The sequence below is a fragment of the Candidatus Methylomirabilis limnetica genome, from assembly GCF_003044035.1.
Lineage (GTDB): Bacteria > Methylomirabilota > Methylomirabilia > Methylomirabilales > Methylomirabilaceae > Methylomirabilis > Methylomirabilis limnetica.
On record NZ_NVQC01000023.1, the window covers coordinates 57,012 to 114,024 of the forward strand.

Here is a 57,013-nt window from a genome sequence, read left to right on the forward strand (position 1 = left end):
ACAGACATTCCCCCTAACGTGAAGGACTGGAATCATCGGGGCGTGGCGCAGTCTGGTAGCGCACTGGTCTGGGGGGCCAGGGGCCGCTGGTTCAAATCCAGTCGCCCCGACCATCAATACATAGCGCAGCGACTAACAGCCTTCAGCCTTCAGCCTAAACACCTGAGAGTTACAGGTTACGAATGAATATTCTGGTCTCCAATGATGATGGCATTCACGCGCGCGGGCTTCGTACGCTTGCGGACGCTCTGTCCAGCCTCGGTGAGGTGTGGGTGGTGGCGCCTGATCGTGAACAGAGTGCATCCGCCCACGCTCTCACGCTCAATCGACCACTTCGGGTGACCAAGGTTGCGCCAACATGGTTCGCCGTCGACGGCACGCCTACCGATTGTGTCGCCCTGGCTCTCATGGGTATGATCAAACGAAAGTTCGACCTGGTTGCGTCAGGCATCAACCTTGGTGGGAACATGGGCGATGATGTCACCTACTCCGGGACGGTGTCAGCCGCCTTCGAGGCGACGTTGCTGGGGTATCCGGCGTTTGCTGTTTCTGTTGTGGCTGAGCGACGAGTCAATTTCACGGCAGCAGGACAGGTTGCCGTTGTGGTGGCTGAGCTGATTGCGAAACATGGTCTGCCGCGGGATACCATGCTGAACGTGAATGTCCCGAATTTGCGCCCCTCAGAGATTAAAGGTGTCGCGATCACGCAGCAGGGAAGGCGACGCTATGGCGACATCATTGTGAGAAAGGTGGACCCTCGTGGGAAGGCCTATTACTGGATCGGAGGGAAGGGGCCTACGTGGGAGTCATCAGAAAAAAGCGATTATGCTGCGGTGACGGCAGGATCGATCTCGATCACGCCGCTTCACATAGATCTGACCAACCCTAGCGCTGTCGAAGATCTTCAAAGGTGGAAGTTTCACTGGAACACACATGAAAAAGCAGACAAACATCAGCGGTCTGATCTCGGCTCCAAGCGGAAAGCAGGCGCGGCTGTGCGTCGAACTACCCACGCCCCCTCCACAGCGGGTCGCCGCCACGTAACAGCGTGAAGCGACTGTCAATTCGGGTGAAGAACAGGTTTCCGATTCGATAATGGATTACCTTGTTGCCCGGCAGCGGATGGTGGCCGAGCAACTGGTGGGACGTGGGATTACGCACCACAGGGTGCTGGAGGCAATGGCCAAGGTCCACAGGCATCTGTTTGTGGAAGAAGCGTTCTGGGGGCGCGCCTACGGCAATTATCCCCTACCGATTGGTGAGAAGCAAACGATCTCCCAACCGTTTACGGTGGCACTCATGACGCAGGCGCTTGAGCTGGAAGAAGATCAGCGGGTACTGGAGATAGGGACAGGGTCTGGATATCAGACAGCCATCCTGGTAGAATTGGGCGCGAAGGTGTATTCTATGGAGCGGAATCGAACGCTCGCGATACGCGCGAGGCGCCGCCTTGAGTCATTCGGGTATGACGATGTGTGGATTAGGATTGCGGATGGTTCTGTCGGTTGGAAGGAGAAGGCGCCCTTTGACGCAATCGTCGTGAGCGCGGGTGCCCCAGAAATCCCTACGTCTCTTATCGAGCAGCTCGCTGAGAATGGGCGCCTCGTGGTGCCAGTCGGTCAGTTACGGAACCAAGTTCTCAAAAAAGGCACCAGGAGCGGGACGAGTATACAGTGGGCTGACCTTGGAGATTGTGCATTTGTAAAACTGATAGGCCAGCAAGGGTGGGACAGTTGATGTCGGGGCGTAGCGCAGCCTGGTAGCGCACTTGCTTCGGGAGCAAGGGGCCGCTGGTTCAAATCCAGTCGCCCCGACCAACTTCTTCCCGCATTCGGTGGATCGTGAGGAACAGCACGGATGTCGACTGAAACGCTAAAACATAAAATCCGAGACATTCCAGATTTCCCGAAAGAGGGGATCATCTTCAAAGACATTACCCCATTGCTGGCAGACGGTAAGGCCTTCCATCTGGCCATTGACCAGATTGCTGAGCATTTTCATGACAGACATATCGACCTTGTAGTTGGTGTAGAGGCGAGGGGTTTCATTATTGCCGCTGCATTGGCCTATAGACTTCATGCTGGAACGACCTTGATCCGAAAGCCTGGGAAGCTGCCGTATAAGACGCACCGCACGACATATGCCTTAGAGTACGGGGTGGACACCCTTGAGATCCACCAGGATGCCATATTGCCAAGCCAGCGGATCCTGATGGCGGATGACCTGCTCGCCACTGGCGGCACTATGACCGCTGCAATCGACCTTATTACTCGCCTCGGCGGCGATGTAGTCGGCGTGGCTTTCCTGGTCGAGCTGTTGTCCTTGCAGGGGAGGGCACGGTTCAAGGATCGGGAAGTCTTCTCCTTGCTCCAATTCTGATCAGTGGTCTCGCCTGCGTGCTGCACATCCGGGTGCCCGTAGCTCATATAGATCGAGCAAGGGCCGCCTAAACAAGCACCGTCCTCGTTTGCAACCCCTCAAACACGCTGCGTTGTACTACTTATTACTCAGAGCATAAAATAGATTGCACTCTCGCACAACATCTCCAGCAACTTCCCCCTTGCCCCCTTTGCTAAAAAGTGGGGTAAGGCAAGCTATTTTTTTACCCCGAGTTAGACAGCGGTCGATCAGAGCTTAGCCGCCTGCGAACGTGATCTTCCAGCGCTGCGCTGGATTATCGAAGCGGACCGCCGAGGGGTCGAAGGCTTGTGGGTCGATCACTCCACCGAGCCACTCCACCGTGCTCTCGTATTCCTCATGCGTTGGGTCGGCGATCGTCGCCAACAACTCGGCGTATCCATGCGGGCCACCGCAGTCTTCCGGCGGACAGCGGCGTGCGCCTGCGATGCACCGGGGGTACCTCGTCCTCGCTCGGCGCGGGGCTATCGACTCCAAGAGTACATCGTGGACCCAGCCATCGCCGAAATCGTACTCGTATTCCGCACGAGTGCCGACCCGCGTGAAGTAGGCCGCGACTGCAAGCTCCCAGCCTGGGTGGCAGACCGGCTCGCCCTCGAACGTGTCCTCGTTAGGGATGCCGATCTCCTCGATCTCGCCACCGACGTTGCGGACGCGAAACATGTGCAGGTGGTAGTCAAGCCAGCCCATAGCATCCTGAATCGCGACGTGGAGATCCCAGAAGCTGTACCTCGCCGGAACCTCAATGCGGCGCCACACGAGCGGCTCGACGTCCCGGAGCGTCACCTTGAACTGCATCGCATCACGTCTCAGGTCCACTAGCTCTCCTCTGCCGCTGGCTAACGTCCAAATTGAGGGACGCGCCGCCCGCGGCACGTCCCGCTCGAATGCAGGGTTAGGCGAAAAACGTGATTGAAAGGCCCAACCCTGCGCTTTCGACCCTGGCTCCATTGATTGTGCCTTTGATTCTGGCCCCTTTGATTTTGTGCTTCCTGGCGCGGTGCACGGCGGTCACTGCACGTTGAAGCGCCAGCGTACGGTGAGCTATCCCGGCATCGCCGAATTCGCCCTTCAACACCACCACCTGTTCACCGGCCTGGCTGCGACAGCCGCCCTTGAGTGCCACGGTGAACGGTTTGTTGTTTCCGTCGGCGCTGGTGCGAAACACCAGTTGCTTGGGCTGGGGCCCCTTGGGTGTGGGCGTGTCGCGGGCACCGTCGGGCTCGTTGGTGGTGATGGTCTCGGTATAGGGCAGTGGCAACAGCGGCACGGGCAGGGCGACGGTCAGCGTGTTCTTTGCTGTATCCACCTCGACCGCGTAGAACAAACCGACGTCTCTTGCCGTGGCGGATCGAGGCGGTACGGTGCCCGAGCCCTTGTGCGCCTGGTTGCGCGTGCAACGCAGCGTAGGCTGGCAAATTGGGTCGGCGAGTACCGAATGCGCCGTCTCATCGATCGCGTAGCTGCCCTTTTGCGCGGTGGCATACCGGACCTGGTAGCGTGATGCGCCGGGCTGGACCGCCTGCGCGGTTTCCTTGCCGGTTTTGATCATGGCGTCCCCCTTCTTCGTGCCCGCCAGTGCCGTGCCCATGTTCTTGATCTCGCGCTCCATACACTTCTCGTCGAGATTCTCGACGCCGCCGCACTTAGCCATGATCTTCCCGATGTCGGCCGTCATAGGCGCCATCTCGGTGACCATCTTTCCCATCTGGCCGGCCTGTTTGTCGAGCTCGGCGGTTTGCGCCGCATCGAGCGCCTGCATCGTGGGCAGCGGGGTCGGTGACTGGCTCGCCAGATCGGCCACCAGGCTCACGCTGCGCTTGGAGCGCCATTCGCGCAGGTCGTTTATGTCCTGCTTCTTGCCGACCGACTCGTAGACGTAATCGACGCTGAGCGTGGCCTTTGCGCCAGCAGGTGCGAAGGCGTAGGCTGTATGAATTGCTGTCGTCATGACTGCCAACATTATGACCAAGGCTGCCGATACAAGCTGCATTGCATCGCTCAGCTTTGTTTCATCCCTGACTTTTCGTCCTAAGTTGCGCACAAATGTCCTCCTTGGTTTTGTCGAAGAATTCTTCACCTGAACTTCGGCTTGCTGCCGGCTAATCGAGCTGGGCTGGTTCACTGCCGCCTAACGCCGCGATCAGCCGCCGGAGCAGCCGGTCGGCTGCATTGCCTGGTTCGCTGTTCTATTTGTCCTGTAACTGATCCTTTACCCTTTGAGGGAGCAGGGCGGTTAATTCTGGATAGGTTTCAATTATTCTTGAAATGTCGGCAAGATCCTTTTGTCTCTTGCTCCTCCGTCGTGCTTCATCCATGAATGCCCACAACTTGCCTTGCAGCACATTTTCTAACGATGCAACCTTTATTTCGTATCCTAGAACCTCTTGCATCGTGGCGCTAGCGATAAAACTCTGATATCGAGGGTCAGTCTGTACCTGAATCCGAAGATCTGAATCCGAGCCGCTGAGATTGATGCTATAAGGAAACTCCTCTACTTTCATTTTCTTCGATCTTGCGGTGTTGGCTACTGCTTGAATACTATCGACTGCAACCACAATATCGACATCTAGGCTGACGACAGGCTCAACGTAGGCGTTTACGGCGAGCCCACCAATCAGACAATAGTGAGAACCTGTTTCAGTGAGAATGCCGAGAAGCTGTTGCAGGATATCCGTTTTCCCCTTTGCCAGAGAATTCAGGAATTCCTTTGCAGTCATCTTTCCCCCTCTTTCCTTTTTCCAGCAAACGCTCCGGTTCAGCGGCGGCGCCTAGCGCCGGCCGCTGCAACCGCTTATTAGGCGTCGCTCGCCTGCCTCTCCACGTCCCATTCGAGTGCCCAGCGTAGCCAGCTTGAGCGCGATGGACGGCGACCAACGGTTCCCGTCCACAGAGCCGAGGCCACGGACACGAGGCTACCCCCAATAGCGGCCGCTGGCGCAAGAGCAGGCGCGGCGCCCGCGAGGCCAATCAAACCTGCCGTGACGCCCATGATTTTACCTGCAGCGCTGAGACGCGCGGGTAGGCCTAAGAGAGCCGCGACCTCTCGCGTCGCTTCGCGATCCAGGGAGCCCGCCTTGAGTTCATGGATATTTCGATCTCGGATCACTCCTCGCGCCTCATGCAAGAAGGTGGCGTACGCTTCGAGGGTCATTGATGGAGCCATGCCCGCAACGGCGTCAGCGAGCGAAAGCGCGATGTTCGGAGCAGGCCCGGTCTCCTTGCTCATTGTGGGAAGGGCCTGGAGTTCACGAATCGGGTGAGCCAGAAAATACGAATCAGTACCAACGAGTTCACCGTACAGCGGGTACCGGAGAACGACATCGAAGGCGTAGAGGATGTCGTCTACCGACATTCCGACAACCGCGGCCAGCTCCTCCAGAAGCGGATCCTCGTGAAGACGTTCAACGTCAAAGACATACCTGGGCCTGATACGGGCCAAGTGACCATCCCGTATCCATGGTTCGGCGTGGAGCTGAAGCCATCGTCGGAGCGCGTCCTTGCTATTGCGCGCCCATCGAGCAAAGCCTCGGAAGGCCTCACCCAAATACTCCGGGTGGAGCGTCCTTCTCTCCTCGATTTGGTAGATCAGAGGAGCGAACAGCTGGCTATCACGGGACCGGAACTGCGCAAGGATGGGCGGTAGGGCAGGGTAGTCCGGTGAAACGACTCTTGCCCAGACTGGCATCGTGAGCCGGGCGACGTCGCTGTAGACGAAGAAATCCGCCAATCTTCCGGCGAGTCGCGGGCCCCATGGATCACGCGTTCCACCGCGGAATAGCGACTCAACGGCGTTGAGGGAGGTGATATCAACGACTGGAGAAAGGTCAGCCATCTGTTCCTCCTTTGGAGCGACCGCTGCTGTCTCGCATGCTTCCCGGCGACGCCTAACGTGTTAGGTATCAGCTGCAGTTCGCCCCAGCCGACTCGCCTGCCGAGACCATCTCACACGGGCGAACTGTCGGCTGGATACCTTTGTTAGCGACTTATCGTAGCCATGCGCAGTACGGTTCGACCAGCCGCGCCACGGCCACGATGGTCCGGTACCTCGACTTCATCCGCTGAGGATGCGCACTCATGTCTTCCCGCACAGCGCACACGGTCGAGCAGCCGAGAACGAACCTCACCGGGCTGCCCATATCTGAACCATCAGCGTACTGCCATAGGTCGAGCACCCGGCTCGTATCCGTAGTCAGTTGGTCGAACACGAAGGCCGTCGTCGCGTCGTCCATCTTGCCTGTAACGGGGCCCATGCCCTGGGGTAACGGCAGCCACCTCGCACGATCGCCAGAGTACTCCGACGCCGAATCAGAGGCAGTCGTTGGCCTTGCTCCTCCTGTGGTAGCTGGTTCCACGAAGATCACGTACCCGCGCTCGCCTGCGCACAGCTCCTGGACCAGGCCCGGGCGAGCCTTCGCTGATCTGGCGACCCAGAACGTGCGCCCCACGGCGTCAACGTCGGCCATCTTCCGCTTGAAGATAGCGTCGACTCCTTCGCCCGCGTGGTCGCCCATGACGCTGATGACACAGCCCGAGGCGGCGAGCGCCTGATCAACGAGTTCCACGCTGCCTCCTGATGTCGCTAACCATTGAGTATACTGACCGGCATATCACGGTCCGAAACGTTTGACGACTGCGGCGATTCTCCTGTCTTTTCAGGAACTTGTCAAGTCCGCACGGCACCGATTGTAGTCGGCAAAGGCCGACGGACCTACTTACTCTTTAGTATTATACATATAACTACTACGTCAAGAAAAAAATGGCATCGCGCTCTCCAGGTTGCAACGGACGGCGGCGATGGGCGGACGCGTTGAGATTTATGAAGTGGAGCAGGGGAGTGGTCCTGATTCGTAGTTGCGCGGGGCCTTGTGTCGATCGGCTGTTGTGAGTTATACTCCACCCGTGTTGCGCCACAGAAGAATGGCTCGTAATAGCTAAGTTGCTGATGTAGATGTGCTACCACAGAGGGTTTAGTGGTTCCTGTGCTTTCCCCTCTATTCCCCATGTTTCCTCTGTTTTGCCCTACCGATTCACACCAATATTTACACCATCGAAGAGAGTATCTTAGGCATATGACGCTTCATCCGGAAATATTTCCAACAGCACCCGTTCGGTTGTTGTGGATGCGATTACCGTTCAGGGCCGTTCTTATCGGCAGGGCTTATCGTTATACGCTTTGAAAACATATTCCAATGAGTGATCCTCTACACGGCATAACGCTCCAGGCTATCCTCGATCGTCTCGTTGAACATTACGGTTGGGAAGTATTAGGACGGCGGATACGCATCCGTTGTTTTATGTCGGATCCGAGCATCAAGTCGAGTCTTACGTTTCTACGGAAGACTCCATGGGCTCGCCTCAAAGTGGAACGCTTGTATCTTGCGCTGGTCGGAGAGGCCGAGTGACCCAGGTCTATGTTGACTCCGATGCCTGCCCGGTTAAGGCGGAGGTGATCCGCGTGACCAAACGGTATGGGCTCGGCGTGACGTTCGTATCCAATTTCTGGATGCGCCTTCCAGAAGAGTGGGGCGCAAAGCTTGTCGTGGTCGAGGGGCAGTTCGATGCGGCAGACGACTGGATCGTCGAGCATGTTGTGATGAACGATGTTGTCGTGACGGGGGACATCCCTCTCGCTCACCGCTGTATTAAGGTAGGAGCTCGGGTGATCGGGCCGGCCGGACGCCTTTTTGATGAGGATAACATCGGAAGCATTCTCGCGACGCGTGACCTTCTGCATGTTCTTCGCGGGGCGGGGGAGATTACGGGTGGGCCGGCCCCGTTTCAGAATAAGGACCGGTCAAAGTTTCTTCAAGCGCTCGATCAGGTCATTCAAGACATTAAGCGATCCCTGACAAATCCCAATGCAAACTGAACGTTTTCAATCAATATTCTGGTTAGCTCAACCCGTCCCTTTGGTAAGTGGACACTCCCGATGAATACCACCTTGACGCAAGTCCTCCGACCCCTTATAATCGGGCACGCCTCAGACGACCCGACCTTCAAGAGCCCGGAGGGGAGTCGTACCGCTTCTTGTGAATGGTTTTTACGACGCCCTGAGGAGTGATCTTCAAGAGTGAAGCTTACTAAAGAGATAATATGGCAGGCGCCCGTAGCTCAGATGGATAGAGCAAGGGTTTCCTAAACCCTGTGTCGCAGGTTCAAATCCTGTCGGGCGCACCAGCGCCCTCCGGTTCACTGGGGAGGTAAAATACATAATGACAATGATGGGGCTTGGTATAAAGAATATCGTTAGCGCATTAGCCCGCGTCGCTCAGTAATGGAAAGTGGGAGCGGGCTCATAACTTTCGTCACCGACAGGTGGAAGGGGGCTGTCGCAGCGGTTATTGGGCTATTAGCTCTCTCGGCCGTCATCGCCGGGTATTCCGCTTGGAACAGCAGCAAGGAAGTGAACGCCGGGGTCCTCCTGCGTAAGGCAGTGAGTCGGTTGGAAGCAAACTCGCAAACCGGACAGGATACCACGAAACAGGAGGAGGGTGTTCGATCATTGCAAGAGGTAATGTCTCGTTATGCCCAAAGCGCCGCCGCAGTGGAGGCTACACTTCGCTTGGGTACCCTCTACTATACGGGAGGTAAATACGACGAGGCTCGAAGTGTGTACACCGCCTATCTCAGCAAGAACCCGAGGGGTCGCATCGCCTTTTCGGCCGGCATCGGGGTGGGGGATACGTATCTAGCACAGCGTAATTATGCGAAGGCAGTAGACACGTACTCACGGCTTATCGAACAGTTTTCTCAGGAGCCTTTGCTTCCTGAGGCGCATCTTCATCTGGCCAGAGCCTATCTTGGAATGAATCGACTGAAAGATGCCGGCGCGGTTTATGAGAAGCTTGTCGCAGCCCATCCCAATACTGGCTGGGCTCGGAGCGCACAGGGCGAGTTGTACAGGCTCAGCCTAACCTCGCGATAAGAAGCCATCGTTCCGCTTGTGTTCCCGCTGCTTGACACCCCGTAAGCTCACCCCTCAAAACAGCCTTCAGATGCGTAGCGGTATCAGAAGCCTAACGTCGTATAAGAAATATTATGGTAACTACTCAGACGGGGCAGGCTGGTCAAACACGGAATGACTGGCCAGAATAGAAGACGATACCCCGCAGCTTAATGCTGGGTAGTTCATGCGCGTCACCTGTCAAGGCGCCGGTGACCGCCCCCACCACTGCGTCAATAGCCGAACCCCTTCCCGGCGCTCCCGCAATCCCGCCAAGAATGGCACCCGTGGCGGCACCGATCTCGGCATCAGTCAGCGTCCCGCTCTCACGGGGGGGGTCAGAGGTGTAGCACACCCTGTAAGCACCAACAAGAAGATCGCACTTACCGCTATGGTGTATTTCATTGCCCTCACCTTTTGTCCAATATAGAGCACAAACTCAACGGTAGCAATAACCATGACAGTGCAACTCAGGCGTAGACACCGAAGTTCGGAGTTGCACCTCGGATTGACGGGGTCATGAAGGGCTGCTAAGATGACCCCATAAAGGGGGATGACATTTCCGCTGAAAGGAGGAGACGATGCAGATAATTTTTTCTCTCAGGCAAGGGGTGGCTGTGCTGCTATGTCTATTTTTGGTCGCCGGTGGCACGTTTGGCTGCGCAGCGATCGAAGAGCAGGTAAAGGCGCATCCCGAGACGGCTCTTGGCGCCGGCATCGGGACTGCTGCCGGCATGTTGACCGGAGGGCTGATCTTCGGTAGCGCCGCCGGGACTCTGTTGGGGGGTCTTGTGGGGGGCCTCACAGGCGGCGTCATTGGCAACGTCATAGAGGCGCGAACCCAAGATCGAGCGGCAACATCCCAACAATACCACTATAGCCCGGCGCAGGGAACCATGGTCAAGATCGAAGCTGTCGAGGTTCATCCGACTCAGATCCGCCCTGGCGACACGATCAACCTCAACATGAGGTTTGCCGTGCTCGCTCGAAACGCTCAGCAGGCCATCCAAGTCTCAGAGCGCCGACAAGTCTTTCTCAATAGTTCCGTGGTTGGCGACTCGACCTTGCAAGTGCAGCGAATGGGTGGAACCTGGACCAGCAGTCAGCCGCTCACCCTCCCCGCGAACACGGCAAGCGGGAGCTATCGGGTAGTCATGAGCGTGACGGCTGATAGCACGGAATCAACCCAACAGACCACCTTCACTGTTGTCCCATAAATGGCCATACGCGTCTGATGCGTGGGATCGCTCAGATCACCCCATCGGTGAGAGACGCTCCGGCTGAATCTTGTACAGCACGCGCACCTCGTCCACCCTTCGGTGGGGGTAGCTGTCCAGCCCCAGATACTTTTCCGCCAACAGGTCGATGTGCGCATCGGCCCCGTCCTCGGTGATCTCCACGACGCGACCGCGCACCCCGAGGTAGCGCACTATGGGTTATCGGGCTCCATGATCTCCAGCGCCACCTGTGGGTTTACTCACAAGTCAGTAATATAGTCTACACATTGCTCTGGATATGCTCTACTGCGTGGCATGCATCGAGACGGTCGCATACTGGATCACCGGACACTGGAGACGCTGCGCGTCATGGCGGTGGGGCGGGTGCGCGCAGGCGAGGCGCCGAGCGCGGTGATGGCGTCTTATGGATTTAGCCGAACGACCATTTACAAGTGGTTGCGGCAGGCAAAAGGCCGGGGCAAGGGGCTGCGGGCGCTTTCTGCCCGTAAGAGCACGGGACGGCCGCGGTCGCTGACTTCTGCCCAGGAACGGCAGGTCTTCCGCTGGGTGAACGGCAAGAATCCGATGCAGTACGGCTTCGACTTCGGGCTGTGGACGCGCCAGGTCGTGCGGGAGTTGGTGCAGCAGCGGTTCGGCGTGACATTCAGTCTGGCCTCGGTGGGGGTGTTGCTGGCGCGCTTGGGCCTGACGGCGCAAAAGCCCTTGCAGCGAGCCTACCAGCGCGACCCGGAGGCCATCGAGCGCTGGAAGCGCGAGACCTATCCCGCCCTGGCGCGCCGCGCCAAGGCCGAGCGGGCGGACATCTACTTCTGGGACGAGTCCGGATTTCGCGCGGATGCGGTGCACGGCAAGACCTGGGGGGTGCGGGGTCAGACCCCGGTCGTCTGGCGTCCGGGGCAGCGTCAGTCCATCAGCGCCGCTTCGGCGGTCAATACCAAAGGGGCATTCTGGTTCTGCACCTACCCATGCGGGTTGAACGGCGAGATGTTTGTGTACTTGCTCCAGAAGCTGATGGCCCGGCGTCGCAAGCCGCTGCACCTGGTGGTGGACGGCCTGCCCGCGCACAAGAAGGCCGTGGTGACACGCTATGTCGCCGCCACCCAGGGCAAATTGACGCTGCATTTCCTGCCGGGTTACGCCCCGGACCTCAATCCGGACGAGTTGGTGTGGAGCCATGCCAAGCGCACCGGCACTGCGCGCCGCCCCTTGCAAAAGGGCGAGCAGCTCGAAGCGCGCATTCGCGCACAGCTGTTCGACATCGGCAGGAATCGCCCCCTGGTGCGTTCGTTCTTCCGGCATCCCGATGTAGTCTATGTTACTGGCTTGTGAGTAAGATACTGGCATGACTCAAAGACGGGCTATCATTATTGGCGCAGGTCCCTCCGGATTGACCGCCGCCTACGAATTGCTCACCCGGACCGGGATCAAGCCGATTGTCCTTGAAAAGAGCACCTGCATGGGTGGAATTTCCCGCACGGTGAACTACAAAGGGAATCGGATCGACATCGGTGGTCATCGCTTTTTTTCGAAATCCAACCGCGTCATGGAGTGGTGGTTGCAGGTGCTCCCACTCCAAGCGTCCGAAGATGATCCGGTTGCCATCAAATACCACCGCATGGAGCGGGAGAGTGCGCCCTCCGCGTTCGGCCATGACCCGGACGCCGCGGACAGTGTAATGCTACTGCGGCCCCGCAAGTCTCGCATCTACTATCTGCGCCGTTTCTTCGATTACCCGATTTCACTCAGCAAGGACACACTGCTCAAGCTTGGCCTGTGGCGCACCTTGAAGATCGGGGTGAGCTACGTTCGAAGCGCCTTATTTCCGCTCAAACAGGAGGAAACCCTGGAGCAGTTCTTTATTAACCGTTTCGGCCGGGAACTGTACGGCACGTTTTTCAAGTCCTACACGGAGAAGGTCTGGGGCGTGCCGTGTAACCGGATCAGCGCCGAGTGGGGAGCCCAGCGCATAAAGGGCCTTTCTGTCTGGTCGACTCTGATGCACGCCTTGCGGAAGGTGTTCAAGGGCGGCGGGGGCGACATTTGCCAGAAGGGCACCGAGACCTCGCTGATCGAACAGTTTCTATACCCCAAGTTCGGTCCTGGGCAAATGTGGGAAGAGGTCGCTAGCCGCATCATCAAAATGGGCGGAGAGATCTACACCGACTGCCGGGCCGAGCGGCTGATCACGGATGGCTGGCAGGTCAAGGCGCTGGAGACCACCAACGCCACCGGGGACCGGAAGACCTTCGAGGGCGACTATTTCTTCTCCACAGCCCCAGTACAGGAGATTATGCGGTCGTTCGACGTTGCGCCCCCAAAAAACGTTTTGGAGGTGTCGGATGGGTTGGTGTACAGAGACTTCATCACCGTCGGCCTCCTGCTCCGCTCGCTGAAGATAAACGACGAAACGTCGCAAGGGAAGCAGTTGATCCGTGACAACTGGATCTATATTCAGGAACCAGACGTGCAACTCGGCAGGCTCACGATCTTCAATAATTGGAGCCCGTTCATGGTGGCCGATCCAGCGAACGTCTGGTTGGGCATCGAGTACTTCTGTAACGAGTCAGACGAAATCTGGAACCTCTCCGACGATCGCATGGTCGCGCTCGCGACGGGGGAACTTAGCAAGATCGGTATCATCGACGCCGATGAGGTGCTTGACTCAGCAGTCCTACGGATGGAAAAGACCTATCCCGCGTATTTTGGCACCTACGACCGGTTCGCCGAGATTCGCGAGCATGTGGACCGGTATGGGAACCTGTTTCTAATCGGCCGTAATGGCATGCATCGCTACAATAACCAGGACCACTCCATGCTGACAGCCATGATGGCGGTGGACGACATCATCTCTGGCAAGACGGACAAGAGCGACCTCTGGGCGGTCAATACAGAGATGGACTACCACGAGAAAAAGGGGAAGTCCGATGTCCAACACGGCTGAGACTCCATCACTAGTACGGGAATCTACGTTCGTGCCGTTCCGAGGATGGCAGCCATGGCTTGTTCTCTTTCTCCTGGTAACATCCCGCCTACTCCTGGTCGTCTTCGCCCACTCCCTCTCCGGTGATGATGGCGATCGGTATCTGACGGAAGCGATAAATATGTGGACGCACGGAACCTTCTCAATGGCTTCTGGAGATACTCCATCCCCGACTGCTCATGATTTACCGCTATTTCCATTCATAATAGCGGGCTTTATTTCAGTGGTTAAGGTCCCCCTTCTCGCTGCGAAGATAACCTCGCTGTTGAATTGCATCCTCTTTGGAGTCGCTGCCAGGGGTATCTATGACTTGGGATGGCGATTGACCGGGAGTTGCAGAACGGCGGCTTTGGCAATGCTAATCTTTGGATGCTTTCCGGAATCATTCCCTTACTCGGTTTTCTACATGCCGGAGAGTCTCTTTCTTGCGTTTTTTGTATGGTGCCTTGTCAAGTTCGTTGAGTTCTTGCGCACGGACCATCTTCGCCCTCTGATGTGGGCCTTCCTGCTGTGGGGCATCAGCATACTGGCCAAGCCGATCTCACTCTTTCTAGGCCCAGTACTGGCGCTGATAGCCATCACTGTTGCTTTCAGTCAGCGCCAGAATCGTATCCGCAGAATCTCAGGCATCACGGCCGGTCTAGTTATCGGAGCGTCTGTTGTTGCACCATGGCTTGTCCGCAACTACGTTACCTTCGGAGTGCTCGGGATAAGCTCGATAACTGGCACCAATCTGTTTTACGGCAACTACTTGTACATGCTCGAAGACATGGGCGTCCTGAACGCTCAAGCGGTTTTGGCAAGCAAGGAAACCGAAGTTACTGCCACAATTTCTCCGGAGCGCGATAATCCGATGGTTCGCGCGAACTTGCTAGGTGCACTTGCCAAGAGGGAAATCTTGGCCCATTTTAGTCATTATGTCGCAACAACGCTCAAGCGGCATCCAGGGCTATATTTAGGCACTGGGTCTACTGGTACTCTGCGTTTGCTTGGTGATGCTGAGGGTGTATTGGCGATGAAAAAGGTCCTCGCCGACCGCCACGCCTGGCGCAAGGTGCCTCTGCGGGTGCTTCTTTTACTGATTGGATCGGGGCTTATTCTTGTAGTTGTCTACACCTCTGCTGTTGTTGGGATGATGAGACTGGGTTGGCGTCGAGACTGGATTGCTCTTGGTGTAATTCTATTGGCTCTTTTGTATTTCGCGGTCCTAATCGGTCCTATGACGTTCGTTCGTTATCGCGTCGCGATGCTACCCGCTCTTTCTGTTGCAGCTGCCATCGGGTTAAGAGGGGGGCGTTGGTGCCCAGAAGCGGTCATAGCCAGAATCCCTGTAAAAGCTTTAGAAGTGTAGCCTCCTAAGAATCACAACCGAAAGAGGGGCATTGAGCGATGCCCTCACAGGAGGCTACACTATGGGGAAGAAGGTGCTACCGAGTCTGAAGATGGAACAAGAGCTTTACACGGGCCTGATCACCAGCGGCGATCCCTTCGGGGAAGCGGCCCATCGGGGTGCGCGGCTGCACCTCTTTGAGCGGCCCACCTTGTAACGCTACGATCACGTCCGCTGGGGAGGCTTTTCTTCCCCGGTGAGGTTTCATAGGATTACCGGCGAGGCAGAAGTGTTATACCGGAACGGATGGGGGAAACTGAAAAAGACCCCGACAAAATAGAAACAATAGGGACAGACACGAATGGCGCTAGCTTAAGGATTATTTGCATGAAAACACAGGTGATAATATTGGCTAAATCGGAACAGCTATTGTGCGGCAACAGCTTAAGCTAGCGCCATTCGGGACAAACACTACTATCGTGACGATTCGTGGTGTTTACGGTCATGATCGTTGGCCAGGCGGCTCCCGCAATCCCGCCAAGAATGGCACCCGTGGCGGCACCGATCTCGGCACCAGTCAGCGTCCCGCTCTCTCGAGGGGTCAGAGGTATAGCACACTCCTCCACTATGAAGTCACAGAGTAGTGGTGAGCCTGTCCCGCTCTCTCGAGGGGTCAGAGGTGTAGCACACCCTGCAAACACCAGCAAGAAGATCGCACTTACCGCTATGGTGTATTTCATTGCCCTCACCTTTTGTCCAATATAGAGCACAAACTCAACGGTAGCAATAACCATGACAGTGCAACTCAGGCGTAGACACCGAAGTTCGGAGTTGCACCTCGGATTGACGGGGTCATCAACGGTTGCTAAGATGATCCCATAAAGGGCGAACACGTTCCCGCTGAAAGGAGGAAACGATGCAGACGACTCTGCCTCTCAGGCAAGGGGTAGCTTTGCTGCTGTGCCTGTTCTTGGTCGCGGGCGGCACGCTGGGTTGTGCGGCCATTGAGGAGCAGGTGAAGGCACATCCCGAGACGGCCATCGGCGTTGGCGTCGGGACTGCTGCCGGCATGTTGACCGGCGGGCTGATCTTCGGCAGCGCCGCCGGGACACTGTTGGGGGGTCTCGTGGGAGGCCTCACAGGTGGCGTCATTGGCAACGTCATAGAGGCGCGAACCCAAGATCGAGCGGCAACGTCGCAACGGTACAACTATAGCCCGGCGCAGGGAACTATTCTCAAGATCGAAGCTGTCGAGGTTCATCCGGCTCAGATCCGCCCTGGCGACACGATCAACCTTAACATGAGGTTTGCCGTACTCGCTCGAAACGCTCAGCAGACCATCCAAGTCTCAGAGCGCCGACAAGTCTTCCTCAATAGTTCCGCAGTTGGCGACTCGACCTTGCAAGTGCAGCGAATGGGTGGGACCTGGACCAGCAGTCAGCCGCTCACCCTCCCCGCGAATACGGCAAGCGGGAGCTATCGGGTAGTCATGAGCGTGACGGCTGATAGCACGGAATCAACCCAACAGACCACCTTCACTGTTGTCCCATAAATGGCCATACGCGTCTGATGCGTGGGATCGCTCAGATCACCCCATCGGTGAGAGACGCTCCGGCTGAATCTTGTACAGCACGGACAGAGTCTCGGTTCGCACACTCAGTTCTTGTCTCAGTACTGCGTCTATGACGTCAGAGCCATCAGGCATAACGCACGGAAAGCAGGAACCACGGACGTTCCCTGCCTTTCTCACTCTGTCCACCCTCTTTGGCTTTTTCCTGGTGGCATTCCTGTCGGTCTCTAGCGGCACCATTGCCTCAAGTGATGGTGTGACCGTCTTCAACGTCACCCAGGCCCTCGTGGAGTGTGGCGAGATCGCGGTGAAGGGTGACAATGTCGCCGAGGGGGTTGCTGGAAGGCTGTATTCCCGCTATGGGATCGGTCTGTCCCTTGCGGCCATCCCCTTCTATCTGTTGGGAAAGGCGATGACCCTCTTTTCGCCTGCGCACCTTGATCCACTCGTGCTGAAGGGGGCCGTGTCGATCACGAATGCGGCCATCGGTGCGTTAGCTTGTATCCTCCTGTTCCTCACGGCCTTACGATTAGGTTATTCCCAGAGCGTTGCCTTTCTGCTGACTGTTGCCTTCGCATTCAGCACCTTCTTTATCGTGTATACGACTAAGTCGTTTCTTACCCAGCCTCTCGAGACCTTGTCTATGCTCGGATCGATCTACCACCTCGTCAGGAGCCGCGACGATGGCATTCCCTGCCGACCATTTTATGCCGGGCTGTTTGCAGGAGTTGGGATCCTGACCAAGTGGTTCTTCGTGATCAATCTGCCGATCCTGACGGCCTACCTCTTGATCACCTCAGTCCGTGGCCGTCGGGTGCGGGATCTTGTCTTTTTCTCGATTCCTGTCGGGATGGCATTCGCCTTAGGACTGGGCTATAACTACATGCGGTTTGGCTCGGTCTGGCAGACCGGATACGCCGGGATTCTGTCCTTTTCTACCCCCCTGCTTGTCGGCCTCTACGGTCTCCTCCTGAGCTCCGGAAAGAGTCTCTTTCTCTATGCGCCGGTCACGTTGCTGGGTGTCGCATCGCTGAGGCCCTTTGCCAAAGATCGTAAGTACGAGATGTGGTTGTTCCTCGGACTTCTACTGGTCAACTTGCTGGTGGTCTCTAAGTTCTACGATTGGAGCGGTGAAGGGGCATGGGGTCCACGATACCTCACCTTGGTCTTGCCGTGCCTCATCCTTCCTATCGGATCGCTACTCGAGGGCGGGTCGAGGACAATAAAGCGTGGTTTCATTGGGCTCATGCTATTGGGAGTGCTTGTACAATTTGGAGGGCTTTCGGTCTACTATGGCACCTACTACCGCACAATCGGCGAGTTTCCGTATCAACTTGAGCGAGAGAATCCGCTCTTTCTGTACAAGGTCCGGTTTATCCCCAACTACTCACCCGTTTGGGGGCAGTTCGACATGGCGGTGCGCAATTGGAAGGCGTTTGTTCATGGGGAGAAACCGGTGTTCGCAATTGAGGCAAGGGACGAACGGATTCCTCTGTCAGAGACCGACCGTAACAAGCTGAGCGAGACGCTGGATCTCTGGTTCGCGTATGCCTATTATGCCGGTGTACCGCTCGGCCTCTGCCTCACCGGGATGGTCAGCCTGATGGGGAGTGCGGTCGTCCTCGGCTGGGTTGCAGCTCGGTCGTGCCGAGGGTGCTCCCGGCCGCGTCCTCGAATTTGAAGAGGATCTAAGGATTGGAGCCCCCATCCTCGATATCGTAGGGAACGATGAACACAATCTGCCCGTTAGCGTGCTTATGCAGAAATGGAATTACTGGTCCTTCCGGCTTTGGAGTGGGTAGTCCAAACCCCTCGCAAGGGCCGGCGGTGAGTCTGTGATCACGTCAATGTCTATTTTCTGAAGATCCTCAGTTCTTGTTTCAGCCCCGCGCCTATGCTATGGTCTGACCGATATTTGCCAAGTTTCGACCCGCAGAGAGGCGCGCCCAGGATGCCATTCAAGGACGAGATCGTCGCGGCGGTCGATCGACTATCGAGCAAGCTGATCGCCACCAGCCGCTTCCTGCACCTGCATCCGGAGTTGGCCTATGAGGAGCGGGAGTCCTCGCGACACCTGACCTCACTCCTGAAGGCGCATGGCTTTGAGGTGGTCGAGGGGGTTGGCGGCCTACCGACTGCCTTTGTCGCCTCGGCGGGCGTCGATCACCCATCAGCAACCATTGCCTTTCTTGCCGAATACGATGCGCTGCCCTCGCTCGGTCATGCCTGTGGCCACAACCTGATCGCTACCAGTTCCATCGGCGCCGCCATGGCTTTACAACCGTCTCTGCCGATGCTCGGGGGACGAGTATTGGTGATCGGCTGTCCCGCCGAGGAGAAGGGCGGGGGCAAGATTGCCTTGGTGAAGGCCGGCCTATTCGCCAACGTCAGTGCCGCGCTTCTGGTCCACCCCAGCAATCGAACTGAGATCTTCAAGAGTGCTCTGGCGATGCGGGCGCTCAAGGTTGAGTTCTTCGGAAAGGCGAGCCACTCCGCCGCAGCCCCCCATCTCGGCATTAATGCCCTCGATGCCGTGGTGCTCAGCTTCACGAACCTCAACGCTCTTCGCCAACAGCTTCGGCAAGATGCCAGGATTCATGGGATCATCACCGACGGCGGTCTGGCACCCAACATCATCCCGGACTATGCCGCCGCAAGGTTTTGCATTCGAGCGCTGGACCTTGAGTACCTGCACGACCTGCAGCGTCGCGTGGTCGCCTGTTTCGAAGCCGCCGCCCAAGCTACAGGAGCAACGGTTGCGATTCACGAGGAAGGCGAGGAGTATCATCCCATGCAGTGCAATCGAGCACTAGGTACTCTCTTCAGGGTAAACCTGGAGGCATTGGGTGAGCGGGTGGAGCAAACGCCAGAGGATCAAGATCTTGGTTCTACCGATGTAGGTAATGTCAGTCAAGTCGTCCCTACGCTCCAACCAACCATCGCCTTGACTGACCAACTTGACGTAGTCTGTCACTCCACCGCCTTCGCCGAGGCCGCCGGTGGGCCCGCCGGCGACCGAGCCATACTCATCGCGGCCAAGGCGCTTGCCATGACTGCGGTGGATCTGTTCACCGACCCTGCCACATTGCGGCAGGTCCAAGAAGAGTTTCAATGGGCGTGAGTGTTCCTCAGCGAAGCGCCGCCCGCCCTGTTCTGACCTGCCGACCATTCTCGCGTTGCATAGCCCGGTATCGGCGTTCGCATCACGAGGCCCTATGAAGCTCTCTGTACTCATTCCAGTGTATAATGAGCGGGACACCGTGGAGCTGCTCCTTAAGCGGGTGGAAGCGGCGCCCTACGAGAAGGAGATTATCCTTGTCGATGACGCCTCAACCGATGGGACGCGTGAGATTCTCACTCGGCTGGCGAGGGACCACCGGGATCAGGTGCGCCTGATCCTCCACCCAGACAACCGTGGGAAGGGGGCTGCGATTCGGACCGCGATCGAGCACGTGACGGGCGACATCGTCATCATCCAGGACGCCGACCTGGAGTACGACCCGCAAGATTACCCGAAATTGCTGGAGCCAATCCTGGACGGCCATGCCGACGTCGTCTTCGGCAACCGGTTTCATGGCGGCCCGCATCGGGTCTTGTACTTCTGGCACTCTGTTGGGAATCGGCTCCTGACCACCCTCTGCAACATTGTCACGAATCTGAACCTGAGCGATATGGAGGTCGGGTACAAGGTCTTCCGATCCGAAATCCTCCAGCGCCTGCGGCTAAAATCGAACCGGTTCGGCATCGAGCCGGAACTGACCGTGAAGGTGGCGAAGTTGGAATGCCGGATCTATGAGGTCCCAATCGCCTATCACGGCCGGACCTATGCCGAGGGGAAGAAGATTGGATGGAAGGATGGCATCGCCGCGCTCTATTACATCCTCCGCTTCCGGCTGTTCGATTGACGCAAAGGGCCACCGACCCGCGCCCCTTACCCTCCTCTGGCCGTCTCAAGGACGCGATCGGTGGACTGTGAAACGGTAGCCATGAAAGTCATCGGGCTCATGTCTGGGACGTCGGCGGACGGAATCGATGTCGCCCTTCTGGAGATCGGTATCAACAAAGGGCTGCCGCAGCTCCGGCTGCTGCGCTTCGCGGTATTTTCTTTTCCCAACGGGCTCCGGGAGCGAATTTTGCGAGTGGCAGACGCTGGATCGGGTGCCACCTCTGAGATCTGTCGTTTGAATGTTCTGCTTGGTGAGCTTTTCGCGAAAGCGGCAATCTCGGTGGCCCGGAGTGCCCGCGTGCCGCTACGGGACGTGGCGCTCATTGGTTCGCACGGGCAGACCATCGCCCACCTCCCTGACCCTGCGGTTGAACACGGGGTATCGGTCCGCTCCACGCTACAGATCGGGGAGTCATCAGTCATTGCCGAGCGGACTGGCGTCACGACTGTGGCCGACTTCCGCCCTCGGGACATGGCGGCGGGCGGCGAGGGCGCGCCGCTCACCCCTTATTTGCATGCGCTGCTCTTTCGGCATCCTCGTCGGGACCGGATTGTCCTGAACCTGGGTGGGATCGCCAACCTCACCTTCCTGCCGAGGGGCCGCGGCCTGCGCGGCGTGTTGGCGTTTGACACGGGACCGGGCAATGTTTTGATCGATGGGCTTGTGGCACGCCTGACCGGCGGCGCGATGAGCGTTGACCTGGATGGCCGGATCGCCGCCTCTGGGGAGGTAGATCCGCGTCTGCTGCGATGGCTCATGGCTCATGCCTACTTTCGTCGCAAGCCACCCAAAAGCACGGGGCGGGAAGAGTTTGGGCCGACACTGATCGACGCCCTGCTCCGCCGCGCGGCAGCCCGTGGCATTACAGAGGAGGATCTAGTGGCAACTGTTACAGCCTTCACGGCGCAGTCGGTGGCGCTCCACGTCCGACGTGAACTTCCACACAATACCGTTTCGCCAGAACTGATCACCTGTGGCGGCGGGGCCAACAACCCGATGCTGATCAAGGGACTTGAAGCCGCGCTGCCTGAAAGCCGTCTCCTTTCCGCTGATGAGGCTGGCTTTCCAGGGCGGGCTATCGAGGCCTCAGCCTTCGCACTGCTCGCCTACCTCACCGCCCACGGCCTGCCAGGCAATCTGCCCCGCATCACCGGGGCGACCCATAGCGCGATCCTGGGCAAGATCGTTCCGGGACGGGCATTTCAGGGGCTACGATGACAAATCCAGCGTACTATGAAGCCGTGGTTCGATTGCTCAGCGAGATCCAGCGAAGCCAGGCGGAGGCGATCGACCGGGCTGCCGATCTGATCTTCTCATCCCTCGTGGCTGACGGTGTCCTGCACATCTTTGGAAGTGGTCACTCCCATTCAGTGGCCGAAGAGGCGTTCCATCGCGCTGGGGGGCTGGTTCCCGTCAATACCATGACCGAGCCGTTTCTGAGCCCGCTCACGTCTCCAAAGAAGAGCGGGCGGCTAGAGCGGCTCAGCGGCCTTGCGGTGATTCTACTCGACTACCACGATCCGCAGCCCGACGAGGTCCTCATCATCGTCTCCAACGCCGGGATCAACCCGGTCTCAGTCGAGTTAGCGTTGGAAGCGAAGAAGCGAGAACTTATGGTCATCGCGATCACGTCGCTCCGTCACTCCCAAGCCGTGGCCTCGCGCCATCCGAGCGGCCAGCGCCTCTTCGAGGTGGCTGACCTCGTTATCGACAACTACGGCGAGGCCGGCGATGGCGCCCTCACCTTCCCCGGCCTTACGGCGAAGGTGGGGCCGACCTCACTTATAGCCGGGGCCTTCATCGTCAACTCCATCGTCTGCGGCGTGGTGGCGCGATTCCTCGCGAAGGGGCTTACGCCGCCAGTCTATCTCAGCGCTAATCTACCAGGTGGCGATGAGCATAACCGCCAGCTTGAGGCGAAGTATAAAGGACGGATCAAATTATTGGGTTGAGAAAGCGCCAGACTTGATTAGCCAACAAACCCAACCCCCCTTTGGCAAAGGGGGGGTACGGGGGGATTTCAACCGTGGGCGATTTTCTGAGCAACTATGTATGATCTGATAATTCGCGATGCGAACCTCATTGACGGGACTGGCGCCTCCGCACGACGCGCCGACCTTGCCGTCGTAGGTGACCGTATCGCAGAGATCGGGCATATCGCCCCATCCTTGGGGCATCGGGTGATCGAGGCGGCCGGCCTTACGCTTTCTCCCGGCTTCGTGGATATCCACTCGCACTCCGATTACCATCTCCTGCTTCAGCCGACGGCTGACAGCGCCGTTCGACAGGGGGTGACCCTCGAGATCGGGGGCAATTGCGGATATGCGGCCGCCCCGATATGGGGACCCTGGCTGGAAGAACGGACGGCCACCTATCGTAACCTCTACGGCCTCGACCATGCCTGGCAGGCGGTGGCGGACTACTTCGCGCGACTGGAGGCGACTGGGATCTCCGAGAACTTCGGTCTCCTGATCGGTCATAACACGCTGCGGGGCTCAGCCATGGGCGGTGCTAACCGCCCGCCCTCATCGCAGGAACTTGAGGCGATGATCGAGGGAGCGCGACAAGGGATGGCCGAGGGCGCGCTTGGTTTGTCCACAGGTCTGGTGTATGCCCCGGCCTGCTTCTCCAGGCCTGACGAGCTTGCGATGATTGCAGCCGCAGTGCGGGAGGCTGGCGGCATCCTCACCTGCCACATGCGGAGCGAAGGCGACGGGCTGATCGAGGCGATCGATGAAATTATCGGAGTGGCGGAGAAGGCGGAAATCCCCCTTCAGATCTCTCACCTCAAGACATCTGGAGAGCGCAACTGGCCGAAGCTTCACGAGGCGCTTCGGCGTATTGAAGAGGCGCGAGCACGCGGCCTTGACGTTTCCTGCGACCGGTATCCCTACACTGCCTCCAACACCGGGCTTCAAGCGGTCCTGCCGGATTGGGCCTTAGAAGGCGGGCAACGGGATCGGACCGAACGGTTAGGCAACCCGGCAGCGCGCGCCCGGATTACGCAGGAACTGACCACGCACTACCCACCTGATTACTGGTCCCGACTGATGATCTCCGAGGTCACGCGCGAGGAGAATCGACGGTATGAGGGATTGCGTGTCGCTGAGGCGGCGAAACTGGCCGAGACGCAGCCGGTCCACTTCGTCCTCGATCTGCTGCTAGCAGAGCAGATGCAGGTCGATGCTATCTTCTTTACCATGTGTGAAGAGAACCTGGAGGCGATCCTAGCACAGCCATATGCGATGATCGGGTCAGACTCCGGGTGTCGCGGACACGAAGGTCCGCTCAGTCATGGTCGGCCTCATCCAAGAACCTTCGGGACCTTCCCGCGGGTGCTGGGCCACTTCGTGCGGGAAAGGCGTCTACTCGATCTGCCAACCGCCATCAGGAAGATGACCTGGGATCCTTGCCGCAAGCTCGGTATTCTGGACCGGGGACATCTGCAGCCTGGCTGCGCGGCCGACCTTGTCCTCTTCGACTCGGCGACCGTGTCGGACAGGGCGACCTACGAGGCCCCGTTACAGTACCCCACCGGTATCCATCACGTCTTCGTCAACGGGGTCCCGGTCGTTGAGAGCGGCGAGCACACCGGTGCCAGACCCGGCCGCGTCGTGCGGAGGGCATGACCAATGCGTCCGAGAATCGGAATCACGAGCTGGCATTATCGGGATGACGAAGAGCGGTGGGAGGCGGTACTGGAAGGTTACTCCCGCGCCGTCCTCGGCGCTGGTGGCTTGCCGCTGATCCTTCCTGTTGCCTCCGCGGAGCCTGCCCTGATCGAGGCATACCTGGAGACGATCGACGGGCTCATCTTGACCGGAGGGGCCGATATTCACCCCTCCTTTTATGGACAGACCGTTCTCGAACGATGCGGTGAGATCGACGAAGAACGCGATCGCTTCGAAATGGAGTTGGTTCGTGCGGCCCGCAATCGTGACCTGCCGCTCTTAGGGATCTGCCGCGGCCTCCAGGTCGTCAACGTGGCCCTGGGCGGCAGCCTATATCAGGACCTCTCTTACCGGCACGAGACCGACCCGGCCCACCAGAGCCCTCGCGAGCGGCGCGGGGAGCCAGCCCACGCGGTGGCGATTATGGAAGGCTCTCGCCTCGCTCAGTTGCTCGGTGTTCGAGAGTTGGACGTGACCAGCACCCACCACCAGATCATCCGCGACCTGGCGCCCAATCTTACGGTCAACGCGGTCGCTCCAGACGGGGTCATCGAGGGGGTTGAGGGCGCTGGACGCTTTCTTCTCGCCGTCCACTGGCACCCCGAGCGGATGGTTACCCGCCACCCCGAGCAGCTCGCGCTCTTTCGGGCTCTCGTTGAGGCAGCCGGCACAGCCCATCGCCACTGATTACCTTGCTGTCGCACTGAGGGCAGCCACAAGGGCTGCCCCTACGTCCCGCGCAGCAAATCCCCCTTATACTCTCCCCGCACCGCTCTTCACCGCTACCCCACGCACTCCTCCTTCGCAGCGGTAATGAGATCGTCGAAGGGCGGGGGTACGTCTTTGATCGGCTCATGCCAGCTCCTCCCCTGCTCCTTCTGCTTCTTACGTAACGCAATCCACATAGTACACGGCCGACCGTTATGAAGCCAGAGCCGTAGGCCGATGCGCTCTGCATTGATCTCCTGACCTAGGGTATACTCTCTGCTCCCCACCATTCCATCCACAATTCCTGTCAGCAGGAGACCTCCAGGCACAACAGCGATAGCGGTCAGCTCTGCGGCCTGGCGACTGTCTGAAACATCCGTTTTGCTGACGGGATGGGCCAACAGGTCGTGACCGAGACTGTGGGCGATAAGCTGGGCCAACTCGTCGTCGGACGCATCATGAGCTGCCGGCTGGCTGATGTAAATGATGCCTGGGGCGATATTCCATTCGGAGGCCCGATCGTCGCCGACGATGTGGAACGCGAACGATCTTCGGCGAATACTCAACGGGAGCGTCTTCAGCAACATGTGAGCGCTCCGCTCCACGCGGATCTTTTCAGTGGGGGCAGAAAGGACTTGCAGACCGGCACCTGCACTGCACGCGGTGAGCGCCAGCATGCAGAAAGCTCCAACCGCTCGACCTAGACGCTTCACGACCCCTTGTCGTCCATCCCGACGCTCTCGGCGAGGCGCCGGTGGGCATCACAGCCCACAACCGCGCGGATCTCCCCGGTGGATGCTGCCATCTTACGGTGCAGGTGCTGGGCCTTGGCATCGGCGATTCGTTTGCACGAAGCCAGCACCCGCGCCTCGGATAGCCGCCCGGTCTCTACCGCCTCGGTCACGACAACAAGCGCCTGTCGTTGCGCTGCCTCGTCCTCGCAGATCAGCATGAGATCGCCTCCGGCCTCAATGAACCGAACAGCCGCCTCACCGGGATGGGTGCTGTCTGCGATCCCCTTCATCAAGAGGTCGTCACTAATGACCAGATTACGAAAGCCCAATTCCTGCCTTAGCAGATCGGTCAGAATACGTCGCGATAGCGTGGCCGGATGTTCCGGGTCCAGGGCAGGCAGCAGGAGATGAGCCGTCATCAGCGCCGGGATACCTGCCTTGATTGCGTATGCGAATGGGGCAAGTTCTACTGCCGAGAGGCGGCCAACGTCGTGCGGCACGACTGGCAGCGCCAGGTGAGAATCGACTGTCGTATCACCGTGGCCAGGGAAGTGCTTGCCTACCGCAATCACACCCTCGGACGCGAGCCCTCGGTAAAAGGCGATCCCATGTTGGGCCACCACCTGCGCGTCTGAACCGTAGCATCGACCCGCCATGACCGGGTTTGCCGGATTGCTCAGGACATCAAGCACCGGCGCCATATTCATGTTGATCCCCACCACCATGAGCTCCCTGGCTATCGCGGAAGCCACCGCATGGGTCAGCTCGGTCGAGCCAACCGCTCCAACCGCTGAGGCGGATAGCCACCGGGTAAAGGGGGGTGCGAGGCGACTAACCTTCCCACCTTCCTGGTCAATAGCGAAAAAGAGTGGGGTCGGCGAGGCAACTTGTAGTGCGTTCGTAAGAGCCGCAATCTCCTCCGGATCGCCAAGGTTGCGCCCAAACAGGATCAAGCCGCCGGGAGTGAGGTCGCGCACGAAGGTCTTGAGGGCCTCGGATGGCGTGTGACCTTCAAACCCAAGGATGAAGAGCTGACCGATCGCCTCTCGCAGGGTCATCGCGCTTGTGCCTCCTTACTAAGGAAGGCCTGTCGAAAGGCCTCCAGGTCTGCGGGTTGGACCTCTGGCCACGTAGCCATCTGCCGGTAGAGCCCCTCGGGATCTGCGCGCACCTGGTCGAAGAGCTTGCTTGTCGCCTCAACTATTATGTTCACGCGCCTATCTATCAATGAGGTAATGAGCGGTGACAGGAGCTTCGTCACGAAGTGGAAGAACGGATTATCGATCTGGAGGTAGAACTCCGGGTCGCTCTCCATCGAGGTCCGGCTCCCTTCCCGCACTTCACGATACTGCAGGATCAGGACCATCCGACTGGTAAAGCGGAGGAGGTTCGCAAGGGATCGAAACTCTCCCTGAAACCGATAGATGCGCTGATCGCCAGTCGCTGTGATCAACCTCGCTTCGCCTCTTAAGGCGCCACGGTCTTCGACCGTGTAGACGCCTTCCCCGACCTGAGTAACGGTGTACCGATCGAGGGGTGGGTGCAGGCGCCTGGCCAGTTGCGTCGCCAATGGCGGGTGACCCACCAGGAACTCGTAGGTTCGGCGATCTCCTGAAAACCGAATCCGCGGAATCTGCCGGCGCAGGGTCGGCTTCGCGATGATCTCAATCGTCTGAGGGTCCTCAATGGTCCGGCCGATGTCAACTGCGGCCTCCGCCTCGACCGGCCAGGCGAGGGCGGCAGACAGATCAGTCAAGGGCAACGCGCGGAGTGCGGGGTACGGGGTGCGGGGCACTACAAGGAGACCAACGACCAAAATGAGGCCCAAACCAGGACTAGATGTCAGCACGGACGACCCTGGTCGGCGCGCCGCACATAAGTTGGACGCTTCCGCATGAGGACGTGGAAGAAGCCGTTCAGTCCCTCGCGCTCCTCCTCGATCTCCAGGATCTCGCACCGGTCGCTGAAGATTTGGGCGAAGTCGCGCTTGACGAAGAAGTGGTCATAGTGGTTACGGTGGACCTGCCAGTTGCGTGTCCGCCGCTCTCCGGGATAGTGTTTGAACTTGGTGCTGAAGACCGTCAGGTGGAAGTACCCCCCTGGCTTCACAAGCCCCAGCACGCGGTCAAAATAGATCGGCCAGTCGGCCTTCTTGATGTGATGGAATACTCCGCTGTCCACGAGCGCATCAAAACTATCCGGCTTCAATGGCGGTGCAAGGGCATCTCCTAGCAGAAGCCTGATCCTTGGAGTGAGTCGCTTCTCACGTGCTCGCTGCGCAACTGTCCTCAGTGGTGCAGCCAGATAATCAAGGCCAACAGTAAAGAGTCCGGCCTTGGCGAAGAGGAGCACGTGCCGTCCCTCGCCACAACCCAGGTCGAGGACCCGACCACCCCCCTTACGCCGCTTCAGGAGATGCGACAAGCGGCTGACGGCCGGTGTCGGTTCAGTGGAAGGCCAGGGGGTCAGCCCGCCCGACTCGTAGACCTGCGCAAAGAAGTTCCGCTGCCGGGTGTATAACGCACTTTGCCACTCGGATCTCATGCTCGTGAAATCTCCGATACCAAATTCCCCCGTACCCCCCTTTTACAAAGGGGGGGAACTGGGGGGATTTTTAATGGGCGTGCGCACCAGCGGTCAAACTCTTCATGTAGGCTACTACGTCGATGAGCTGCTGGATGGTCATCGAATCGTTGTAGCTGGGCATCTTTGATTTGCCATCAGGACCGAGATATCCTTTATTTTCAGACTTATGGTGATTGATTCGCCAGGCCACGGAGGCGTTCGGATCGATCATCACCTCGACAAAATACTCCGCCGTGTGCATTGCTCCCATCCCCGAGAGAACAGACCCCACATCTCCTTGTTCAGCTTTGGGTGAGGGAAAGTCTTCGCCACGCACTTCATGGCACTTGAAGCATTCGAAGTCGATAAAGACCTGCCGCCCGGCGTGATGATTTCCGGCCGGCATGGCAAACTGCCACCCTTTTGGCATCGCGAGGCCAGACTGCTGCTTCACTGGACCGCCAGGTTGCACCATCGTCTTCTGTGGGGGTGTCACCGCCGGATGATGGTGATGTTCACTGCTCATCTGGGGCTCAGCGCTCCACCCGCTCACAACCCGGAATGCTAGAAGACCACACGTTAAAACAACTCCGCCTATTAACGCCGCGCTTTTGAGAACATGGCGACCTTCGCGTCTTGCCTCTCTCCTCATTACCCACATTGTCTCGCTCCTTCTCACTCTCGATGATATCTTCTTGTTGCGAGGATTACTTTACGAGACAAAGACCCACACCGTGCCCCTCCATCGCTCGATCGAGCGTTCAACTGTGAGCTTGAGCCCCACCCGATAAGGCGCCTCGATCGACTTGCCTCCTGACGCCACTGGCTTGCCGTCTTTGGCGAGGGCGATGACCGTCACCCGGATCGTGCTATTGGGCTCAATGGTGGTGGGCTCCGTTGACGACCCGTCCGGCCCAGCCTTCACCCCAATCGGGTACGACATACTGTCTGCCGTGATGAATATCCCCTCTGTCCAGACCACCCGGATAGTAGAGGCGGTAGGATTTGAGAAAGTGAGACTCACCTCTGCTGATCCAGCATTCGCTTGATCAATCTTGAACGGCACAGGACCCATCCCCTGGGCAGACTGAACCGTCACCTCATGCTTGAGCGGAGACAGCCTGATCGGAGACTTTATCGACCTGAGCTCTGGCGGCAGGAACTGACACCCTGACAGCCACAACAGGGCCACCAACCCTCCCATACCTGCGATCCTCGACAAAACCCTATCAGACAACATCCCTACCTCCTCCTCGGCTCTACCCCTTACCGTGTCCGGCGTTCGTCAAAGGCTGCTGCATATTGCTCGATCAGCCCTTCATCAGCAGTAACTACTCAGGTGTTTAGGCTGTAGGCTGAAGGCTGTTAGCCGCTGCGCATAGACCGAATCAAGGCGCCCAGGACTTTCTTCTCCTCGGCCATCAGGCGGCGGACCAACTCCAAGGCCGCCTTGATCTGGGCGCTCCTCCACCGGCCACGCATTGATCGCTGACGCATATCGCTGCTTTGGCCCCATGCCCGCCATCCGCCCTTTTTACCCTTGCAAGCAGAAATCTGTCACGCAAAAGCCCTCGGCCGGTCGCCCTAAAAAATTGAGGTCACCAGCAATAAGAGCGTGAGCACAACTATCACGAAGGCCGTTCCCCAGCCGATTAGGTTGGAGATCGGCGAGTTCACCTGCGCGCCCATGATCTTTCGGTCGTTGATCAGCAGGAGCATGAAGACCAGGACAGCCGGGAGCAGGATGCCGTTTAAGGTCTGGGAGAGATACATGATGGTGATGAGCGGCGCCTTGGGCCAGAGGATCAGCAGCGCGCCGGCGCCCACCATGCTGAGGTAGATGCTGAAGAACCCGGGAGCCTCGCGAAAGGTCCGATTGATGCCCGTGTGCCAGCCAAGCCCCTCGCAGACCGCATAGGCGGTGGAGAGGGGCACGATGGCCGCGGAAAAGATGGAGGCGTTCAGCAGACCCACGGCAAAAAGGAGCGTGGCGTACTGGCCTGCGAACGGTTCGATCGCCATCGCAGCCTGTTCGGCCGTCTCGATCTGAATACCGTTCGCATTGAGGGTGGCACCGCACGCCACGATGATGAAGAACGCCACGGCTGACGCGACAATACTGCCTGTCCAAACATCGAACTTGACGTACCCATAGTCCTGGCGCCGAACTCCCTTATCGACGATCGACGCCTGGATGTAGAACTGCATCCAGGGCGCAATGGTGGTTCCCACGAGGGTGATGAGCATAGTGAGATAGTCGCGCTCGATATGGAAGGTTGGCCTGGCAGTCTGCCGCAGGACGGTGGGCCAATTGGGGCTGGCCAGAAAGGCCGACACCAGATAGACGACATAGAAGAGGCTGGCGCCGAGGAAGATCCGTTCCACGAGGCGGTACGTCCCCTTGACGACCAACCAGCCCACCAGGAGCGCGGCCAGCGGCACCGTTGCGTATCGGCTCCACCCAAAGATCTCCATGCTCGCCGCCACGCCCGCGAATTCGGAAACGGTGTTGGCCAGGTTCGCCAGCACGAGAACCACCATCACGCCAACAGTGATCCGGACCCCAAACCGCTCGCGGATCAGCTCGGCCAACCCCTTGCCGGTCACGACCCCCATCCGCGAGCCCATCTCCTGGACGATGCCGAGGGCGATGGTGATGAACAACAGCGACCAGAGCAGACCATAGCCGAACTGGGCGCCGGCAAGGGAATAGGTCGTGATCCCCCCCGCGTCCTGATCGACGCTGGCGGTAATGATCCCCGGGCCCATGATGGCGAGGAAACGGAGGATCCGCCGCTTCTTGATCCGCGAAAGCCGCATCGAGTGTCCTGGGTGGTGAAACGGTTAGATGTACTTTTTCGCTGCCCGTTGTTTCCATATCATCGGGAGGAGTAGGTTCAGGACGTCATCGACAGTGACGATCCCTCTGAGCTCCCCCCCCTCATCCACCACCGGCACGGCCATTAGATTGTACCTGGTGAAGGTCTCGGTGACCTCGCGCAGGCCGGTCTCCGGCCGAACACTGATGGTTTGCCGCTCCATGATCTCATCAAGCCGCTGGCTCTGGTCGGCCAGGATCAGCTCCCGAAGGCTCAGTACCCCTACCAGCCGATCCAGGTCGTCGGTCACGTAGATGTAGTAGATAGTCTCGGCCTCGGCCCCCTCCACAGATCGGAGCCGACCAATCACGTCGGCCACTAGGAAGTCTGGCCGCAGAGCAAACGCCTCTGTGGTCATGAGCCCACCGGCGGTATCTTCCTCGTGCGTGAGCAGCTCAACCACATCCTGGGCACCATCTTCCTCCATCGTATCGAGGAGCTCCTGCGCCTTCGCCTCCGGCAGGTCGCTCAAGATGTCGGCCGCCTCATCAGGCTCCATGCGCTCCAGGATATCGGCGGCCTGCTCACTCTCCATCATCTGGACCATCGAGGCTTGAACCTCCGGCTCCGTCTCGGTCAGCGTCTCGGCGGCGGTCTCTTCGTCTAAGGACTCCAACACCCCTGCTCGCTCGCTCGGACTGAGTTCCTCGATGATGTCGGCGATGTCAGCCGGATGCAGCTTCGCCAGTTTGGCATAGGTTGCGCGTCGCTTGGTCTTGGTCAGCTCAGTCTCTACCGGCTCGACAACATCCCAGGAGATCGTCTCACGTTCCAGGTGGGTCTTGAACAGGCTCGCGATCTGCTCAGCCATTGCCTCGGAGCCGAGATGCCTGAGTAGGCCACGCAGACCTGCCTCGACCGCCACAAGCTGCAGCCGCCCTTCTACCTCCTGGAATTCAAGATCGTTGACCCGGATCACCTTGCAGCGCTTGGTATCCACCACCTTATGGTCCAGGAGGCTCTGCGCCAGCTCCATCTCCTCAGGCCGCAACGGAACAGGCTGAAGCGCCTTAGCCGCTTGAGACAGATGAATCGCCGCCGGCCCCCGCTCAATACGCGCCACAGCCTCCCACGGCAAAATCAGCTCTTCCTTCTCGGATGTCAGGATCGCGAGCTTGGTCACCGGGGGCAAGGCCCCCAACGGTAAGAGGATCAGGTCCTTAAGGTGACCCACAAGCTGCCCATCGGTATCGAGTACCGGACAGCGACGCAACGCGGAGAAGAGGAGAGGCATACTCTCCGCCGGCATTTGACCCTCTACCTCCCCCTTCATATCTGACCGCTTCGCATGCCTCTGCGGACCAGCGCATTGAAGGTGGAGGAGTTGGCAATCTCCTTTTTGTAGATGAGCGGATCGTTCTGGAATCGTTTCTGGATGTAGCTGTCCACTCGATCCTTTAACTCGTATGGCAACGGTCTATCATCACCTGTAGTCTCAGACGTGTCAGCCGGATCGCCGTACATCGGGTGAAGCTTCCTTAGTGCTGCTGCCGCTTGCCCTGGTGTGTGACCCTCCCCTGACCCTTTTAGACAAATTGTATACCGCTGGAGCCCGTCAACCTTTTCGATGAGTACTCGCTCAATGGCAGGAAGATTCCACCACCACCGTATATCTGCATCAGTCACACCTTCCTGTCTCTTCCTGGCAAGTTGTTCTTTAATGAGCGGATCTGTCGATTCTCGTTGAAGCAACTGATCTCCGGAATCTTGAGCCATGCCATCTGCCTTCGAGCGTTTCAACTCCTCTTTCGCGTCATGGATCATGTCTCTAGCGGTGCGTAGTGCCTCACTGGCCGGTATGCCCATCATCGACTCAAACATCCGAGCATGCGTTGCCTCAAGCTGCCGTTCGTAATCTGACTGCTTTAAAAACAGATCGGAAAGGAAGCCCATTGGTAACCCTCCCTACGATTTTTACAAACCACAACGTAACTACTCAGGTAGATAGGCTGAAGGCTGAAGGCTTTTAGGGGTGAGTAATGCGCGATCAAAGAAAACTCAGAAAAGGTCTTGAATGGCTCGATTCGTGCCTTGCGAGATAATTTATAACCTTCAGCTCAGTTACGGGTGGAAAAATCTCCCCCCGACTTAATACATGCCGGGGCAGGCTCTAGCCCCTCTTTTCCAAAGAGGGGGACTATCCGTTTCCCCCTTTGAAAAAGGGGGATTAAGGGGGATTTTATAAAAACATACCACATTTTATTTAATGATTTCCCGCCTATCACTGAATGGTTACTTCTTTACGTTCATTTTCGTTGAGGGTCGATACCCTGCGGCTTGCCGCGAGTTCGTCATACCGGCGGAAGCCGGTATCCAACAGGGCCGACTGGATTCCCGCATATCCAGTACGGGGCAGGCTTGTCAAGCACGGAATGACAATCAAAAGAAAAGGACATCTGGCGCACTATCCTCGTTTGTCCGTAGGCAGGAACGCAGCACACCTGCCGCATAGGAGGCGCAAGTTCTGTAGCCTAGTGGGCGCGGCTGACCTCAGCCTTGTCCGCTACGTCATCCTCCTTCACGATCGAGCCTCGCTTGCTGAAGAGCACCGACAGCCCCAGGACGGTCACGCAGGTCAAAACGATAATAGACCGAGTGCCAAACCCAATTTCACGGATGGCCAAGGGTGCGATCAGGATCGCGACCAGGTTCATGACCTTGATCATCGGGTTGATGGCCGGCCCTGCGGTGTCCTTGAACGGATCGCCGACCGTATCGCCGATGACCGCAGCCTTATGACAGTCAGTTCCTTTGCCGCCGAACAGCCCCTCCTCGATCTTCTTCTTGGCATTGTCCCATGCCCCGCCGGTATTCGCGAGGAACACCGCCATTAGCTGACCGGTGAGAATCGCTCCGGCAAGGAAGCCGCCAAGCGCAGGCGCGCCGAAGGCGAACGCGACCAGGATCGGGCTGACAATCGAGAGGACGCCCGGTCCCAGCAGTTCCTTCTGCGCCGCAGCCGTCACGATCTCCACGCACCGACCGTAGTCGGGCTTCTCCTTAAACTCCATGATCCCCGGCTTCTCCCGGAACTGCCGACGGACCTCTTCAACCAGAAGAAAGGCCGCCCGGCTCACCGCCTGGATCGCAAAGGAGCAGAAGAGGAACGGAACCGCCCCACCGATCAGGAACCCGATGAAGACCTCTGGCAGGTTTACCTGGATCCCCGTCTCTAAGAGGTGCGCCTCGTCGATAAAGGAGCGGAAGAGGGAGACGGCCGCGATGACCGCGGTGGCGATGGCCAGCCCTTTCGTCAGGGCCTTGGTCGTATTGCCGACCGCGTCGAGCTTGGCGACAATCCGATGTGCCTCAATTCCAGAGGGCGTCCTGGGGGCGTTCTTCAGCGCGCCAGACATCTCGAAGATGCCGCTGGCGTTGTCGGAAATGGGGCCGAAGGTATCTTCGGCCAGCACGAAGCCGGTGGTCGCCAGCAGCCCCAGCCCGGCCAGGGCGATCCCATAGGCTGACAGCGAAACGCTCCCACCGAAGATGCTGTATGCGCCAAAGATAGTTGCGGCGATGGCCAGGATGGCCCACACGCTCGACTCGAGGCCTGCGGCAAACCCGGAGAGGATCAGCGTCGCCGGCCCTGTCCGGCTGGCATAGGCAATCTCGGTCACAGGCTTCTTGTCGGTCGCGGTGAAATACTCCGTCAGCCACGAGATCACCAGCGCCAGGGCGATCCCCATCGTATTGGCCAGAAAGACGCGCCACCAGAGTGTGCCGTACTTCGGGCTCACGATGTCGCCAAGGTAAAAGTAGCTCACAATGAAAAAGCCGACAACCGAACTGAGCGCAGCTACCCAGAAGCCGAAGTTGATCGGCTTCATCGGGTTCATGTCGGGATCATCCTTGCCCCGAACGCACCAGGTGCCGAGGATCGAGCCGAAGACACCCACGGCGCGGATCAAGAGGGGATAGATGATCAGGGCCAGGACGACCTTGGAGGCGCTGGCAGTACCGCCGAACGACTCGACAAAGTCCTTATCCAACATGGCCCCGGCTCCCAGGATAATCGCCGCCACCAGCGTCACCTCGTACGACTCGAAGACATCGGCAGCCATCCCGGCGCAGTCGCCGACATTGTCGCCCACATTGTCGGCGATCGTGGCGGCGTTGCGCGGATCATCCTCCGGAATCCCCTTTTCAATCTTGCCGACCAGATCGGCGCCCACGTCAGCCGCCTTGGTGAAGATGCCTCCTCCCATACGCATGAACAGGGCGGCGAGCGACCCACCAAAGCCAAAGCCAACCAGAATCTTCATCGCATTCTCTTTGAACATCAGGAAGATGATGGTCGCGCCCAGGAGCCCAAGGCCGACGGTGAACATCCCCGAGACGGTCCCTGCCCTGAAGGCGATTTCCAGCGAGCTCTTGAAGCTATGGAGAGCGGCGGCGGCGGTTCGCACATTGCCTTTCACGGCCAGCAACATCCCGACGTATCCGGCGCCATAGGAGGCTGCGACTCCCATGAGAAAGGCAAACGCTACGCCAAGAGGTAGGAGCATCCCTTCATAAAGCGTACGATACATGAAGAAGAGGCCGATTGTGATGGCGATGACGAACCAGATCATCGTCTTAACCTGGCGCGCGAGATAGGCCATCGCCCCCTCTTCAATCGCCCTGGCCACATCCTGCATCGCCTGGCTGCCAGGGTCTTCTTGCATCGTCTTTCTTGCCAGGTAGGCCCCATACCCCAGGGAGATAAAGGCCGAGACCAGGACTAACCAAAGGATCTTCCATTCCTGCGGGCCAAAGGCTGGCAGTGCAACGTTCGCTTCACTCATACAACGTGTCTCCTATCATAGGGATCAATGGTCAGTTATTGAGCGTAGTGGATCCAACGCTTCTTTCCAGATTCCGTTCGCCCTGAGCCTGTCTAAGGGTGAAGCATTTCAACGGGTTGCGTTCATGGGTTCGACAAGCCTGTCCTGAGCCCAGCCGAAGGGCTCACCACGAACGGATTGTAAAGGCATGCGTGAGACGCTCCACTAGTTACCAAAGAGGCCGAGCTGGTCCTGATCCTCCTCGGTAAAGGCAACCGGGTAGCAGCCGGTGAAACACGCGTTGCAGAAGCCCCCCCCACCCTGGGTTCCCTTCTCGGCGGACTGGTGCAATCCTTTCAGGCTCAGGTAGCCCAGGCTGTCGGCGTGAAGGTACCGCCGAATCTCCTCTGCGTCGTGCGTGGAGGCGATGAGCTCCTTGCGCGTTGGGGTGTCAATCCCGTAGTAACAGGGAAAAATCGTGGGGGGGGAGCTGATCCGTACATGGACCTCCGTAGCCCCGGCCGCCCGTATCATCGACACGATCTTCCGACTGGTGGTTCCGCGGATAATAGAGTCGTCCACCACCACGACGCGTTTTCCCTCTAACACCTCACGGATGGCGTTGAGTTTGATCTTAACCCCAAAATGCCTGATCGCCTGCTTAGGCTCGATAAAGGTCCGACCGACATAGTGATTGCGGATAAGGCCGTGTTCAAACGGCATGTGGGCCTCTTCGGCAAAACCAAGCGCTGCCGGAACTCCGGAATCGGGAACAGGAATCACCACGTCGGCCTCGACCGGGTACTCCCGCGCCAATTGTCTGCCAAGCTCTTTACGAATCCCCGCGACAGACCGACCAAATAAGAAGCTGTCCGGCCTGGCGAAGTAGACATACTCAAAGATACACTGAGACTTCGGTGCGGGTGGGAACGGAGAAAACGTGTGGACCCCACTTTCATTGATCAGGACGAATTCGCCTGGCTCTATGTCGCGGACGAAATCCGCCTCGATCAAATCGAAAGCGCAACTTTCGGACGCCAGGACCCACGCCTCACCAAGTTTGCCTAACGAGAGAGGACGAAAGCCGTAGGGATCCCGGATCCCCAGCAACTCGGTATCGTTCATGATGACCAGGGAGTAGGCACCCCGAACCTGGCTCAGTGCATCGACCGAAGCCTCCAGTAGGTTTGGCTCCCGTGAGCGAGCAATCAGGTGAACGATCACCTCGCTGTCGGTTGTAGAGTTGAAGATGGACCCTTGCGCCTCGAGATTGTCGCGGGTCTTCTCGGCGTTTGTCAGATTACCATTGTGCGCAAGGGCAAGCTGACCACGTTTGTAGCCGGCCAGCAGCGGCTGCGCATTCTTGACCTGCGAGGTCCCGGTCGTGGAGTAGCGGACGTGACCTATGGCAATCGCCCCTCTGAGGCGGCGAAGCTTGGTCTCAGAAAAGACGTCGGCAACCAGCCCCATGGCCTTTTCGAGATGCAGAGACTTACCGTCAGAGGCCGCAATCCCAGCGCTTTCCTGCCCCCTGTGCTGGAGCGCATACAGAGCCAGGTAGGCGAGGTTGGCGGCCTCCGAATGGCCATAGATCCCCACCACCCCGCACTCCTCGCGAAACTTATCGAACCTCAGCGTAGACATAGAAACCAGCTTTCAGCTATCAGCAGCCAGCAATGCACGACTCCGCAGCAAGCTGCGGGGTTTCATCTTCTGTTCTGGCCCGTCATTCCGTACTTGACACGCCTGCCCCGTACTTGATACGGCCTGCCCCGTACTCGATACGGGGGGGGAATCCAGCCGGGCCCTCTGGATACCGGCTTCTGCCGGTATGACGAACTTACGGCAAGCCGCAGGGAATGAACCCCCAGTGGATTCAAGAATCAGCTATTGGAGGCTGACAGCTAATCGCTGCTTTTTACAGCACTCGCTTGAGGCCATGAATGGCCTGGCGGGTCCGGTGTTCGTTTTCCACCAGGGCGAATCGCACATACTCGTCCCCGTACTGTCCGAATCCGATCCCCGGGGACACGGCAACCTTCGCCTTGTCGAGGAGGAACTTCGAAAATTCCAGAGACCCCATGGTCCGGTACGACTCAGGGATCTTTGCCCAGACAAACATGGTTCCCTTCGGCTTCGACAGATTCCACCCGATCCGGTTCAGCCCATCTACCAGCGCATCGCGCCGCGTCCGGTAGATCTCAACCGTCTGCCCCACGCATTCCTGCGGGCCGTTCAGCGCGACGATCGCCGCGATCTGGATCGGCTGGAACATCCCGTAATCCAGGTAGCTCTTGAGCCGCGTGAGGGCTGCGATGATCCGCGGATTGCCAACACAGAAACCGACCCGCCAGCCCGGCATGTTGTAGCTCTTGGAGAGCGTAAAGAACTCCACCCCGATCTCCTTTGCCCCAGGTACTTGCAAGAGGCTTGGTGCCTGATAGCCATCAAAGGTCAGGTCCGCGTAGGCAAGATCGTGGATCAGGATCAGGTGGTGCTCCTGAGCGAACGCCACCACCTTTTCGAAAAAGGCGAGGTCCACGGTAGCGGTGGTGGGGTTGTGGGGAAAGCTCAGGATCAGCAGCTTGGGCGGTGGCCAGCTCTCCCGATGAGCAGCCATCAGCGCCCCATAGAAGTCGGTGCCCTCTTCAAGACGAACGCTGCGGACGTCCCCCCCGGCGATGATCACGGAGTAAGGGTGGATCGGGTAGGTCGGACTTGGCACCAATGCAACATCCCCGGGTTCCACTACCGCCAAGGCCAGATGCGAAAGTCCCTCCTTGGCGCCGATGGTCGCAATCGCCTCCCGCTCGGGATCGATCTCAACCCCATATCGCCGCCGATACCAATCAGCGATGGCCAGCCGGAGTTTCGTAATCCCGCGCGATGCGGAGTACCGATGATTCCGAGGGTTCCTGGCTGCCTCACAGAGCTTCTCGACGATGTGTGGAGGGGTTGGCAGGTCGGGGTTGCCCATCCCGAAGTCGATAATGTCATCGCCACGAGCGCGCGCCTTGACCTTCAGCTCATTCACGATATTAAAGACATACGGGGGCAACCGACTGATTCGGTGGAACTCCTCCATCTGCGCTCCTTTTGGTCACCGTGGCGACCGCTCATCTCTATGGAAAACTCGCCCTCACGCTACCAAAAGGAGCTAATACTGTCAATATGAAAGAGGGCCTGTGCGGGTTCATGGTAGTCTGCGGGTGACTCCGGCGATGGCGGCGGGAATTGCGGATCAAGCGTGGGGAGTCGCTGATCTATTAGGGGGGATAAAGTGGACCAGAAGAGCTACCGAAGAAGAGGCAAATGCCTTTTCGCGCACTCCAACTCAATTCCAAGTAGACGGGTCATCTGTCTGACGTGTCCAATTTGAATTACGGGATCCCGTCCCCCGTGTTCACCGGTTGGCAATCCGCGAAAAACAAGCCCATTGTGATAAACCCAAAAATGATGCTTTTTCCGTTCGTATCTGAAGCCTGGGGCACAGGCAGTGAGCATTGCCAAGACGTTCTTAAACTCTACCTGCCCGAACGATGACAAAGACCACCACGCTAGGCGGCTACGGCCATCTGCGGCTCTAAAACGTTATCCTTCGGGTTGAAGACACGCAACAGCTTCACCTGTACGGAACGTGGGGAATTGGCGGGCCTTTTCTGGAGACCCTTAGAAAGAGCCTCAGCCGTGATCTTTCCAGCGCGAACATCAAGAACAGCGGCATGCCATTCTTCCTCTGTTGGACAATTTATCCCCTTGAAGAATCGACCCACTTCCGCCTTGAACGAATTGAAGTCCTTAGCGTCTTCGGCAATATCGAACAGAATGACGGTGAATGCTTTTCGAAACTCGCGCTGCGCCTCCATGAATGTGGCACCTCCCGCCGACAAGTCGCCAGGCTGGACGCCATACATCCACCAACCGTCAGATTCCTCGACCGCTAAGCCGCGACCATGAACGGTAATACCTGCCAAAAAGCCCTCTCCCGATACCTTATCCTGAAAAGTGAACAGCAAAGGATACTGATTCATGCGATACCCTCATTGCTCAAACATTGATTGGTATATCTCTTAATTGCGATTTTTTATAGTATACCCCCAGACGACGCTGTCAAGAAAAATGTTATCTACAAGTTAAATATGCTACCCCATAAGGTATTAACCAACATCCATGCCATGAGCAAAATCAGCCCAATCAAATTAGGACACTACCGAGGGCCTGAAGTAGGCCGCCGCGAAGCCTGATGTCCCGACGCGAAAGCTACATCCGTTCGGGAGCGGAGACGCCAAGCAACCCAAGCGTGTTGGCCATGACCACGCGAAGGGCGGCCACAAGCGCCAGGCGTGCATGCGCGAGATTCCTATCGGCGGAGATAATCCGATGGCGGGTATATGGTAGCCGTGAAACTGCGCGGCGAGGTCGTGCAGATAGATGGTGAGCCTGTGCGGCTCCAGCACCTCTGCAATTCGGCTAGACCGGTGAATTGAGCAGCTTCTTTAGATCATCTCGCCAGTCACGATCCGCGTATTCTCCCTCGTCCAGGACTTGAAAGCGGAATGTCTCGTCCCGGAAGTCTTCCGCGAGTTTCTGCCAGGGGACTTTCTGGCCAACTTTTTGAAAGTAGCTGCCCACCGTCCGCTTGTAGGTTGTGTCTTCGTTTCCTTTGAGATGCTTGCCCTTGCTTTCGACCACAACCACAGAGGCAACCGGCTTTTTATTGTGACCCTGTTGAACCACGAAATCCGGATAAATCTTATTCCGCTTGTAGCCTTGGATCGAGAAACAATCCACACCAACGAGATTTCGATACCACCACAGGACTTCGGGATGCTTGTCGAGATACAGTGCGACCGACTTCTCGTACTCATTGAGGTCGTCCGGCACGTAATCAAAGAGGGACCGTTGGACCGGCTCGTGATCGACATGTATCAGCTTCTTTGTTCCCCGTATCTCAATCTTGGGTGGAATTTCAAAGCGCCCTTCCACACATTCAAGATAGAAGCCGAGCCGTTTGTTTTTGAACAGCGCCTCGAACGCTTCTTGCGTTTGACGGTCCGTCCCACGCTGGATCAATCCGACAATCTTTTCACGCACCTCAAACTTAACCAGTCCCAACCGGCCTGAAAGCTCCGGGGTGAGCTGATACAGACGATCAGTCACCCGACTGACGATCTCCCGTAGCTGCTTCTGGCTGAAGTAATTAAACGGCAGGCTGGCTACCAACCAGGCCTTCACCTGCTCATCAGTCTCCAGGGTAACAGATTCGCGTTCCGCCACACGCTCAAGATCATCTTGTTCAAGGGTCAGGCGATAGATGGAATCCTTTGCCGCTTCGATCGCTGCCGTCATGTTCCAATCTATTCCGGCGTAATCGAACCGTGTGACATCGACCTGACTGAGCAAATGCCGGAAATAGTCGAGGACATCGTACGTGTCTCCGTGCTTGACGCAAAAGCGGGGCAGATAAATCTTACCCTCGAACTCCCGATAGTAACGGCGGAATTCTTCACGAATAGTAGTCACGCGCTTCTGTCCGGCTTTGCCGTCGTCCGTACTGCGGTCAACGACGCTGGCCGCGTCGCCTTCGTAGCCCTCCTGTTCCAGCGCCTTCTTGACCTCACGAGAAATATCCGCCGCCTTTCGCCGCAAACAAAACACATAGCTCTCGTTCAGCTCGTCGAACGGCGTCCTCTCCACATACGGCTGCCGAAGCACCCGCCCTACCAGTTGGGTCATACTCTGCTGGCTGCCGGTGTTGTTCAGGGAGACCAGGATATAGGCGAAGGGGCAATCCCATCCCTCCTGCAAGGCTGCCTTGGTGATAATCCATTCCACGCGGCATCCTTCGGCGAGGAGATCAATGCCCTCAATATCGTCAGTGTCCGAGGTCTTGATGGCGATGGCCGATTCATGGACACCCTCTCTCTGCATCAGATGTTGCTTCACGTCTTCGCTGTGGACGAAGCCGCTGTCCCGCTGGTCCTTCCCTGTCCGTTCGACTTGGACCAGCACGATCGGGCGAATGAGTTTCTCGCTTTCCCTGTAATGCTTCTCCGCGAGTTTCGCTAAGTGCTCTCTCTTTTCTCGCGCCTGCGTCAGGCAATTCTTCCAAGACGGCTGGTTGGCGTTGGCGATGTTGATCGGCAACTTGATCATCTGTTCACCAAGCAGTTCTTTGCCGGTTACCCGAACGAGGACGTTGGCTTCCTTATGTGGCGTGGCGGACAGTTCGACCACCACTGAGGCATTGAATCCCTCAATGGTCTTCCGAGCGAGCTCGCTGGTGGCCTTGTGTCCTTCGTCCAAGATGACCGGCGGCTCGCAGAGACGGACCAAGTTGCCTAGCGAGGTTTTGACCAACCTCTCGTCCTGGTCGTCGTCATCCCCCAGCATGTCTAGGTTCAGGAACTGAACCTTGAGCGCCCCGTGCTTTTCTGGATCATTTTCGGGCGGGAAATGCTGGACGATGTTGCCCCCGCTATCGCGGAAGAACTTGAGCTGCTCGCGCGTCTCGCGGTTGGTACTGGCGAGTTTCAGGAGTAGGATATTTAGGTTGCTGCGTAACTGCCCCGGCGTCAGGCGAAAAATCTCGTGCTTTTCCCACACCTCAATACGGCGTGACAGCACGAACTCCAATGATTCGCGATAGAAGTGCCTACGGTCGCGAAGCGCCTTGAGCGTGTCCTTGTATATCTGATCGCTGGGAACCACCCACAACACCAACCCAGAGCCGTTGCGGTTCTTCAGAATAGTTTGATAGACAAGCCCAAGAATCTGAGTAGCCAGTAAAGTCTTCCCGCCGCCGGTGGGTACCTTGATGCAACACGTAGGGAGGTCTTTTCCTAGACCGTTCTTGCGTGGTCGATACTCGCCGGGCAGATGAAACAGTTTCTTCGCTTTATCCCAAGCAGCCAAGGATGCGTACTGACTCCCGGCCGTTTGCTCCGAAGCCAACGCGTCCAGAAAGAGTTTAACTTCGCTTATGACGCGTTCCTGATAACGCTTCAGTTGCATGAGAGGATTGCTACTTCAAGTTGAACGGGACAATCATGGGCCGCACCGTCCGCTTCGTTTTCTGCTCAAACTTCGCCAGGTCATCACGGTGCACCCAAATTTTCTCACAGTAAACCACCAAGCTCCTGTTCTTCTCCATCTTGTCGAGACCCTTGAGCCATTCCATGTCCAATCGGCGGTCTTCCTGACCGTCTGGAGTGTAGAGCAGATAGTAACTGGTCCCGTGATGTTCACCGATCTTCCCGGTTTTCTCGTTCATCGCCTTCCGGTCGAAGTCTCGGCTGGTCTCCGTATAAAAGATGTACTTGGCGAGATCGTCATAGCCGGGCAACTGCTTGCCCCAATCGCGGTATTCACCGAAGAGCGGTTTGCCGACGCAGACATAGGCGAAGGAGCCGCCTAGCCCCGTAACTTTTTCTTTCTTACCCTTCGGGCTCGTATACGTAAACCCCTGAATGACCCGCCGGACCCGCTCCGCTGTGATCTTCTGGCAGATGTTGAACTTGTTCTTCTCCTGCTCTTTCATTTCGTAGGGAATCTGAACAAGAATAAACCTCCGGTTGCCGCCGTCTTCCTCGTTCAGCCTCAATACTGCATGAGCGGTCGTTCCGGACCCGGCAAAAGAGTCAAGAACAAAATCGTCTCCCACGGCTACCTGTGCCACCAAGTCCCGAATAAGTAGAGACGGCTTCGGGAAAGGTAATACTGTACCGATCTGGTCTCCAAATATTTGCCGTATCTCTTCCGTTCCGTCGCTGGTAAAGACTCCGTCAATCACACTCGGGAATCCGAGAACGCCTGATTCCAGTTCTTTAAGGAACACCTTCTCTCGTGGCCGTCCTCCTGCTTTTCGTGGCCAAAAGATTCTTTCTTCGGCAATCTTTTGGTCCATCGTCGTCTTACTGCAAATCCATCCTGTTGCCGGAGGACATCGATACACCTCTTTAGTTTTGGGGTTAACAAAGTCGTAGTGAAGATTGGGTCGCTGTTCTTTAGTCGCTTTGCCTAAAAGGCTACAGCTTGTCCAATCACCACGTGTATCCTTGTCAGGATTGGAATATTTCGTCTCACTACGCCTTTTTCCAAGAAGCCGACCATCCGAGGATTTCCGATACGCCAGGATGTATTCGTGGTCAACCGAAACTCCCGTTTTGGGTCGAGTGTCCGGGAAGTTTCTCGATTTCCAAATAAGCACACCCAGCCTGTTTTCTGGGCCGAAAATCTCATCCATCATCATCCGCAGATTGTGGACTTCGTTATCGTCGATACTGATGAATATGGCCCCATCGTCGCGAAGAAGTTCCTTCAATAGCTGGAGGCGCGGATACATCATGCAGCACCACTTATCGTGGCGAGTAGCGTCCTCTCCCTCTTTGCCCACCGCTCGCCCTATCCACTCTTTGAACTGCGGCTGAGTGAGGTTGTCGTTATAGACCCACCCTTCATTGCCGGTATTGTATGGCGGATCAATATAGATACACTTGATCCGTCCCGCGTGGGTGGGAAGAAGGGCCTTTAAGGCGATGAGGTTGTCACCCTCGATGATGAGGTTGCCGTCGAGTGCTGGCTTCTCGCCCTTCCCTAGGACCGACAGCTTGGCGTCGAACTCCAGGGTATGGTGCGAAATCGTGTGGTGATAGCACTCAATCGCGGTCTTCCCTTTGAACTGCAAAACCGGCATCTGTCGTTGGACTCCTATGAGTTTGCTAGGGGAATGGGTGGAGGCTAGACCACGGCTAACTATCCGTCAAGCAAAAACAAAAAGGCTCGAATCGTTCCTAGTCGAACCTTCGCGAGAGGTTGAGGGTCAGGTTTTGACGTTAACAATTGAAGTCCCTCACGTGAATAAACGGCCCTTATCCGTCCTCGCTCCCAATTCAGATGCGACTCCACCGCTCCCTGCCCGTTGGCCCATCTGCTCCCGTCGCCTCGCACGGTTCCGTCTGCCGAACGCCAAGTCGTCCGCTGCCCCAGGTATCGGTCACGCTGAGGAGATTACCGTTGAGATCGTACCCGAATTGGGTGAAACCGTTCAAGGGATCGTCGATGGCCCGAGCAATAAGTCAACACTCAAGTCTGACCCCGAATTTCTGACCCCTGTGTGATTGCAAGACCTGTCCCTCTAACCTCCGATCGATTTCGGCCGGGTCCGAATCCTATCGCCCGTGGCAGGCTTTATATTTCCTCCCGGAGCCGCACGGACAATGCTCATTCCTGCCAATCTTCCGCGACGAGGTCGCATGTATGACTTGCTGCTCGATGTGTGACCGGCCTCGAGAGAGCTCCGCTTCGGAGAAAGTGCTAGGCGTTATGATGCGAATCTTTCTTATGAGATAGGTGCTCTGATTCTTTAGTTGGACCACAAGCCATCTGGTGCTGCCGCCTTGTCGCATCCGCGCAGCGCACCTGACCAGTTCCTCATTGAAGTTGTTTTCCGAGGCATGGGTGACACTCAGCCCGATTGAGTTGCTGCTGAACGGCAGATGGAGACTTGGCTGTCTGCTTGCACTCCGTCTGCCCTCTAGAGCTACGAGATTCGCTTCGAACTCGTCTCTGCCTTCTTGGCCCATAGAAAAGAGGATCGAGGCGACCTCGAATCTCCCAGGCAAGCGAGATGTACTTAGTGCTTCTAAGAAGCCGCTCATCTTTGGGGGTAGGTTCTGTTCCGGAACGCGTGGAGACTCGCCGGCGTAACGTGCAGCAAAATAGAAGTCGATGTGCTTCATATAGGAAGGATCAAACGACATGTGATCCATTCCTCTGATGGGCAGCTCGTGGTATTGGTTCAGCTTCTGATAGAGGGCGACATGCTCTATTTCGTCATGCTGCGACATGACGGTCTCTGATGATGCCTGGAGTCGCTGCTCCAAGAAATGCACGAACTGGAGATCCTTACCAATAAAGAGCTCGGCGACGATTCGAAGGTCATCAATTGATATGTGCCACGGAAAGGACTTACTGAGTCCCGGGTCGAGGATGGATAGCACAGCGATCTTGGCGCCGACCCAACCAAGGAACTCTCGGGTAACTACAACCCGAAAGACTCTCCGGTAGTCGGCGATGCGCAGTCTATGTACGACGTTCTTTCCTGACTCATCGTAGAAGACAGTTTCGGGTTGGGACTTGATGTAACGCTCAGCTCTTTCTGATTGACGCTGGCCCGCGATGATCAGGTCAGAAAGATCGCTCGCTAGGCTTTTCGGGGCGCCTCGGCTCGCCGCGCCCGACAGGCCGCCGGATTTGACTTCGACGAGAAAGAGAAGATCATCGACGCCCAACATGATGTCTAATTCGGTCAGGTCGCCAGGACGGTCGGGATTCGGATAATAGACCTGCTCAAAGACAAAATCCGGTCGAAGCACACTACTCAAGAGCTCCTTCGATACCTTCTCGATGTGATCCGAATGTTTCTTCGCCATCATCGTGCCGTCGCCAGCTCTCTTGCTGAGAAGGTCTCCTTCAATGATCTCGGCAATGCGATCTTCGAATCCTGAGTGATAGAACGAATAGAACCGATCGCCGACCTGGAGAAACGGCTTGAAGTGCCAAAGGGAGTCGGACAACGGACTCAGGTCATCGTGCTTTGTTAGCGTCGGATCTCGGAGAACTGCTTCTCCTGGCCTGACTGACAACGTCGATAGAAGTGATCTCGGAAGCGACGTCAAATCGGTTATGTCGAAGATTGCCGGCGTGAAAGTTAGTCGAGCTTTCTCTTGCGCCTCGGTATGAGCGTCTGCAAACTCGGGTGACGCAACCGCTTGTCTGGTGCGCTCCATGTTCTCTTCCGTGGCGTCTGAGTCCACGGCATACCCTTTCTCTCTGAGGCGCTCCATCAGGGCATTCGTAGCGCTCATGGCGTCGGCGTATCTGCCCAGCACTCCTGTCTTTTGATACTCCTCGAGGGCCTGTAGTCCGTGCATCAGGTCCTCGACGCTAATTCCATAGAGCTTCTTGATCCACGGCTCGTAGGGAAACAGTGAGTCTTTCCAATAGTCCCGAAGGAAGAAGGGATAGCGTTGGACCCGGATCGCTAGCCTAGCCGTGTCCAAATGAAATCGAAGGTCGTCGATTTCAGAAGGCGGAGTCGCCTCAGTCCTTCTTGTAAAGAGATACTGTTGTGTTAGACGCAGGACATCGAGCGTGAGCGACCAGACCGCCTCCCACTCTTCCTCAGTCGGCTCAGCCCCGGTCGTGTTCGCTTCTGTTCGCGCGATCAGGTACTGCAAATACTCCACGCCCGGCAGAGAGAATGACTCTTCAGGACCAAACTCGTTCTCAGAGCGGTACTTCAAGAATAGAGGCAGCAGCACGTAGGCGGCGCGGTGCAGCAGCAGAACAGCATCGTACTTGTGGATCAGGTCCTGGAGGTTGCCAACTTTCTCTGCCAGCTCCTCGTGAATTCTCCTGTTCGCGTCCGCCGCTCTCCTCAGAAACTCGCGGTGCTCTTCCGGGGTCGACTGGTTCGAGAGCAAAACACTTCGCCCATAGCGGGCGATACTCAGTGGCCCACGGCTAACAACTTCATCGGGCGTTGGGCGAATCCACTTCGTTCTGCCCTTTTTTCGGCTGCTCTTCTTTCCCATGAGGTCTCAAATCAGAATTATCAGAGAAGCCGTGGAGTTGCACAAAGAAAGGGGGAGGCTAGGCAACATATCGTGTAGCCAGGGGTCAGCCCCCATAATCTTGTGAGTTTGTCAGTTCTTGACCTCCAATTCGCGTAACGGCACGACAATGCTATGACCCCTCAGCTTTTTCACCATGACCTCGTCGGCAGTGATGAGCGGGTATCCCAGTTGCTCACCAAGAGCCACATAGAGGGCGTCATAGATGGTGATCTTGTAGGCCCAGGCAATGGCGTTGGCTTTACGCAGTAGTTGAAAATCAGTATCTGTGACATTGAGGTGTAACCCTTCAAGCCCGGCTATGGCTCTTGCTCCATGCTCCTCCTTGGCCCTTGAACCGAAGCGGATCGCGTTGAGAACCTCCAAGAAGGTGAGTTCCGTCACATAGATGGTGCAGCGCCCTGATACATGGAACTCTTTGAGCGCCAGAGCCCGGTCTCGGTCAGGTTCATCGTGCTCAACAAACCATTTAATGAGAACCGACGCATCTACCACGTAACCCTGGTGATATGCGGGTATCATCGATCTCCCTTTAAATTTGTATCGCGGAAGCGGCGAATGATCGCTACGGGATCCCAATCCCCAAGCTCTTTAGCCAGGTCATCAATCCTATGGGAGGCCTCCTGCATCTTCTCCCGCTTTTCCTCTTCTTCCCGCTTCTTCCGTTTCGCCTGCAAGTATTCTTCTAGCGCAGCCTGAATGAGAGCGCTGCGATTGGTTCCCTCATCTTTCGCCTCCTCGTTGATCTCATCGAGCAATGCATCTTTCAAGAAAACGTTTACGCGTGCCATGACGCACCTCCTATAACATCACTAAAGCACATCACCGATGTGTTGTCAAGTATGTTTTAGTGCGACAATCCCTTATTTAAGAAATGCTTAGTGATATCAAGAAGTTGAGAGAGGGGCGAGGAAAGAATTGCGTAATCGTGACCGTGCAACTACATCCGTTCGGGAGCGGAGACGCCCAGCAACCCAAGCGCGTTGGCCATGACCACGCGAAGGGCAGCCACCAGCGCCAGGCGAGCGCGCGTGAGATTCCTATCGGCGGAGATAATGCGATGGCGGGTATAGTAGCCATGAAACTGCGCGGCGAGGTCGTGCAGATAGGTGGTGAGTCTGTGCGGCTCCAGCGCCTGCGCCGCCCCGATCACCAGTTCCGGGTAGAGCGCCAGTTGCTTAATCAACCCGATCTCTTCCTGCAGATCGAGCGACTCGAGGGCATCCTCTGGGGTGGGAGCTGGAAACTGAGCCTTTGCCGCCTGCCGGAGAATGCTGCACAGGCGTGTGTGCGCGTACTGCACGTAGTAGACGGGGTTTTCCTCGGACGCCGACTTGGCGAGCTCCAGGTCAAAGTCCAAATGGCTGTCGCACCGTCTGGTGAGAAAGATGAAGCGCGCCGCATCACGGCCCACCTCCTCAACCAGCTCGTCCATCATCACGAACTGCCCGGATCGCTTGGACATCCGGACCTGCTCGGTCCCTCGCATTAAACGGACGAGCTGCACGATCAGGACCCTGAACGCCTCGGGAGGATGGTCGAGCGCCTGCATTGCAGCCCGCATCCGCGCAATGTAGCCATGGTGGTCCGGGCCCCAGAGATCGATCACCTGGTCAAACCCGCGAGCGAACTTGTCCTGGTGATAGGCGATGTCCGGAAGAAAATAAGTGATATCGCCGTCGCCCTTCACAAGGACCCGGTCTTTATCATCGCCAAAGGCGGTCGAGCGAAACCACAGGGCGCTCTCATGCTCATAGAGGAAGCCGCGCTCCCGCAGCGCCTCCATCACCCGCTCTGGCTCGCGGCGTTCCCGCAGGGCCCGCTCGCTAAACCACCCATCAAAGGTGACCCCGTATGCCTCAAGCGAGGCCCGCTGCCAGCGGAGGATCCGCTCGACCGCAAAGCGACCCAGTCGATCGCGGCGCTCCGGCTCCGGCGCTAAGAGCGCCTCGGGCCCGTGCTGCTCCAGAAACTCGCGGGCCAGATCGATCAGATAGTCACCCGGATAGGCCTCCTCTGGCATGGGGCAGTCCTCACCCAGGCGCTGACGGCACCGCACCTCCATCGCCAACGCGAGGTTGCGGAATTGGTTCCCCGCATCGTTCACATAGTACTCGCGGTACGGCCGATGCCCGATGGCCTCTAAGAGCCTAGCGATGGCATCACCGATCGCCGCGGCCCTGGCACTGACCACGACGAGCGGGCCGGTCGGATTCGCGCTGACAAACTCCACGAGTACGCGGCGCCCGCCGCCGACATCAGCCCTGCCGTACGTCGATCCAGCTCGGAGGATCTCCTGAACGAGATGACGCCAGAACGGCCTGGCGATAAAGAAGTTCAGATAGCCGGCGCCCGCCACCTCGACGCGATCGACCAGATCGGAAGGAAATGTTGCTGAGGCGGCAATCTGGAGCGCGATCTCGCGAGGCTTCTGCCTCAGCGCTTTCGCCAGGCCGAAGGCCAGCGTGGTAGAGAGATCGCCGAAGGCCTGGTCGCTCGGATATTCCCACGTAAGCTGTGCGGGAGCATCCTGCGCAAGCCCGCTCTCTAAACCAGCCTGCTTGATGGCGGTCAGAAGCGATTTCGTCAGGTTTGTTTTGAGAGCACTAATCATAGGATGAGTAATTCCTCAGAAAATCCCCCCCACCTTAATCCTCCCCCTCCGAAGGGGGAGGAGTCTGCCTGAGATGTCCCTTCCCCCCATGAGGGGGAAGGTGAGGATGGGGGGGCGAAGTTGCCGTTTCATACGTCGTGGTGCGGTAGCGCCTCACGGCATATTCCTCTGAATCTTATCGGCGCACGCCTTCGCCCAGTCGAGCAATCTAGAAACCTGGCTCTGGGTCGGCGCCTCGGCGTAGAGGCGAAGCACGGGCTCTGTCCCTGACGGCCGGATGAGCAGCCAGCCTCCGTCTGCCCCGACCAGCTTCACGCCATCCAGGGTCTGAACCTCTTTCACTCGCCACTCGTCGATATGGGTTGGTGGGTCGCTCGCAACGCGTCGCCCGAGTTCCGCCCCGTCTTCAGACCGAGCCAGTTGCAGGTCAAGACGCCGATAGCAATGGGGTCCCACCTTCGCCTCCAGCTCCCCGAGTAACACCCCAAGCGGTTTCTTTTCTGTCGCCATACACTCCAGCAGCAGCAACGCACTGACAATCCCATCCCGCTCAGGGATGTGCCCGGCAAACCCAATCCCCCCGCTCTCCTCTCCCCCGATCAGAAACGGCTCCCCTCGCATGACCTCGGCAATGTGCTTGAATCCGATCGGGGTGACCGCAAGCCGCAGGCCATGGCTCGCCGTCAACCGGTCGATCATCGTGGTGGTGGAAAAGCTCTTGATCACCGTTCCAGAGAGTCCGCGCCTGGTTACCAGATGCTGCAGCAGCAATGCAAAGACCTGGTGCGGCGTGACATATGACCCAGTCTCATCGATGACCCCCAGGCGATCGCCGTCGCCGTCAAAGGCCAGCCCAATCTTTCTCGACTCGTTCAGATCCCTGACCCGTTCGGCGAGCTCTCCGAGACTCGCGCCCAGCGGTTCAGGAGGCACCCCCCCAAACCACGGGTTGATCTCCGCGTGAATCTCCTCGGCCTTCAGACCGATCTGTCGAAGCATCGCCGCCACAATGCCCTGCGCCGCCCCGTACATCGGATCGATGACAACATGAATTCCTGAGCGGCCGATACGCTCCATATCGACCAGAGTACGTAGCCGCTCCTGATACTGCGGGAGGGGATCGAATGGATTGATCGCGCCCACTGTCGTCTGGTCCGTCGAAGGAGAGGCGCCCTCCGGCCGAACCCCGAGATCTCCCGAGAGGCGACGGACCTCTACCTCGATCTGATCGGTCAAGGTCGTCGTCGCGCAGCCGCCATCGGCTATGCGGACTTTCAACCCGTTGTAGGATGGAGGATTGTGACTGGCAGTGACCATCAGTCCACCCCGCGCCTTGAGAACCGGGATAGCGCACGCCAACATTGGGGTGGTAACGTGAGAGGTCGTGAGGCGAACCTCTACGCCGAGAGCGGTAAGAGCGTCAGCTGCTGTCTGCGCGAACCGACGGGAGAGAAAGCGGGTATCGTGACCGACGGCGACGAGGAAGCGCTGGCCTTCAGGATGGCTCGCTCGAAGGGTTGCAGCTACAGCGCCGGCAACCAGTCGAACGCCCTCAAAGGTGAAATCCCTGGCGATGACTCCCCGCCAACCGTCCGTCCCAAAGCGGATCTGCAGCGGCGCAGACATCAGCACCCGCAGTTAGGTTCAATGCTGTTCACTTTAGCCGTTCGTGGTGAGCCTGTCGAACCACAATTACCCTTCGACAAGCTCAGGGCGAACGGCGTGGGGCTTAAGTGAACAGTATTGCAGTTGGGTGACGGGAAACGGATCGGGATCATCGCGTGAGGGGGTAGCCTTGCTTGAGCCAGGCAATGGTTCCCCCTTCAAGGTTGTAGATCTGCGTCCTACCGATGGCCGCCGCAACCTCGCAGGCCACTGCGCTCCGGATTCCTTCGGCGCACACGAAGATGATGCCGTCCTGCTGGAGCAGCTCTCGCGGGCGATTCATCAGCGTTCCCAGAGGGATATGCACGGACTCGGCGATATGCCCCTGGCTCCACTCCGCCGACTCCCGCACATCGACCACGACCATGCCCCCTTTATCGATCAGCCCCTTGGCCGTTCCCGGGGTGATGCGATCAAATGGATCCTGGAACTCCTCTTTCGATATCATACCTTCCCTTCCCAAGTTTGACGATGTATCGCCGCATCAACCGCAACAGAGGAAACCGCATGCCCTCGCAGTAAGTCACTACACGCGTATAATAGCGCATCGTCCTCCCTTGCTTCAAGGACGATGCGCGGCTTTACTCCTCCAGGAAGTTCTGAACGCCTCGATAGAGTAGGAGGCGGTTCTTCTCCAGTATGGCGTAATGGGTTGAATCCCCAATGTCCAAGCGCCGCTTGGATGGCGCCGATGTGAGCTTCTGGAGGAGCTCTTCAGCGGCCTCGTTGCTTATCAACTCTTCGGCGCTCCCTCGAACGATCATGGTCGGTGCCTTGATCCTCGCTGGATCGAACAACGATCGGCCCGCGTGGATTTCGTGCCAATCGATGTACGGGCCGTTGGGAACCTGGATCGATTCCGGAGTGCGTTGTTTGGCTGTGGGGTCGGAGTTCAAGAGTGTGCTGATCCAAGCATCAATGACCTCCCTGTCTCGCCAGTCATCCTGGAGTTCCGCCTTGATCCATCCATCCCACTGCTCAAGCATTGCCTTCCGAGATAGATAGCGATAGGCCCCCATTTCAAAATGCGGTCGATCGGTGTTGGTCGGGTCGCCGAACGTACTGACGAAGGTAGAATTCTTCCCATAAATCGCCCCGTACATCACCAGTTTATTCACCTTTTCCGGATGCATCGTCGCATACAGGGCGGACCAGGAAGCGCCAATAGAGTGTCCGATGATGTTGACTTTATCCACCTTTCGCTTGGAACGGATGTAATCGACGGCAACATCAATATCCCGCATCACCTGATCCGCTCGAACCAGGGGAAGGTTCTGTTCCGGAGATTCCTTCATTTCCGGTGGCCTGGTCGAGCGTCCGAATCCCCTGATATCCACGGTAAAAGCGTCAAAGCCGCGTTCGGCCACATACTCCAACCAGGAATATCCGGGAAGCGCAAGGTCAAAAATGACTGAGCCAGGGCCTGGAAGACCATGGACGAACAGGACCACATTCTCTTTGGTAATCTTTGGCAAGTTCGAGAGCCGCTTCTCTCGAACGAACAGTTTGACCCCCTGATCCCTGCCCTGCACCAAAAATTCCTCCTTGACGATGGCGTTCTCCTGCTCCGCCGCACCCACTGCAGAAGCGCTTATCGCGACAACCGCTAACGCCACTCGACACATCCTGCCGATTCGCAACCAGTGATCCATCCTGCTCTCCTTTCTCCGCATATTCTATCGAAGCACCAATGTCTTATCTATTGAAGGCCCATCATTATAAGGCTAGAAGAGGCAGGAGTGTCAACTTCTTTTGTAACTACAGGTAGATAGACTGAAGGCTGAAGGCTGTTAGTGGTAGGAACCGAGAAGGTCTTGAACGGCTCGATTCGTGTCTTGCGAGATATTTATAACCTTCAGTCTTCAGCCTTCAGCCTAAACACCTGGGTAGTTACACTGATACCAGTGATTGCCATTTGCCTCTGGGACCTGATTTTCTTATAATACGATCTATGAGTCAGGTAGATGACCTTCGAAGCGTCAGCCGCCAGGTAACCAAAAAGAGCGGCTCGAACTTCTACTACTCCTTTCTCTTCCTCCCAAAGCCAAAACGCGAGGCGATGTACGCCGTCTACGCCTTCTGTCGGTTGAGCGACGATCTGGTGGATGAGTCAAAGGCTGGAGGCGATCCCTCGGCCGCGCTGACCCGATGGAGAAAAGCGCTCGATACCTACTTTCAGGACGGCGTTGGGCCCCCTGTCATCATGGCTGTTGGCCAAGCCGCGTGCCGGTTCAATATCCCAAAGGTCTACTTCGAGGAGCTGCTCAATGGCATGGAGATGGATCTCACGCGCGCCAGATATGCGACGCTTGACGAACTCTACCCGTACTGCTACCGCGTGGCGTCGATTGTAGGCCTCATCTGCATCGAAATCTTTGGCTACACCAATCCGCAGACAAAGACGTACGCCGAACAACTGGGCATTGCCTTTCAACTGACCAACATTATTCGGGATGTGGGTGTTGATGCACAACGAGGACGGATCTACCTTCCGCAGGATGAGTTGAAGCAGTTTGGATATTCTGAAGAAGAGCTGCTGGCCGGACGATACAACCGCGCCTTCATGGAGCTGATGCAGTTTCAGTGTGAGCGAGCCCGAGGCTTTTTTCACGCAGCCTCAGCCGCGTTGTCGGCAGAGGATGAGCGGTCGCTGCTGGCCGCAGAGATCATGCGGGCTATTTACTACCGCCTGTTGCTCAGAATCGAAGCGCAACAGTACGATGTCTTCCGCGGGGATATCACTCTTGGTAAACCCCGGAAGCTTTTGTTGGCCGGCGGTCTGTGGCTCCGATCGATACTGCGCTTTTAGTGTAATGTCCCCTGAGTCTCTTTGCTTTGATTGTCATTCCGGGCTTGATAAGCCTGCCCCGTACTTGATACGGGGGGAATCCAGTCGGGCCCTATGGATACCGGCTTCCGCCGGTATGACGAACTCGCGGCAAGCCTCGGGGAATGAACCCCCAGTGGATTCAAGATCTTTCTGAAGTTTTGCGTGATCACGCATGACTTACACCTAACAGCCTTCAGTCTTCAGCCTATCTACCCGAGTAGTTACGCTGAAACATCTACACGGCAGAGACGGGGTCACGTCCTGATTAGCGACCCTTACCGTGGTGGTCAATCCCAATGTGGGCTTTGATGAACTTGACGATCCGCGCCTCGTCAAACTCATCAAACTTGTCGATCCTGCCCCATGCCGTCAGCGCAATCTTTCGATCCAGTCCGGTGTATGGCGCAAGGATAACGTGATCGTACCGCTCGGCAATCGCGGTGAGCTGTTTGATCAGGTCAGGGCAATCCTGACAGAAGTAGTTGATCGCCACGCCGCCATCTTCGAGATTGTGAACCTGCATCTCCTTCGGGACCGGTTCGCTGTGAACGCCCCATTTTGCCACCCCGGCAGCATGAGGTCCAGAGGTTGGTGGATCGCTATTGTACGGCGGATGAGGGGTACCGAGGGCAACGTGGGGGCTCGGCAGGGTCGCAACGGAGGTCCAGCTCACCTTCTCCGTCATCTTGCCGTAACCCCAATAGGCGGCAACCATCAGAACGACCGCAATGGCGGAATAGAGCCCGATCTGCCCCATAACCCCCTGACGTCGCTTCGCTCTTTCCGCCTCAGCACGTTCCTGCTTTGCCTTTTGGTTAGCCTCTTTCTTGATTTGCGATTTCGCGATCTGCGGCTTTGCCATCCACCCCCCTTTAATATTATCGCTGTGAGACCGGCCTTGAACGCCAGGCTATTTGCTTCCTCCACTCTTCCGACGGTTGCCGACACCCTTACGCTCGACCGGCTGCGGCGTTTCTGGAGTGGCGACCAGTGTAAGCACCTCGCTAGCCGCCTCCTCGATCGATTTGCAGCTCATATCGATGACCGGCCAGCCCGCCTTGCGGAAGAGTGACCGGCTGTATGAAAGCTCAGCGCGCACATCCTCCACCTTCGCGTAGGCTTCAGCCGCAGGCGCAAGCTTGCGCTCGAGTCTGTCCCGCCGCAGATCCACCAGCCGTTCCACCCCCACAATGAGCCCAACGATTCGGCCCTGATCGATCGTCATCAACCGGCCTGGCAGCGGAAGATGTAAGATCACGGGGACGTTCGCAACTCGCCACCCCTTTCCCGCCAGGTAGAGGCTCAACGGAGTCTTGGAGGTTCGTGAGACGCCGACGAAGACGATCTCGGCGCGGTCTAGGCCAAGCGGGTCCTGGCCGTCGTCGTGCTTGAAAGTATATTCGATAGCCTCGATTCGTTGGAGGGACTCCTGCCCTAGTTGTCGGAATAGACCGGGCTGCACAAGCGGGGGCATACACAACTGGTTGCTCAGGCGAAGCAGCAGCGGCCCGATCAGGTCGATGGTCTCTACCCCTCGCTCCCGTCCCTCCCGTAACAGGACATGCCTAAGCTCCTCTGACACCAGGGTATGCACAATGATCCCTTTGTTCGCTTGGGCAGTCTCAATCGCACGTCGCACCTCACCCACCGTCCGGATATTGGGAAGACGGCAGATCTCCACCTCTGCCACCTGAAACTGAGCCAGCGCGGCACGGACAACCAGTTCCGCGGTGGCGCCGGTGGCGTCGGAAACGATAAAGATCTGATAACGGCCTCCGGATGAGGAGCGGTTCATAGCGGCTATCCTATCATCCCGTAACTACTCAGGTAGATAGACTGTAGGCTTTTAGACTGTAGGAACGCACCATGCGAGACCATACCAAGCCGAGAGCGCGTGAACTGGCCGACGAAGCGCCCTGATTCGGTCCGTGCGCAACTACTAACAGCCTTCAGCCTACAGCCTAAACACCTGAGTAGTTGCCTCATCCCCATTACAGTTCGAGGAGGACCGCCACTTCGTCGCAGCGGTACAACTTGCTGCAATTGAGGCAATCCTTCCACACCTTCTCTGGCAGTGTCAACTTGTCAACTACGTGAAATCCAAGGCGCTCAAAGAAAGTCGGCTTATAGGTCAGGGCAAAGACTCGCCTCATCGGGAGGTCTTTCGCTGTGGCGATGCAGGCCTCGGTCACTGCCCGACCGATCCCCTTCCCCTGGTACTCCGGCCAGACGGCCAGCGATCGAACCTCAGCCAGGTCTGCCCCGTAAACGAAGAGCGAGCACACTCCGGCAATTAGCCCGTCCTGCTCAAAGACCTGAAAATCGCCGACCCGATCGTAGAGCTCCTGCGGCGCCAGTGGTAACAGTTCGCCCTTGCCGGCGTAGGCATTCACCAAGCGCGCAATTGCCGGAACATCGGTCGTCTTCGCCTTCCTGACCATGCGCTACTTCACCTGTCTGCGTGCGACTTGTCTTCGTGCGGCGCGCTGGCATGGGTGCGGTCCGCCGCTATCGCC

Annotated in this window: 55 protein-coding genes, 3 tRNA genes and 1 pseudogene (1 of these 59 running past the window's edge); 24 read left to right on the forward strand and 35 right to left on the reverse strand. The window is 57.6% G+C overall.

Translation table 11 applies throughout. The features are described 5' to 3' along the window. The 6 genes and pseudogenes from CLG94_RS09440 to CLG94_RS09465 form a co-directional block, all read left to right on the forward strand. A protein-coding gene (locus tag CLG94_RS09440; protein ID WP_107562954.1) for a MerR family transcriptional regulator crosses the window boundary here: on the forward strand, positions 1-17 show its 3' end. Its footprint begins 394 nt before the window's first position; only the last 17 of its 411 coding nucleotides appear in the window; the start codon falls outside the window, past its left edge; its stop codon occupies positions 15-17. A gap of 19 nt (positions 18-36) precedes the next feature. Further along, positions 37-113, forward strand: a tRNA-Pro gene (locus CLG94_RS09445). Positions 114-182: 69 nt separating this feature from the next. Further along, positions 183-914: pseudogene (gene surE, locus CLG94_RS09450) on the forward strand (5'/3'-nucleotidase SurE); the annotation flags it as partial. A 181-nt stretch (positions 915-1,095) separates the two neighbouring features. Beyond that, the gene (locus tag CLG94_RS09455) at positions 1,096-1,737 is read left to right on the forward strand and encodes a protein-L-isoaspartate(D-aspartate) O-methyltransferase (protein ID WP_107562957.1); all 642 of its coding nucleotides are present in this window, start codon (positions 1,096-1,098) and stop codon (positions 1,735-1,737) included. Positions 1,738-1,740: 3 nt separating this feature from the next. Next, positions 1,741-1,817, forward strand: a tRNA-Pro gene (locus tag CLG94_RS09460). A 40-nt stretch (positions 1,818-1,857) separates the two neighbouring features. Beyond that, positions 1,858-2,379: an adenine phosphoribosyltransferase gene (locus CLG94_RS09465; RefSeq protein WP_107562959.1), complete on the forward strand. Its 522-nt coding sequence runs from the start codon at positions 1,858-1,860 to the stop codon at positions 2,377-2,379. Between the two features lie 255 nt (positions 2,380-2,634). On the opposite strand, the gene CLG94_RS09470 is transcribed toward CLG94_RS09465, so the two are convergent. The 5 genes from CLG94_RS09470 to CLG94_RS09490 form a co-directional block, all read right to left on the reverse strand. Beyond that, positions 2,635-3,237 (reverse strand): plasmid pRiA4b ORF-3 family protein, encoded by a 603-nt coding sequence (locus CLG94_RS09470; RefSeq protein WP_239993195.1) that lies wholly within the window; start codon positions 3,235-3,237, stop codon positions 2,635-2,637. 76 nt (positions 3,238-3,313) lie between these two features. After that, a complete protein-coding gene (locus CLG94_RS09475) occupies positions 3,314-4,462 on the reverse strand; it encodes a hypothetical protein (RefSeq protein WP_107562960.1) in 1,149 nt (382 codons plus the stop codon). A 145-nt stretch (positions 4,463-4,607) separates the two neighbouring features. Next, a complete protein-coding gene (locus tag CLG94_RS09480) occupies positions 4,608-5,138 on the reverse strand; it encodes a nucleotidyl transferase AbiEii/AbiGii toxin family protein (RefSeq protein WP_107562962.1) in 531 nt (176 codons plus the stop codon). A 77-nt stretch (positions 5,139-5,215) separates the two neighbouring features. Beyond that, complete coding sequence (locus tag CLG94_RS09485) at positions 5,216-6,253, reverse strand: hypothetical protein (RefSeq protein WP_107562963.1); 1,038 nt, start codon at positions 6,251-6,253, stop codon at positions 5,216-5,218. A 151-nt stretch (positions 6,254-6,404) separates the two neighbouring features. Further along, positions 6,405-6,983: a hypothetical protein gene (locus CLG94_RS09490; protein WP_107562965.1), complete on the reverse strand. Its 579-nt coding sequence runs from the start codon at positions 6,981-6,983 to the stop codon at positions 6,405-6,407. Positions 6,984-7,610: 627 nt separating this feature from the next. Here CLG94_RS09490 and CLG94_RS09495 point away from each other — a divergent pair. From CLG94_RS09495 to CLG94_RS09510, 4 genes are all read left to right on the forward strand, one after another. Then, positions 7,611-7,823 (forward strand): VF530 family protein, encoded by a 213-nt coding sequence (locus tag CLG94_RS09495; protein WP_107562966.1) that lies wholly within the window; start codon positions 7,611-7,613, stop codon positions 7,821-7,823. Next, the gene (locus CLG94_RS09500) at positions 7,820-8,290 is read left to right on the forward strand and encodes a YaiI/YqxD family protein (protein WP_107562968.1); all 471 of its coding nucleotides are present in this window, start codon (positions 7,820-7,822) and stop codon (positions 8,288-8,290) included. The genes CLG94_RS09495 and CLG94_RS09500 overlap by 4 nt, the downstream gene beginning before the upstream one ends. A 231-nt stretch (positions 8,291-8,521) precedes the next feature. Beyond that, a tRNA-Arg gene (locus tag CLG94_RS09505) sits at positions 8,522-8,598 on the forward strand. Positions 8,599-8,695: 97 nt separating this feature from the next. Next, a complete protein-coding gene (locus CLG94_RS09510) occupies positions 8,696-9,346 on the forward strand; it encodes a tetratricopeptide repeat protein (RefSeq protein ID WP_107562970.1) in 651 nt (216 codons plus the stop codon). 142 nt (positions 9,347-9,488) lie between these two features. Here CLG94_RS09510 and CLG94_RS14020 read toward each other — a convergent pair whose 3' ends face one another. After that, entirely contained in the window at positions 9,489-9,719 is a 231-nt protein-coding gene (locus CLG94_RS14020; protein ID WP_239993196.1) for a YMGG-like glycine zipper-containing protein, read from the reverse strand. A 226-nt stretch (positions 9,720-9,945) separates the two neighbouring features. On the opposite strand from CLG94_RS14020, the gene CLG94_RS09520 reads away from it, so the two are divergent. Further along, the gene (locus tag CLG94_RS09520) at positions 9,946-10,581 is read left to right on the forward strand and encodes a YMGG-like glycine zipper-containing protein (RefSeq protein WP_107562974.1); all 636 of its coding nucleotides are present in this window, start codon (positions 9,946-9,948) and stop codon (positions 10,579-10,581) included. A 36-nt stretch (positions 10,582-10,617) separates the two neighbouring features. On the opposite strand, the gene CLG94_RS13320 is transcribed toward CLG94_RS09520, so the two are convergent. Continuing rightward, positions 10,618-10,794: a pyridoxamine 5'-phosphate oxidase family protein gene (locus CLG94_RS13320; RefSeq protein ID WP_161954121.1), complete on the reverse strand. Its 177-nt coding sequence runs from the start codon at positions 10,792-10,794 to the stop codon at positions 10,618-10,620. A gap of 102 nt (positions 10,795-10,896) precedes the next feature. Here CLG94_RS13320 and CLG94_RS09525 point away from each other — a divergent pair, with 102 nt between their 5' ends. The 4 genes from CLG94_RS09525 to CLG94_RS13800 all read left to right on the forward strand — a co-directional run bounded on the left by CLG94_RS09525 (position 10,897) and on the right by CLG94_RS13800 (position 15,129). Continuing rightward, positions 10,897-11,931 (forward strand): IS630 family transposase, encoded by a 1,035-nt coding sequence (locus CLG94_RS09525; RefSeq protein WP_107562976.1) that lies wholly within the window; start codon positions 10,897-10,899, stop codon positions 11,929-11,931. A gap of 13 nt (positions 11,932-11,944) precedes the next feature. Continuing rightward, complete coding sequence (locus tag CLG94_RS09530; protein ID WP_107562978.1) at positions 11,945-13,543, forward strand: NAD(P)/FAD-dependent oxidoreductase; 1,599 nt, start codon at positions 11,945-11,947, stop codon at positions 13,541-13,543. Beyond that, positions 13,527-14,933 carry an ArnT family glycosyltransferase gene (locus CLG94_RS09535; RefSeq protein ID WP_107562980.1) on the forward strand — a complete coding sequence of 469 codons (1,407 nt, stop codon included), beginning with the start codon at positions 13,527-13,529 and terminating at the stop codon, positions 14,931-14,933. The genes CLG94_RS09530 and CLG94_RS09535 overlap by 17 nt, the downstream gene beginning before the upstream one ends. Positions 14,934-14,994: 61 nt before the next feature. Continuing rightward, entirely contained in the window at positions 14,995-15,129 is a 135-nt protein-coding gene (locus tag CLG94_RS13800) for a hypothetical protein (RefSeq protein ID WP_275666226.1), read from the forward strand. 232 nt (positions 15,130-15,361) lie between these two features. On the opposite strand, the gene CLG94_RS09540 is transcribed toward CLG94_RS13800, so the two are convergent. Then, positions 15,362-15,652 (reverse strand): YMGG-like glycine zipper-containing protein, encoded by a 291-nt coding sequence (locus CLG94_RS09540; protein WP_133174693.1) that lies wholly within the window; start codon positions 15,650-15,652, stop codon positions 15,362-15,364. A 176-nt stretch (positions 15,653-15,828) separates the two neighbouring features. Between CLG94_RS09540 and CLG94_RS09545 the strand changes: the two genes are divergently transcribed. From CLG94_RS09545 to CLG94_RS09580, 8 genes are all read left to right on the forward strand, one after another. Then, complete coding sequence (locus CLG94_RS09545) at positions 15,829-16,464, forward strand: YMGG-like glycine zipper-containing protein (RefSeq protein ID WP_107562984.1); 636 nt, start codon at positions 15,829-15,831, stop codon at positions 16,462-16,464. A 130-nt stretch (positions 16,465-16,594) separates the two neighbouring features. Then, positions 16,595-18,163, forward strand: a complete 1,569-nt coding sequence (locus tag CLG94_RS09550; protein WP_107562986.1) for an ArnT family glycosyltransferase — start codon at positions 16,595-16,597, stop codon at positions 18,161-18,163. Between the two features lie 270 nt (positions 18,164-18,433). After that, positions 18,434-19,603, forward strand: coding sequence for a M20 family metallopeptidase (locus CLG94_RS09555; RefSeq protein WP_161954122.1), 1,170 nt, complete (start codon positions 18,434-18,436; stop codon positions 19,601-19,603). A 94-nt stretch (positions 19,604-19,697) separates the two neighbouring features. Continuing rightward, positions 19,698-20,387: a glycosyltransferase family 2 protein gene (locus CLG94_RS09560; RefSeq protein ID WP_107562990.1), complete on the forward strand. Its 690-nt coding sequence runs from the start codon at positions 19,698-19,700 to the stop codon at positions 20,385-20,387. Between the two features lie 60 nt (positions 20,388-20,447). After that, positions 20,448-21,647: an anhydro-N-acetylmuramic acid kinase gene (locus CLG94_RS09565; protein ID WP_133174694.1), complete on the forward strand. Its 1,200-nt coding sequence runs from the start codon at positions 20,448-20,450 to the stop codon at positions 21,645-21,647. Then, positions 21,644-22,381 carry a sugar isomerase domain-containing protein gene (locus CLG94_RS09570; RefSeq protein WP_107562994.1) on the forward strand — a complete coding sequence of 246 codons (738 nt, stop codon included), beginning with the start codon at positions 21,644-21,646 and terminating at the stop codon, positions 22,379-22,381. Before CLG94_RS09565 ends, CLG94_RS09570 begins: the two co-directional genes overlap by 4 nt. A gap of 96 nt (positions 22,382-22,477) precedes the next feature. Beyond that, a complete protein-coding gene (locus tag CLG94_RS09575; protein WP_107562996.1) occupies positions 22,478-24,058 on the forward strand; it encodes an N-acyl-D-amino-acid deacylase family protein in 1,581 nt (526 codons plus the stop codon). Between the two features lie 3 nt (positions 24,059-24,061). Then, positions 24,062-24,787, forward strand: a complete 726-nt coding sequence (locus CLG94_RS09580; protein WP_107562998.1) for a gamma-glutamyl-gamma-aminobutyrate hydrolase family protein — start codon at positions 24,062-24,064, stop codon at positions 24,785-24,787. Between the two features lie 95 nt (positions 24,788-24,882). Here CLG94_RS09580 and CLG94_RS09585 read toward each other — a convergent pair whose 3' ends face one another. The 24 genes from CLG94_RS09585 to CLG94_RS09700 form a co-directional block, all read right to left on the reverse strand. After that, positions 24,883-25,485, reverse strand: a complete 603-nt coding sequence (locus tag CLG94_RS09585) for a M48 family metalloprotease (RefSeq protein ID WP_153062398.1) — start codon at positions 25,483-25,485, stop codon at positions 24,883-24,885. A gap of 32 nt (positions 25,486-25,517) precedes the next feature. Continuing rightward, positions 25,518-26,600, reverse strand: a complete 1,083-nt coding sequence (gene nagZ, locus CLG94_RS09590; protein ID WP_107563001.1) for a beta-N-acetylhexosaminidase — start codon at positions 26,598-26,600, stop codon at positions 25,518-25,520. Beyond that, entirely contained in the window at positions 26,597-27,391 is a 795-nt protein-coding gene (locus CLG94_RS09595; RefSeq protein ID WP_107563003.1) for a hypothetical protein, read from the reverse strand. Before CLG94_RS09595 ends, nagZ begins: the two co-directional genes overlap by 4 nt. Then, entirely contained in the window at positions 27,385-28,086 is a 702-nt protein-coding gene (locus CLG94_RS09600) for a class I SAM-dependent methyltransferase (protein ID WP_107563005.1), read from the reverse strand. The genes CLG94_RS09595 and CLG94_RS09600 overlap by 7 nt, the downstream gene beginning before the upstream one ends. A gap of 70 nt (positions 28,087-28,156) precedes the next feature. Then, positions 28,157-28,633 (reverse strand): c-type cytochrome, encoded by a 477-nt coding sequence (locus CLG94_RS09605; RefSeq protein ID WP_161954123.1) that lies wholly within the window; start codon positions 28,631-28,633, stop codon positions 28,157-28,159. A gap of 186 nt (positions 28,634-28,819) precedes the next feature. Then, a complete protein-coding gene (locus tag CLG94_RS09610) occupies positions 28,820-29,347 on the reverse strand; it encodes a hypothetical protein (protein ID WP_107563008.1) in 528 nt (175 codons plus the stop codon). A gap of 125 nt (positions 29,348-29,472) precedes the next feature. Further along, positions 29,473-29,604 (reverse strand): hypothetical protein, encoded by a 132-nt coding sequence (locus CLG94_RS13805; RefSeq protein WP_275666227.1) that lies wholly within the window; start codon positions 29,602-29,604, stop codon positions 29,473-29,475. A gap of 87 nt (positions 29,605-29,691) precedes the next feature. Further along, entirely contained in the window at positions 29,692-30,927 is a 1,236-nt protein-coding gene (locus CLG94_RS09615) for an Nramp family divalent metal transporter (protein WP_107563010.1), read from the reverse strand. Between the two features lie 24 nt (positions 30,928-30,951). Next, complete coding sequence (locus CLG94_RS09620; RefSeq protein WP_161954124.1) at positions 30,952-32,235, reverse strand: magnesium transporter MgtE N-terminal domain-containing protein; 1,284 nt, start codon at positions 32,233-32,235, stop codon at positions 30,952-30,954. Between the two features lie 20 nt (positions 32,236-32,255). Then, on the reverse strand, positions 32,256-32,879 hold the full coding sequence (locus CLG94_RS09625) for a hypothetical protein (RefSeq protein WP_107563014.1): 624 nt from the start codon (positions 32,877-32,879) through the stop codon (positions 32,256-32,258). Positions 32,880-33,457: 578 nt separating this feature from the next. Then, positions 33,458-35,773: a sodium-translocating pyrophosphatase gene (locus CLG94_RS09630; protein WP_107563016.1), complete on the reverse strand. Its 2,316-nt coding sequence runs from the start codon at positions 35,771-35,773 to the stop codon at positions 33,458-33,460. A 204-nt stretch (positions 35,774-35,977) separates the two neighbouring features. Continuing rightward, positions 35,978-37,396, reverse strand: a complete 1,419-nt coding sequence (purF, locus tag CLG94_RS09635) for an amidophosphoribosyltransferase (RefSeq protein ID WP_107563018.1) — start codon at positions 37,394-37,396, stop codon at positions 35,978-35,980. Between the two features lie 274 nt (positions 37,397-37,670). After that, positions 37,671-38,837 carry an alanine transaminase gene (gene alaC / locus CLG94_RS09640; protein WP_107563020.1) on the reverse strand — a complete coding sequence of 389 codons (1,167 nt, stop codon included), beginning with the start codon at positions 38,835-38,837 and terminating at the stop codon, positions 37,671-37,673. A gap of 472 nt (positions 38,838-39,309) precedes the next feature. Further along, positions 39,310-39,783 (reverse strand): hypothetical protein, encoded by a 474-nt coding sequence (locus CLG94_RS09645; protein ID WP_107563022.1) that lies wholly within the window; start codon positions 39,781-39,783, stop codon positions 39,310-39,312. A gap of 229 nt (positions 39,784-40,012) precedes the next feature. Next, complete coding sequence (locus CLG94_RS13630) at positions 40,013-40,084, reverse strand: hypothetical protein (RefSeq protein ID WP_239993197.1); 72 nt, start codon at positions 40,082-40,084, stop codon at positions 40,013-40,015. Between the two features lie 138 nt (positions 40,085-40,222). After that, on the reverse strand, positions 40,223-42,766 hold the full coding sequence (locus tag CLG94_RS09655) for a DEAD/DEAH box helicase (RefSeq protein WP_107563024.1): 2,544 nt from the start codon (positions 42,764-42,766) through the stop codon (positions 40,223-40,225). A gap of 10 nt (positions 42,767-42,776) precedes the next feature. Next, a complete protein-coding gene (locus CLG94_RS09660) occupies positions 42,777-44,447 on the reverse strand; it encodes a site-specific DNA-methyltransferase (protein ID WP_107563026.1) in 1,671 nt (556 codons plus the stop codon). 475 nt (positions 44,448-44,922) lie between these two features. Further along, positions 44,923-47,349, reverse strand: coding sequence for a YecA family protein (locus CLG94_RS09670; RefSeq protein ID WP_107563030.1), 2,427 nt, complete (start codon positions 47,347-47,349; stop codon positions 44,923-44,925). 111 nt (positions 47,350-47,460) lie between these two features. Further along, on the reverse strand, positions 47,461-47,910 hold the full coding sequence (locus CLG94_RS09675) for a type II toxin-antitoxin system VapC family toxin (RefSeq protein WP_107563032.1): 450 nt from the start codon (positions 47,908-47,910) through the stop codon (positions 47,461-47,463). Then, positions 47,907-48,179 carry a ribbon-helix-helix domain-containing protein gene (locus CLG94_RS09680; protein WP_107563033.1) on the reverse strand — a complete coding sequence of 91 codons (273 nt, stop codon included), beginning with the start codon at positions 48,177-48,179 and terminating at the stop codon, positions 47,907-47,909. Before CLG94_RS09680 ends, CLG94_RS09675 begins: the two co-directional genes overlap by 4 nt. Positions 48,180-48,328: 149 nt before the next feature. Next, positions 48,329-50,002: an arginine--tRNA ligase gene (gene argS / locus CLG94_RS09685; RefSeq protein ID WP_107563035.1), complete on the reverse strand. Its 1,674-nt coding sequence runs from the start codon at positions 50,000-50,002 to the stop codon at positions 48,329-48,331. A 153-nt stretch (positions 50,003-50,155) separates the two neighbouring features. Then, positions 50,156-51,628, reverse strand: coding sequence for a phosphoglucomutase/phosphomannomutase family protein (locus CLG94_RS09690; RefSeq protein WP_153062399.1), 1,473 nt, complete (start codon positions 51,626-51,628; stop codon positions 50,156-50,158). Positions 51,629-51,776: 148 nt separating this feature from the next. Next, positions 51,777-52,115, reverse strand: a complete 339-nt coding sequence (locus CLG94_RS09695) for a rhodanese-like domain-containing protein (RefSeq protein WP_107563039.1) — start codon at positions 52,113-52,115, stop codon at positions 51,777-51,779. A gap of 133 nt (positions 52,116-52,248) precedes the next feature. Continuing rightward, a complete protein-coding gene (locus CLG94_RS09700; RefSeq protein WP_161954126.1) occupies positions 52,249-53,319 on the reverse strand; it encodes an alpha/beta hydrolase in 1,071 nt (356 codons plus the stop codon). A gap of 299 nt (positions 53,320-53,618) precedes the next feature. Between CLG94_RS09700 and hpnD the strand changes: the two genes are divergently transcribed. Next, complete coding sequence (hpnD, locus tag CLG94_RS09705; RefSeq protein WP_107563044.1) at positions 53,619-54,476, forward strand: presqualene diphosphate synthase HpnD; 858 nt, start codon at positions 53,619-53,621, stop codon at positions 54,474-54,476. A 286-nt stretch (positions 54,477-54,762) separates the two neighbouring features. On the opposite strand, the gene CLG94_RS09710 is transcribed toward hpnD, so the two are convergent. The 3 genes from CLG94_RS09710 to CLG94_RS09720 all read right to left on the reverse strand — a co-directional run bounded on the left by CLG94_RS09710 (position 54,763) and on the right by CLG94_RS09720 (position 56,938). Beyond that, positions 54,763-55,359: a thioredoxin-like domain-containing protein gene (locus CLG94_RS09710; RefSeq protein WP_107563046.1), complete on the reverse strand. Its 597-nt coding sequence runs from the start codon at positions 55,357-55,359 to the stop codon at positions 54,763-54,765. 48 nt (positions 55,360-55,407) lie between these two features. Continuing rightward, positions 55,408-56,292 carry a pyruvate, water dikinase regulatory protein gene (locus CLG94_RS09715; protein ID WP_107563048.1) on the reverse strand — a complete coding sequence of 295 codons (885 nt, stop codon included), beginning with the start codon at positions 56,290-56,292 and terminating at the stop codon, positions 55,408-55,410. Between the two features lie 196 nt (positions 56,293-56,488). Next, the gene (locus CLG94_RS09720; RefSeq protein WP_107563049.1) at positions 56,489-56,938 is read right to left on the reverse strand and encodes an N-acetyltransferase; all 450 of its coding nucleotides are present in this window, start codon (positions 56,936-56,938) and stop codon (positions 56,489-56,491) included. Positions 56,939-57,013 lie beyond the last annotated feature (75 nt).

Bases quoted from the DNA above. Each gene is read 5' to 3' on its own strand.
- CLG94_RS09680 (WP_107563033.1), bottom strand. From the start codon at position 48,179: ATGGCACGCGTAAACGTTTTCTTGAAAGATGCATTGCTCGATGAGATC.
- CLG94_RS09520 (WP_107562974.1), top strand. From the start codon at position 9,946: ATGCAGATAATTTTTTCTCTCAGGCAAGGGGTGGCTGTGCTGCTATGT.
- CLG94_RS09540 (WP_133174693.1), bottom strand. From the start codon at position 15,652: ATGAAATACACCATAGCGGTAAGTGCGATCTTCTTGCTGGTGTTTGCA.
- CLG94_RS13800 (WP_275666226.1), top strand. From the start codon at position 14,995: ATGGGGAAGAAGGTGCTACCGAGTCTGAAGATGGAACAAGAGCTTTAC.
- CLG94_RS09580 (WP_107562998.1), top strand. From the start codon at position 24,062: ATGCGTCCGAGAATCGGAATCACGAGCTGGCATTATCGGGATGACGAA.
- CLG94_RS09545 (WP_107562984.1), top strand. From the start codon at position 15,829: ATGCAGACGACTCTGCCTCTCAGGCAAGGGGTAGCTTTGCTGCTGTGC.
- CLG94_RS13805 (WP_275666227.1), bottom strand. From the start codon at position 29,604: ATGCGTCAGCGATCAATGCGTGGCCGGTGGAGGAGCGCCCAGATCAAG.
- CLG94_RS09510 (WP_107562970.1), top strand. From the start codon at position 8,696: ATGGAAAGTGGGAGCGGGCTCATAACTTTCGTCACCGACAGGTGGAAG.
- CLG94_RS09605 (WP_161954123.1), bottom strand. From the start codon at position 28,633: ATGAGCAGTGAACATCACCATCATCCGGCGGTGACACCCCCACAGAAG.
- CLG94_RS09690 (WP_153062399.1), bottom strand. From the start codon at position 51,628: ATGTCTGCGCCGCTGCAGATCCGCTTTGGGACGGACGGTTGGCGGGGA.
- CLG94_RS09645 (WP_107563022.1), bottom strand. From the start codon at position 39,783: ATGAATCAGTATCCTTTGCTGTTCACTTTTCAGGATAAGGTATCGGGA.
- CLG94_RS09485 (WP_107562963.1), bottom strand. From the start codon at position 6,253: ATGGCTGACCTTTCTCCAGTCGTTGATATCACCTCCCTCAACGCCGTT.
- CLG94_RS09585 (WP_153062398.1), bottom strand. From the start codon at position 25,485: ATGCTGGCGCTCACCGCGTGCAGTGCAGGTGCCGGTCTGCAAGTCCTT.
- purF (WP_107563018.1), bottom strand. From the start codon at position 37,396: ATGTCTACGCTGAGGTTCGATAAGTTTCGCGAGGAGTGCGGGGTGGTG.
- CLG94_RS09555 (WP_161954122.1), top strand. From the start codon at position 18,434: ATGCCATTCAAGGACGAGATCGTCGCGGCGGTCGATCGACTATCGAGC.
- alaC (WP_107563020.1), bottom strand. From the start codon at position 38,837: ATGGAGGAGTTCCACCGAATCAGTCGGTTGCCCCCGTATGTCTTTAAT.
- CLG94_RS09465 (WP_107562959.1), top strand. From the start codon at position 1,858: ATGTCGACTGAAACGCTAAAACATAAAATCCGAGACATTCCAGATTTC.
- CLG94_RS09550 (WP_107562986.1), top strand. From the start codon at position 16,595: ATGACGTCAGAGCCATCAGGCATAACGCACGGAAAGCAGGAACCACGG.
- CLG94_RS09480 (WP_107562962.1), bottom strand. From the start codon at position 5,138: ATGACTGCAAAGGAATTCCTGAATTCTCTGGCAAAGGGGAAAACGGAT.
- CLG94_RS09670 (WP_107563030.1), bottom strand. From the start codon at position 47,349: ATGGGAAAGAAGAGCAGCCGAAAAAAGGGCAGAACGAAGTGGATTCGC.
- CLG94_RS09655 (WP_107563024.1), bottom strand. From the start codon at position 42,766: ATGCAACTGAAGCGTTATCAGGAACGCGTCATAAGCGAAGTTAAACTC.
- CLG94_RS09535 (WP_107562980.1), top strand. From the start codon at position 13,527: ATGTCCAACACGGCTGAGACTCCATCACTAGTACGGGAATCTACGTTC.
- CLG94_RS09625 (WP_107563014.1), bottom strand. From the start codon at position 32,879: ATGGGCTTCCTTTCCGATCTGTTTTTAAAGCAGTCAGATTACGAACGG.
- CLG94_RS09575 (WP_107562996.1), top strand. From the start codon at position 22,478: ATGTATGATCTGATAATTCGCGATGCGAACCTCATTGACGGGACTGGC.
- CLG94_RS09620 (WP_161954124.1), bottom strand. From the start codon at position 32,235: ATGCCGGCGGAGAGTATGCCTCTCCTCTTCTCCGCGTTGCGTCGCTGT.
- CLG94_RS09720 (WP_107563049.1), bottom strand. From the start codon at position 56,938: ATGGTCAGGAAGGCGAAGACGACCGATGTTCCGGCAATTGCGCGCTTG.
- CLG94_RS09495 (WP_107562966.1), top strand. From the start codon at position 7,611: ATGAGTGATCCTCTACACGGCATAACGCTCCAGGCTATCCTCGATCGT.
- CLG94_RS09525 (WP_107562976.1), top strand. From the start codon at position 10,897: ATGCATCGAGACGGTCGCATACTGGATCACCGGACACTGGAGACGCTG.
- argS (WP_107563035.1), bottom strand. From the start codon at position 50,002: ATGATTAGTGCTCTCAAAACAAACCTGACGAAATCGCTTCTGACCGCC.
- CLG94_RS09615 (WP_107563010.1), bottom strand. From the start codon at position 30,927: ATGCGGCTTTCGCGGATCAAGAAGCGGCGGATCCTCCGTTTCCTCGCC.
- CLG94_RS09710 (WP_107563046.1), bottom strand. From the start codon at position 55,359: ATGGCAAAGCCGCAGATCGCGAAATCGCAAATCAAGAAAGAGGCTAAC.
- CLG94_RS09455 (WP_107562957.1), top strand. From the start codon at position 1,096: ATGGATTACCTTGTTGCCCGGCAGCGGATGGTGGCCGAGCAACTGGTG.
- CLG94_RS09700 (WP_161954126.1), bottom strand. From the start codon at position 53,319: ATGGATCACTGGTTGCGAATCGGCAGGATGTGTCGAGTGGCGTTAGCG.
- hpnD (WP_107563044.1), top strand. From the start codon at position 53,619: ATGAGTCAGGTAGATGACCTTCGAAGCGTCAGCCGCCAGGTAACCAAA.
- CLG94_RS09675 (WP_107563032.1), bottom strand. From the start codon at position 47,910: ATGATACCCGCATATCACCAGGGTTACGTGGTAGATGCGTCGGTTCTC.
- CLG94_RS09570 (WP_107562994.1), top strand. From the start codon at position 21,644: ATGACAAATCCAGCGTACTATGAAGCCGTGGTTCGATTGCTCAGCGAG.
- CLG94_RS09715 (WP_107563048.1), bottom strand. From the start codon at position 56,292: ATGAACCGCTCCTCATCCGGAGGCCGTTATCAGATCTTTATCGTTTCC.
- CLG94_RS09560 (WP_107562990.1), top strand. From the start codon at position 19,698: ATGAAGCTCTCTGTACTCATTCCAGTGTATAATGAGCGGGACACCGTG.
- CLG94_RS09610 (WP_107563008.1), bottom strand. From the start codon at position 29,347: ATGTTGTCTGATAGGGTTTTGTCGAGGATCGCAGGTATGGGAGGGTTG.
- CLG94_RS09695 (WP_107563039.1), bottom strand. From the start codon at position 52,115: ATGATATCGAAAGAGGAGTTCCAGGATCCATTTGATCGCATCACCCCG.
- nagZ (WP_107563001.1), bottom strand. From the start codon at position 26,600: ATGACCCTGCGAGAGGCGATCGGTCAGCTCTTCATCCTTGGGTTTGAA.
- CLG94_RS09660 (WP_107563026.1), bottom strand. From the start codon at position 44,447: ATGCCGGTTTTGCAGTTCAAAGGGAAGACCGCGATTGAGTGCTATCAC.
- CLG94_RS09530 (WP_107562978.1), top strand. From the start codon at position 11,945: ATGACTCAAAGACGGGCTATCATTATTGGCGCAGGTCCCTCCGGATTG.
- CLG94_RS09600 (WP_107563005.1), bottom strand. From the start codon at position 28,086: ATGAGATCCGAGTGGCAAAGTGCGTTATACACCCGGCAGCGGAACTTC.
- CLG94_RS09630 (WP_107563016.1), bottom strand. From the start codon at position 35,773: ATGAGTGAAGCGAACGTTGCACTGCCAGCCTTTGGCCCGCAGGAATGG.